This window comes from Thiohalorhabdus denitrificans, assembly GCF_001399755.1.
Lineage (GTDB): Bacteria > Pseudomonadota > Gammaproteobacteria > Thiohalorhabdales > Thiohalorhabdaceae > Thiohalorhabdus > Thiohalorhabdus denitrificans.
In genome coordinates this window covers 229,538-287,208 of the sequence record NZ_LJCP01000010.1, presented here as the reverse complement: position 1 = coordinate 287,208, position 57,671 = coordinate 229,538, and the positions used below count along the sequence as shown (strand labels likewise).

General features: G+C 68.7%; 44 protein-coding genes (2 of these 44 running past the window's edge). 24 read left to right on the top strand and 20 right to left on the bottom strand.

Annotated elements, in window-relative coordinates:
- On the bottom strand, window positions 1-1,310 hold the 5' portion of the coding sequence (uvrB, locus tag AN478_RS07995) for an excinuclease ABC subunit UvrB (protein WP_054966091.1). The gene continues 703 nt to the left of window position 1, outside the view; the window shows 1,310 of its 2,013 coding nt (coding positions 1-1,310); the start codon lies at window positions 1,308-1,310; the stop codon falls past the left edge of the window.
- Between the two features lie 123 nt (window positions 1,311-1,433).
- Between uvrB and AN478_RS07990 the strand changes: the two genes are divergently transcribed.
- The 5 genes from AN478_RS07990 to AN478_RS07970 all read left to right on the top strand — a co-directional run bounded on the left by AN478_RS07990 (window position 1,434) and on the right by AN478_RS07970 (window position 7,117).
- Window positions 1,434-2,618 carry a pyridoxal phosphate-dependent aminotransferase gene (locus tag AN478_RS07990; RefSeq protein WP_054966090.1) on the top strand — a complete coding sequence of 395 codons (1,185 nt, stop codon included), beginning with the start codon at window positions 1,434-1,436 and terminating at the stop codon, window positions 2,616-2,618.
- Between the two features lie 32 nt (window positions 2,619-2,650).
- Window positions 2,651-3,628 carry an L-histidine N(alpha)-methyltransferase gene (gene egtD, locus AN478_RS07985; RefSeq protein ID WP_054966089.1) on the top strand — a complete coding sequence of 326 codons (978 nt, stop codon included), beginning with the start codon at window positions 2,651-2,653 and terminating at the stop codon, window positions 3,626-3,628.
- 124 nt (window positions 3,629-3,752) lie between these two features.
- Window positions 3,753-5,171 carry a HAMP domain-containing sensor histidine kinase gene (locus AN478_RS07980; protein ID WP_231627361.1) on the top strand — a complete coding sequence of 473 codons (1,419 nt, stop codon included), beginning with the start codon at window positions 3,753-3,755 and terminating at the stop codon, window positions 5,169-5,171.
- The gene (locus AN478_RS07975) at window positions 5,168-5,722 is read left to right on the top strand and encodes a hypothetical protein (RefSeq protein WP_054966087.1); all 555 of its coding nucleotides are present in this window, start codon (window positions 5,168-5,170) and stop codon (window positions 5,720-5,722) included. The genes AN478_RS07980 and AN478_RS07975 overlap by 4 nt, the downstream gene beginning before the upstream one ends.
- 24 nt (window positions 5,723-5,746) lie before the next feature.
- Window positions 5,747-7,117 (top strand): sigma 54-interacting transcriptional regulator, encoded by a 1,371-nt coding sequence (locus AN478_RS07970; protein ID WP_054966086.1) that lies wholly within the window; start codon window positions 5,747-5,749, stop codon window positions 7,115-7,117.
- A 46-nt stretch (window positions 7,118-7,163) separates the two neighbouring features.
- Here the strand turns inward: AN478_RS07970 and AN478_RS07965 are convergent, their stop codons facing one another.
- Both AN478_RS07965 and AN478_RS07960 read right to left on the bottom strand, forming a co-directional pair.
- Complete coding sequence (locus tag AN478_RS07965) at window positions 7,164-7,724, bottom strand: macro domain-containing protein (RefSeq protein WP_054966085.1); 561 nt, start codon at window positions 7,722-7,724, stop codon at window positions 7,164-7,166.
- A 50-nt stretch (window positions 7,725-7,774) separates the two neighbouring features.
- Window positions 7,775-8,068 carry an encapsulin-associated ferritin-like protein gene (locus AN478_RS07960; protein ID WP_054966084.1) on the bottom strand — a complete coding sequence of 98 codons (294 nt, stop codon included), beginning with the start codon at window positions 8,066-8,068 and terminating at the stop codon, window positions 7,775-7,777.
- A gap of 124 nt (window positions 8,069-8,192) precedes the next feature.
- On the opposite strand from AN478_RS07960, the gene AN478_RS07955 reads away from it, so the two are divergent.
- From AN478_RS07955 to AN478_RS07925, 7 genes are all read left to right on the top strand, one after another.
- Complete coding sequence (locus tag AN478_RS07955; RefSeq protein ID WP_054966083.1) at window positions 8,193-8,516, top strand: DUF3301 domain-containing protein; 324 nt, start codon at window positions 8,193-8,195, stop codon at window positions 8,514-8,516.
- A 172-nt stretch (window positions 8,517-8,688) separates the two neighbouring features.
- A complete protein-coding gene (locus AN478_RS07950; protein ID WP_054966082.1) occupies window positions 8,689-9,240 on the top strand; it encodes a Slp family lipoprotein in 552 nt (183 codons plus the stop codon).
- A gap of 5 nt (window positions 9,241-9,245) precedes the next feature.
- Complete coding sequence (locus AN478_RS07945) at window positions 9,246-9,746, top strand: Slp family lipoprotein (RefSeq protein WP_054966081.1); 501 nt, start codon at window positions 9,246-9,248, stop codon at window positions 9,744-9,746.
- A gap of 13 nt (window positions 9,747-9,759) precedes the next feature.
- The gene (gene msrP, locus AN478_RS07940; RefSeq protein ID WP_054966080.1) at window positions 9,760-10,710 is read left to right on the top strand and encodes a protein-methionine-sulfoxide reductase catalytic subunit MsrP; all 951 of its coding nucleotides are present in this window, start codon (window positions 9,760-9,762) and stop codon (window positions 10,708-10,710) included.
- 45 nt (window positions 10,711-10,755) lie between these two features.
- Window positions 10,756-12,639, top strand: coding sequence for an ATP-binding cassette domain-containing protein (locus AN478_RS07935; protein WP_054966079.1), 1,884 nt, complete (start codon window positions 10,756-10,758; stop codon window positions 12,637-12,639).
- Between the two features lie 102 nt (window positions 12,640-12,741).
- Window positions 12,742-13,401 carry an ERCC4 domain-containing protein gene (locus AN478_RS07930; protein ID WP_054966078.1) on the top strand — a complete coding sequence of 220 codons (660 nt, stop codon included), beginning with the start codon at window positions 12,742-12,744 and terminating at the stop codon, window positions 13,399-13,401.
- A 125-nt stretch (window positions 13,402-13,526) separates the two neighbouring features.
- Complete coding sequence (locus AN478_RS07925; RefSeq protein WP_054966077.1) at window positions 13,527-13,835, top strand: hypothetical protein; 309 nt, start codon at window positions 13,527-13,529, stop codon at window positions 13,833-13,835.
- Window positions 13,836-13,867: 32 nt separating this feature from the next.
- On the opposite strand, the gene AN478_RS07920 is transcribed toward AN478_RS07925, so the two are convergent.
- Window positions 13,868-16,291, bottom strand: a complete 2,424-nt coding sequence (locus AN478_RS07920) for a putative bifunctional diguanylate cyclase/phosphodiesterase (protein ID WP_054966076.1) — start codon at window positions 16,289-16,291, stop codon at window positions 13,868-13,870.
- 87 nt (window positions 16,292-16,378) lie between these two features.
- On the bottom strand, window positions 16,379-18,778 hold the full coding sequence (locus tag AN478_RS07915; protein ID WP_054966075.1) for a sucrose synthase: 2,400 nt from the start codon (window positions 18,776-18,778) through the stop codon (window positions 16,379-16,381).
- Window positions 18,779-18,961: 183 nt separating this feature from the next.
- Here AN478_RS07915 and AN478_RS07910 point away from each other — a divergent pair, with 183 nt between their 5' ends.
- From AN478_RS07910 to glgP, 4 genes are all read left to right on the top strand, one after another.
- A complete protein-coding gene (locus AN478_RS07910) occupies window positions 18,962-19,996 on the top strand; it encodes a lytic murein transglycosylase (protein ID WP_054966074.1) in 1,035 nt (344 codons plus the stop codon).
- Window positions 19,997-20,071: 75 nt separating this feature from the next.
- Window positions 20,072-20,251, top strand: a complete 180-nt coding sequence (locus AN478_RS07905; RefSeq protein WP_054966073.1) for a DUF3330 domain-containing protein — start codon at window positions 20,072-20,074, stop codon at window positions 20,249-20,251.
- Complete coding sequence (locus AN478_RS07900; RefSeq protein ID WP_054966072.1) at window positions 20,248-22,293, top strand: M1 family metallopeptidase; 2,046 nt, start codon at window positions 20,248-20,250, stop codon at window positions 22,291-22,293. The genes AN478_RS07905 and AN478_RS07900 overlap by 4 nt, the downstream gene beginning before the upstream one ends.
- A gap of 104 nt (window positions 22,294-22,397) precedes the next feature.
- The gene (gene glgP / locus AN478_RS07895; RefSeq protein WP_054966071.1) at window positions 22,398-24,962 is read left to right on the top strand and encodes an alpha-glucan family phosphorylase; all 2,565 of its coding nucleotides are present in this window, start codon (window positions 22,398-22,400) and stop codon (window positions 24,960-24,962) included.
- A gap of 155 nt (window positions 24,963-25,117) precedes the next feature.
- On the opposite strand, the gene malQ is transcribed toward glgP, so the two are convergent.
- From malQ to glgC, 3 genes are read right to left on the bottom strand one after another with little or no spacing between them, the layout of a single operon-like run.
- Window positions 25,118-26,596 (bottom strand): 4-alpha-glucanotransferase, encoded by a 1,479-nt coding sequence (malQ, locus tag AN478_RS07890; protein WP_054966070.1) that lies wholly within the window; start codon window positions 26,594-26,596, stop codon window positions 25,118-25,120.
- Between the two features lie 24 nt (window positions 26,597-26,620).
- Window positions 26,621-28,333, bottom strand: a complete 1,713-nt coding sequence (locus AN478_RS07885; RefSeq protein ID WP_054966069.1) for a glycoside hydrolase family 57 protein — start codon at window positions 28,331-28,333, stop codon at window positions 26,621-26,623.
- On the bottom strand, window positions 28,323-29,624 hold the full coding sequence (gene glgC / locus AN478_RS07880) for a glucose-1-phosphate adenylyltransferase (RefSeq protein WP_054966068.1): 1,302 nt from the start codon (window positions 29,622-29,624) through the stop codon (window positions 28,323-28,325). Before glgC ends, AN478_RS07885 begins: the two co-directional genes overlap by 11 nt.
- A gap of 140 nt (window positions 29,625-29,764) precedes the next feature.
- Here glgC and glgB point away from each other — a divergent pair, with 140 nt between their 5' ends.
- Both glgB and glgA read left to right on the top strand, forming a co-directional pair.
- Window positions 29,765-31,951 (top strand): 1,4-alpha-glucan branching protein GlgB, encoded by a 2,187-nt coding sequence (gene glgB, locus AN478_RS07875; RefSeq protein ID WP_054966067.1) that lies wholly within the window; start codon window positions 29,765-29,767, stop codon window positions 31,949-31,951.
- A gap of 24 nt (window positions 31,952-31,975) precedes the next feature.
- Entirely contained in the window at window positions 31,976-33,439 is a 1,464-nt protein-coding gene (glgA, locus tag AN478_RS07870; RefSeq protein ID WP_054966066.1) for a glycogen synthase GlgA, read from the top strand.
- Here glgA and AN478_RS07865 read toward each other — a convergent pair.
- A complete protein-coding gene (locus AN478_RS07865) occupies window positions 33,436-34,611 on the bottom strand; it encodes a ChaN family lipoprotein (RefSeq protein WP_054966065.1) in 1,176 nt (391 codons plus the stop codon). The genes glgA and AN478_RS07865 overlap by 4 nt on opposite strands.
- Before the next feature lie 128 nt (window positions 34,612-34,739).
- Here AN478_RS07865 and AN478_RS07860 point away from each other — a divergent pair, with 128 nt between their 5' ends.
- The 3 genes from AN478_RS07860 to AN478_RS07850 all read left to right on the top strand — a co-directional run bounded on the left by AN478_RS07860 (window position 34,740) and on the right by AN478_RS07850 (window position 36,090).
- Window positions 34,740-35,414 (top strand): Bax inhibitor-1/YccA family protein, encoded by a 675-nt coding sequence (locus tag AN478_RS07860; RefSeq protein WP_054966064.1) that lies wholly within the window; start codon window positions 34,740-34,742, stop codon window positions 35,412-35,414.
- 103 nt (window positions 35,415-35,517) lie between these two features.
- Window positions 35,518-35,700 (top strand): hypothetical protein, encoded by a 183-nt coding sequence (locus AN478_RS07855; protein ID WP_156344089.1) that lies wholly within the window; start codon window positions 35,518-35,520, stop codon window positions 35,698-35,700.
- Window positions 35,701-35,718: 18 nt separating this feature from the next.
- Window positions 35,719-36,090: a DsrE family protein gene (locus AN478_RS07850; RefSeq protein WP_054966062.1), complete on the top strand. Its 372-nt coding sequence runs from the start codon at window positions 35,719-35,721 to the stop codon at window positions 36,088-36,090.
- Here the strand turns inward: AN478_RS07850 and AN478_RS07845 are convergent.
- A complete protein-coding gene (locus AN478_RS07845) occupies window positions 36,077-36,469 on the bottom strand; it encodes a hypothetical protein (protein WP_054966061.1) in 393 nt (130 codons plus the stop codon). The genes AN478_RS07850 and AN478_RS07845 overlap by 14 nt on opposite strands.
- Before the next feature lie 71 nt (window positions 36,470-36,540).
- Window positions 36,541-37,821: a serine--tRNA ligase gene (serS, locus tag AN478_RS07840; RefSeq protein WP_054966060.1), complete on the bottom strand. Its 1,281-nt coding sequence runs from the start codon at window positions 37,819-37,821 to the stop codon at window positions 36,541-36,543.
- Window positions 37,822-38,033: 212 nt separating this feature from the next.
- Here serS and recQ point away from each other — a divergent pair, with 212 nt between their 5' ends.
- The 3 genes from recQ to AN478_RS07825 all read left to right on the top strand — a co-directional run bounded on the left by recQ (window position 38,034) and on the right by AN478_RS07825 (window position 43,882).
- Window positions 38,034-39,839 (top strand): DNA helicase RecQ, encoded by a 1,806-nt coding sequence (gene recQ, locus AN478_RS07835; protein WP_054966059.1) that lies wholly within the window; start codon window positions 38,034-38,036, stop codon window positions 39,837-39,839.
- Between the two features lie 321 nt (window positions 39,840-40,160).
- A complete protein-coding gene (locus AN478_RS07830) occupies window positions 40,161-41,384 on the top strand; it encodes a DEAD/DEAH box helicase (RefSeq protein WP_054966058.1) in 1,224 nt (407 codons plus the stop codon).
- A 164-nt stretch (window positions 41,385-41,548) separates the two neighbouring features.
- Window positions 41,549-43,882 carry a helicase-related protein gene (locus AN478_RS07825; protein WP_231627360.1) on the top strand — a complete coding sequence of 778 codons (2,334 nt, stop codon included), beginning with the start codon at window positions 41,549-41,551 and terminating at the stop codon, window positions 43,880-43,882.
- Between the two features lie 389 nt (window positions 43,883-44,271).
- Here AN478_RS07825 and AN478_RS07820 read toward each other — a convergent pair whose 3' ends face one another.
- The 9 genes from AN478_RS07820 to ald all read right to left on the bottom strand — a co-directional run.
- On the bottom strand, window positions 44,272-45,633 hold the full coding sequence (locus AN478_RS07820) for a replication-associated recombination protein A (RefSeq protein WP_054966057.1): 1,362 nt from the start codon (window positions 45,631-45,633) through the stop codon (window positions 44,272-44,274).
- 7 nt (window positions 45,634-45,640) lie between these two features.
- A complete protein-coding gene (locus AN478_RS07815; protein ID WP_054966056.1) occupies window positions 45,641-46,723 on the bottom strand; it encodes an OmpP1/FadL family transporter in 1,083 nt (360 codons plus the stop codon).
- Window positions 46,724-46,809: 86 nt separating this feature from the next.
- Complete coding sequence (gene lolA, locus AN478_RS07810; protein WP_054966055.1) at window positions 46,810-47,436, bottom strand: outer membrane lipoprotein chaperone LolA; 627 nt, start codon at window positions 47,434-47,436, stop codon at window positions 46,810-46,812.
- Between the two features lie 102 nt (window positions 47,437-47,538).
- Window positions 47,539-49,887, bottom strand: a complete 2,349-nt coding sequence (locus AN478_RS14715; RefSeq protein WP_176758745.1) for a DNA translocase FtsK — start codon at window positions 49,885-49,887, stop codon at window positions 47,539-47,541.
- Window positions 49,888-49,968: 81 nt separating this feature from the next.
- The gene (locus AN478_RS07800) at window positions 49,969-53,352 is read right to left on the bottom strand and encodes a hybrid sensor histidine kinase/response regulator (protein WP_054966053.1); all 3,384 of its coding nucleotides are present in this window, start codon (window positions 53,350-53,352) and stop codon (window positions 49,969-49,971) included.
- Window positions 53,353-53,361: 9 nt separating this feature from the next.
- Window positions 53,362-54,801 (bottom strand): methyl-accepting chemotaxis protein, encoded by a 1,440-nt coding sequence (locus tag AN478_RS07795; RefSeq protein ID WP_054966052.1) that lies wholly within the window; start codon window positions 54,799-54,801, stop codon window positions 53,362-53,364.
- Between the two features lie 67 nt (window positions 54,802-54,868).
- On the bottom strand, window positions 54,869-55,321 hold the full coding sequence (locus AN478_RS07790) for a chemotaxis protein CheW (protein ID WP_054966051.1): 453 nt from the start codon (window positions 55,319-55,321) through the stop codon (window positions 54,869-54,871).
- Window positions 55,321-57,585 carry an ATPase, T2SS/T4P/T4SS family gene (locus AN478_RS07785; RefSeq protein WP_054966050.1) on the bottom strand — a complete coding sequence of 755 codons (2,265 nt, stop codon included), beginning with the start codon at window positions 57,583-57,585 and terminating at the stop codon, window positions 55,321-55,323. The genes AN478_RS07790 and AN478_RS07785 overlap by 1 nt, the downstream gene beginning before the upstream one ends.
- A 78-nt stretch (window positions 57,586-57,663) precedes the next feature.
- Window positions 57,664-57,671, bottom strand: the final stretch of a protein-coding gene (gene ald, locus AN478_RS07780; RefSeq protein ID WP_176758744.1) for an alanine dehydrogenase. Its footprint extends 1,096 nt past the window's final position; the window shows 8 of its 1,104 coding nt (coding positions 1,097-1,104); its start codon lies off the right edge, out of view; it ends in the stop codon at window positions 57,664-57,666.

The following is a 57,671-nucleotide window of genomic DNA, read 5'->3' as shown; positions in this document are numbered from 1 at the left end:
GAGAGCAGGTCCTCCACCTGGCTGGTGGCCGGCCGGACCTCCACCTGGGGATCCACCAGCCCGGTAGGGCGCACAATCTGCTCCACCACCTGCCCGGCGTGCTCCCGCTCATAGGGCCCGGGCGTGGCCGAGACGAACACGCTCTGCGGCATGATCCGCTCGAACTCCTCGAAGCGCAGCGGGCGGTTATCCAGGGCCGAGGGCAGCCGGAAGCCGTATTCCACCAGGGTCTTCTTGCGGCTGCGGTCGCCGTTGTACATGCCGCCGACCTGCGGGATGGTCACGTGCGACTCGTCGATGATCATGATGCCGTTGTTGGGCAGGTAGTCCAGCAGCGTGGGCGGCGGCTCGCCGGGGTTGCGCCCGGACAGGTAGCGCGAGTAGTTCTCGATGCCCGAGCAGTAGCCCAGCTCCTGCATCATCTCGATGTCGAATTTGGTGCGCTGCTCCAGGCGCTGGGCCTCCACCTCCCGGTTCTCGGCGCGCAGCTCCGCCAGGCGCTCCTTGAGCTCCGCCTTGATCCGCTCGATGGCCTCCAGCAGCGTGGCGCGCGGCGTCACGTAGTGGGTCTTGGGGTAGACCGTGATCCTTGGCAGCCGGGCGGTCACCTCCCCGGTGAGCGGATCGAAGGTGGACAGGCCGTCCACCTCGTCGTCGAACATCTCGATGCGGATGGCCTCCGACTCGTTCTCGGCCGGGAACACCTCGATGGTGTCGCCGCGCACCCGGAAGGTACCCCGCCGCAGGTCCATCTCGTTGCGCTGGTACTGGATGTCCGTGAGCTTGGCGAGGATCTCCTTCTGATCCACGCGGTCGCCCTGGCGCAGGTGCAGGATCATGCCGTGGTAGGCCGAGGGATCGCCGAGGCCGTAGATGGCCGACACCGAGGCGACGATGATGGCGTCCTCGCGCTCTAGCAGCGACTTGGTGGCCGACAGCCGCATCTGCTCGATGTGGTCGTTTATGGAGGCGTCCTTCTCGATAAACGTGTCGCTGGAGGGGACGTAGGCCTCCGGCTGGTAATAGTCGTAGTAGGAGACGAAGTACTCCACGGCGTTGTCCGGGAAGAAGCCGCGGAACTCCGCGTAGAGCTGGGCCGCCAGCGTCTTGTTGGGAGCCATGATGACGGCGGGGCGCCCCAGCTCCTGGATGACCTGGGCCATGGTGTAGGTCTTGCCGGAGCCGGTGACCCCCAGCAGGGTCTGGTAGGCCTCGCCGTTGGCGAAGCCCCCCACCAGCTGGCGGATGGCCTCCGGCTGATCGCCGCTGGGCTCGTAGCTGCTGTTCAGCCTGAAGGGTCTGCTTTCCATGGGACCATTCTACCAAGTGATGAGGGCGCCCCGGGGGCGGACGGTATTCCCCAAATGGCGGCGGGCGCGCAGTTATGCTAGTTTTCTAGCCTTTCCATGGCCTTCGACGGGAGCAAGGAACCCTTGGCACTCCGCCTCTCCGACCGTGTTCAGCGCATCCAGCCGTCCCCGACCCTGGCGGTTACCGCCCGCGCCGCGGAGCTGCGCGACCAGGGCCGCGACGTGATCGGCCTCGGGGCCGGCGAACCGGATTTCACCACCCCCGAGCCCATCCGCGCCGCGGCCAAGGCGGCCATCGACGGCGGGCACACGAAATATACCCCGGTGGATGGCATGGCCTCTTTGAAACGGGCCATCACCGCGAAGTTCCGCACCGACAACGGCTTGGAGTACGGCAGCGACGAGGTGATCGTCTCCACCGGGGGCAAGCAGGTGGTGTACAACCTGGCCCAGGCGCTTCTTCAGGAAGGCGACGAGGCGGTCATCCCCGCTCCCTACTGGGTCTCCTACCCGGACATCGTCAAGCTGGCCGGGGCCGAGCCCGCCACCATCGAAACCGATGACACCGCCGGATTCAAGATCAGCGCCTATCAGCTCGACAGCGCCCTGAACGAGCGGACCCGGCTGCTGATCCTCAACAGCCCCTCCAACCCCACCGGGGCCCTGTATTCGGAGGCGGAGCTGGAGGCCCTGGCCGAGGTCCTGCGCAAGCACCCGCAGGTGGTGATCCTCACCGACGACATCTACGAGAAGATCCTTCTCGGGTCCACGCCCTTCCGCAATATCCTCAACGTGGCCCCGGACCTCAAGGATCGCACCGTGGTTCTTAACGGCGTTTCCAAGGCCTTCGCCATGACGGGTTGGCGCATCGGCTACGCCGCCGGCCCCCGGGACCTCATCGGGGCCATGAAGAAGCTGCAGTCCCAGAGCACTTCCAACCCCGCCTCCATCAGCCAGCACGCCGCCCTGGCGGCCCTGGAGAGCGATCCGGAGCTGATTCAGCCCATGGTCGAGGCCTTTCGGGAACGGCACAACTTCGTCTCGGAGGCCCTCAACGCCCTGCCCTACGTCTCCTGCCGGCGGGCGGAGGGGGCCTTCTACCTGTTCCCTTCCTTCCACAGCGCCACCGAGGCCCTGGGCCTGGAGGACGACGTGGCCCTGGCCACCCATCTGCTGGACCAGGCCGGTGTGGCCCTGGTTCCCGGGAGCGCCTTCGGGGCGCCCGGCTACCTGCGTCTGTCCTTCGCCACCGACCTGGACTCGCTCAAGGCGGCCATGGACCGGATCGGCAAGGTGCTGGCAGGCTGAGAAGATCCCCTCCCCAGGTCAAGGGCAGTGCTATGACGAATTCCCCCGGGGACCGGCCGTCCCCCCTGGAGGCCACGCGTCCGGATGATGAGGAGCTCCTCGCCGATTTCCTCGAGGGCGTACGCGAAGCCCCCTATTCCCTCTCCCCCAAATACCTGTACGACCAGCGCGGCTCCGAGCTTTTCGACCGGATCTGTCAGCTCGACGCCTATTACCCCACGCGCACGGAGCTGTCCATCCTGGCGGCCCGGGGCGAGGAGATTGCCTCGGCCGTGGGTCCCCGGGCGCTGGTGGTGGAGCTGGGCAGCGGCAGCAGCAACAAGACCCGGGCCCTGCTCGACCATCTGGAAAAGCCGGCCGCCTATGTCCCCGTGGACATCTCCCGGGAGCACCTGGAGGCGGCCGCCGCCCGCGTGGACGCCGCCTATCCGGGGCTGGAGGTCCTCCCCGTGGCCGCCGACTACACCCGGCCCTTCTCATTGCCGAGCCCGCAAACGGACGCCGCACGGGCCCTGCTCTACTTCCCCGGCTCCACCCTGGGCAACTTCGACCTGCCCGAAGCGGAGGCCTTTCTCGCTCGCCAGGCCGAGCTGGCCGGGCCGGGCGGGGCCATGGTGGTCGGGCTGGACCTCCAGAAGGACGTGGATGTCCTGCTGCGGGCCTACGACGATCCGGAAGGGGTGACGGCGGCCTTCAATCGCAACCTCCTCCACCGGCTCCGGGACGAGCTCGGGGCCGAGCTGGACCTGGAGGGGTTTCGTCACCGGGCCCGCTACAACGAGGACCTCGGCTGCGTGGAGATGCACCTGGAGAGCCTCAAGGATCAGGAGATCCGGATTGCCGGGAACGCCATCCCCTTCCGCGCCGGCCAAACCATCCGTACCGAGCGCTCCTATAAGTACACCCTGAAGGGCTTTCGGGACCTGGCGGAACGGGCCGGCTTCCGGGTGGCCGAGGTTTGGACCGATCCGGACGAATACTTCAGTGTGCAGTTTCTTGAGGCGGTCTAGGCCCGGGGGTGGAGCTTTGGGGGGCGACCCAGTAAGCTGGGCTCGCCAGCCCGCAATCGGCGCGGCGCAAAGGGGGTGAGGTCAGGTCCGGCCGATGGCGATCAAGAATCCAAAATCCCTACCCATGCTCATCCTGTATGGGTTCGGGGTGGTCTCCTTGCCCCTGATCGGGGCGCTGACTTACGGCGCCGTCCACGTGGAGCGCCTGGCCGAGCAGAGCCAGGATGCCGTCCATCAGGCCGTACGCGCCATCCAGCACAGCGACAGGGTCATCGAGCAGGTCACCTCCATGGAGCGCACGGGCCGCCAGTTCCTTGTCCTGCAGGACGAATCGCTGTTCGAGGCCTACCGGGACACCCACGAGGAGTTCCAGAGCACCGTTACCCGGCTCAAGGACCTGCCCCTGAGCAGCAAGCAGTACCAGCTCGCCAGCGAGCTGCTCCTGGCGGAATCGGCCCTGTTCGAGCACGTGGCGCAGGCGGAGCCCACCGACCGCAACCAGAAGGAGGTGGCCGACGCCTTTATCGGCCTCACCCGGAAGGCGGAGAACCTGCTGTCGCGAAGCAACGAGCTCATCGACCGGGAGGTGGACGTTCTGCGCAAGGACGCGAGCCAGGCCCAGGAGGTGCTGTTCTGGCTGGCCGCCTCCCTGATCCCCCTGACCCTGGCCTCGGCCGCCCTGTTTACCGTGCTGATCTCCCGCCCCATCCGGGAGGTGGACCAATCCATCCGCCAGCTCGGGGACGGGGACTTCGACAAGGGCATCGACGTGGGCGGGCCCCAGGACCTGAAGCACATAGGCGAGCAGCTGGACTGGCTCCGGGAGCGACTGCGCGAGTTGGAACAGGAGAAGACTCGCTTCCTGCGCCACGTCTCCCACGAGCTGAAGACCCCCCTCACCGCCATCCGCGAAGGTACGGAGCTCATGGACGAGGGGACGGTGGGTCGGCTGAACGACGAACAGCGGGAGATCATGCGTATCATCCGGAACAGCAGCGGGCAGCTACAGCGCCTCATCGAGGACCTGCTGAACTTCAGCAACGTCCAGATCGGCCCGCCCGCTCTCAACCTTACCAAGTTCCACCTGGGGGAGCTCATTGAGGAGGTGGTGGAAACCCACAAGCCCGCTACCATGGCCAAGCACCTGGAGCTGGACATCCACCTCGAGGAGAGCATCCAATTGACGGCGGACCGCGAGAAGCTCCGCACCATCGTGGACAACCTGGTTTCCAACGCGGTCAAGTACTCCCCCGAAGGGGGCCGGCTGCGCATCGCCGCCACCCGGTCCGAGGACTCGGCCACGCTGGATGTGGTGGACAGCGGTCCCGGCATCAGCGCCCAGGACTCCCAGCGGGTCTTCGAGGCCTTCTTCCAGGGCGGTGTCCAGGCGCAGGGCTACATCAAGGGATCCGGCCTGGGGCTGTCCATCACCCGCGAATTCGTCAACGCCCATCAAGGCAGTATCCAGGTGGTGAACGCCGAGCAGCCGGGGGGGCACCTCCGGGTCACCCTGCCGCTGGATGGCAAGAAGGAGGCCGCATGAGGGCCTGGCGTCCGGCGTCGGCGGCCCTGGTGGTGACCCTTCTGGCCGGATGCGGTACGCTGGACCGGTCTGTCCCGACGGGCTCGGCGGATGACTTGGCCGCCTTCTATCGGTATGCTTCGACCCTCGACGGCCGCACGCTGACGGCCGAGTATCGGAACTTCCGCAACTGGGTCTCGGAGGAGCGGTGCACGGCCGACCGCCTGCGATTGGCGATCATCACCCTGGTGGCCGATTCGGGCCCACCGGTGTCGGCGGACCCGGGGGAGGTGCTCGGTCCCTGCACGGGGAGCTCGGACCAGCTGGCGCCGCACCTCCGGAACATGGCCTTCCTGCTCAAGGACCAGCTCCAGCAGCGTAACGAGCTGTTCCAGCACGCCGCGCAGCTGGAGCAACGGGTGGACCAGCTGGCCAACGAGGTGGCCGAGAGCCGGGCAGCCCACCAGGAGCTGACCCGACAAAAAGGGGAATTGGAGGAACGCCTCCAGAAGTTGCATGAGCAGCTCGAGGCCCTCAAGGACATCGAGCGCAGCATTCGACAACGGGACTGATTCCCCGCAGCACTGGAACGAGCTATGGACCGCGCCCAACGCATCCTACTGGTGGACGACGATCCGGGACTCCTGCGCCTCCTCTCCATCCGCCTCCGTTCCGCCGGCTATCAGGTAGCGGCGGTGGAAAGCGGTCACGAGGCCCTGGCCAACCTCGCCGCAGTGCGCCCCCAGCTGGTCATAACCGACCTGCGCATGGACGGCATGGACGGCATGGCCCTGTTCGACAACATCCGCGAGCGCCACCCCACCCTGCCGGTCATCATCCTCACGGCCCACGGCTCCATCCCCGACGCGGTGGAGGCCACCAAGCGGGGCGTGTTCAGCTTCCTCACCAAGCCCTTCGACAGCAGCGACCTGATGGAGCAGGTGGAGAAGGCCCTTACCCTTTCCGGCGGCGCGGAGGAGGGCCAGGAGGACGGGCGACAGGCCCCTTGGCGCTCCGAGATCATCACCCGCAGTCCCCTCATGGAGGATGTGCTCGGCCGTGCCCGCATGGTGGCCGACAGCGACGCCAGCGTGTTCATCCAGGGCGACAGCGGCACCGGCAAGGAGCTGATGGCGCGTGCCGTCCACAAGGCCAGCCCCCGCGCCGACAAGCCCTTCGTGGCCATCAACTGCGGGGCGATCCCCGAGACCCTCCTCGAATCCGAGCTGTTCGGTCACAAGAAGGGGGCCTTCACCGGCGCCACCCAGGATCAGAAGGGCCTGTTCCAGGCCGCCCACGGGGGAACCCTGTTCCTCGACGAGATCGGGGACATGCCCCTGACCCTCCAGGTCAAGCTGCTGCGCGTGCTGCAGGAGCGCCTGGTGCGCCCCGTGGGGGCCACCGAGGGCATCCCCGTGGACGTGCGGATCATAACCGCCACCCATAGGGACCTGGGCGAGGAAATGGGGGAGGGGCGCTTCCGGGAGGACCTGTACTACCGGCTGAACGTGGTCGCCCTGGAGCTTCCCCCGCTGGCGGATCGCAGCGAGGACATCCCCCTGCTCGCCAGCCACTTCCTTTCCCAGCTCGCCGAGAAGTACGGCAAGACGGTCAAGGGCTTCGCCCCGGAGGCCATGGAGCGGCTCGTCAGCGCCCCCTGGCCCGGCAACGTCCGCCAGCTCTTCAATGTGGTGGAACAGGTGGTGACCCTCTCCCCCACCCCCATCATCTCCGAGGACCTGGTGCAACGGGCCCTCAACGAGGACCCGGAGGAGCTACCCTCCTTCGCGGACGCCCGGCGGGAATTCGAGCGGGAATACCTCGCCCGGGTGCTCCAGATGACCGGCGGCAACGTGAGCCAGGCCGCCCGGCTGGCCAAGCGCAACCGCACCGAGTTCTACAAGCTCCTGAACCGCCACCACCTGGACCCGACGCTGTTCAAGCAGTCCGCCCGCTCCGAGGGCTGAGCACGCCCCCGGGGCGGGCCCGGGGCCGGCACCACACACCCCGGGATCAGCCTTCCTTTTCCGCCTCCCACCCCAGTTCCTCGGCTGCGTGTTGGGCCGCCCCCACGTGGACCCGCTGGTCCCGCTCCCCGCGCAGGACCATGCGTACCAGGCGCACCGATCCCAGATCCGGCAGCGTCTCCATCAGGGAGTGCAGGGCGATATCCGCGGCCTCCTCCATGGGGTAGCCGAAGGCGCCCGTGCTCAGGGCCGGGAAGGCCACGGAGCGCAGCCCGTGCTCGTCGGCCAGGCGCAGGCTGTTGACGTAGGACCGGCGCAGGAGTGCGGCGGGCTCTGGATCCTCGCCGTACACCGGACCCACGGTATGGATCACGTGGTGGGCCGGCAGTTGGTAGCCCCCCGTGATCTTTGCCTCGCCCGTTGCGCAGCCGCCAAGCTGGCTGCTCTCCTCCCACAGCTCCGGTCCCGCCGCGCGATGGATCGCCCCGGCTACTCCGCCGCCGGGGGCGAGGGCCTTGTTGGCGGCGTTCACCACGGCGTCCGTGTCCTGGTCGGTAATATCGCCGCGCACGATCTCCACGCAGCGTTCACCCTGGCAGAATCGCATGGCTGCCCTCCTCGGTTGCCGGCCTCCGGCCGCCCGTTCCCCGGGCTCCATCACTCTCCTTCGTGGGGGATGGAGCCGGAGGTGAACAGGCGCCCCCGCAGCTCCTGGTCCATGCGCGGGTCCCGCCGGCGGATCCATTCGAGCACCATCACGGCGTGCTCCTTTTCCTCGTCCCGGTTATGGGCCAGGATCTCCTTGAGCTCGGGATCCGCCGCGGCATCGACCCGCTGGTTGTACCAGTCCACCGCCTCCAGCTCCTCCATCAGGGAAACGATGGCCCGATGGAGGTCCTTGGTCTCGGTGGTCAGGCGATCCTCGGCCTCGTGCCATCCCTCGCTTGCCATGATCGGTTTCCTTTCCGGGTAAGAGCGGTATTTCCCCGGCAATGTAGCAAGGTGGTTCCAAAGACGCACCCGGGACCCAACCCACCGTTTCGGCTACCATGGGACCATGACTGGAATTTTTGCCATGGGCCTAACGGCCCTGCTCATCCTGACGTGGGCGGATTTCCTCCGCGCCCGGGAGCGGGCGGTCCGCATCGCAGAGATCACCTGCCGCCGGCAGGAGGCGAAGCTACTCGACGACACCGTGGAGCTTCGCCGCCTGGGGACGGGCCGCGACGAGCGGGGCCGGCTCCGCTTGCGGCGCCATTACGCCTTCGAGCTGACCCGGGATGGCCGCACCCGGGAGCGGGGCCACCTTATCCTCCTCGCCGGCCGAACCGAATCCGTCCGTCTGGAGGATCAGACGGGCCGGAACATATTTGAGGACCCGGCGGGGCACCAGGGGTAGACCCGGCCCGCGAGCCGTGGGGCCCGGGCGGTTGTCCAATTCGGTGGAAGGCACACCGTGCCGGCCCCAGCGCCTTGCCGGAGCGGAAGGGTCCACAGAGGCCGAACCCGGTACGGCAGCCCATGGGCCCTGGCCGGCCCGAACCGCGGCAAGGGGCCGCAAGGAGCCTGTCATGTCCGTCCGGTACATCGCCTGCGTGCTTGCCGGCCTGATTCTGGCCGGGTGCGCTTCCAGCATCCCGGAGCCCATCCGCGATCCGGAGGACGGCGGTCCGAGCCTGGCGGCGGTGCGGGCCGACCCCGAAACCCATCTGGGCAAGACGGTGCGCTGGGGCGGCCAGATCGTCGAGGTGGAGAACCTCCCCGAGCACACCGAGATGCAGGTGGTGGCCAAGCCGTTGGAATACGACGCCCGCCCCGCGGGCCATGACCGCAGCGAAGGCCGCTTCCTGGTCCGGTTCCCGGGCTTCCTGGACCCCGCGGTCTATGCCCCCGGTCGCCAGATCACGGTTACCGGCACCATCGAAGAGATGGTGACCCGGGACATCGGGGAATACGCGTACCGCCAGCCCCTGGTGGAAGGAGAAGGGAGCTATCTCTGGGCCCGGGAGGAGGATCGCCCGCGCCCCTATCGGGACCCCTGGTACGATCCGTGGTACGACCCCTGGTACCGATACCACGACCCTTGGTACCCCTACCCCCATCCCTACTATCCGTACTGGTAGCCACCATGCGCACCTTCCGCCGCGGCCTCTTTGCGACCCTCTGGATCCTGGCGCTGGCAGCCTGCGCCAGCACCCCGCGCTTCCCCGTGGATGAGGGGGTCGTAGAGGTGACCCCCCGGGAGGCCAAACGGGACATGCCCTCTCTGGAAGGATCCCAGGTGCTCTGGGGCGGGGTCATTGTCAACGCTACCAACCTGGAGGAACGGACCCGTCTGGAGATCCTGGCCTATCCCCTGGATGGCCGCCAAAAGCCCGACGTGGAAGCCGATCCCCAGGGCCGGTTCCTGGCCGAGGCGGAGGGCTACCTGGAGACTGCCGACTACACGCCGGGACGCCGGGTTACCGTTTCCGGAACCCTGAAGGGGACCCGCAAGGGCCGCATCGGCGAGGCCGAGTACACCTACCCGGTGGTGGCGGTGGAGGACAAGGAGCTCTGGGCCGAGGACCGCCGCTCCCCCGCCGGTCCGCGCTTCCATTTCGGGATCGGCGTGATCTTCGGGGGCTGACACCGGAGGGTCTATGCACCGCCCACGCCCCTCTTCCCCGCCCGATCGGGAGGTTACCCCGGAGGAGATCCACCGGGGCCGTCGCCGTTTCCTGCGCCAGGGGGCGGCCGGCGCCCTGGGGATCCTGGCCGGCCCGGCCCTTTGGACCGCGGCCTCCACCCGCGCTGGCGTCCGGATCGAGGATCCCGAGCCCGGACCCTTCAGCACGGCGGAGGAGCCCACCCCCCGCGAGCAGGCCACTACCTACAACAATTTCTACGAGCTCGGCACTTCCAAATCCGACCCGGCCCGCCTCGCCGACCGTCTCCCCACCGAACCCTGGTCCGTGGAGATCGCCGGCGAGGTGGCCCGGCCCGGGCGGCTGGCCCTGGAAGACCTGTTGCGCCCCCATACCCTGGAGGAGCGGATCTACCGCCTGCGCTGCGTGGAAGGCTGGTCCATGGTCATCCCCTGGGTGGGCTTCCCCCTTGCCGACCTCCTAAAGCGCTTCGAGCCCACTTCCGCGGCCCGTTACGTGGAATTCACCGCCATCCACGATCTGGAGCGCCTCCCGGGCCAGCGCCGGGAGGTTCTGGATTGGCCCTACGTGGAAGGCCTGCGCCTGGATGAAGCCCTCCATCCCCTGACCATCCTGGCGGTGGGCATGTACGGGCGGGCCCTTCCCAACCAGAACGGCGCGCCCCTGCGCCTGGTGGTTCCCTGGAAGTACGGCTTCAAGAGCATCAAGTCCATCGTCCGCATCCGCCTCACCCGGGAGGAGCCCCTGACCAGCTGGCACCAGGCGGCCCCCGCGGAATACGGCTTCTACGCCAACGTAAACCCCAACGTCCCCCATCCCCGCTGGAGCCAGGCCCACGAGCGCCGCATCGGCGAGTTCCTCCGGCGGGACACCGAGATGTTCAACGGCTACGCCGAGGAGGTGGCCCACCTATACAAGGGCATGGACCTGCGGGAGCGATACTGAGGCGCCCGGGAGAAACGCCTCGCCCTGACTGTTAGAATCGGCGCCATGCTCGAACTGGCCAACATCACCCTGCGACGCGGCCCCCGGGAGCTGCTCCGGGACGTCAGCCTCTCCATCCACCCCGGCCAGAAGGTGGGGGTGGTCGGCGCCAACGGCACGGGAAAGACCAGCCTCTTCTCCCTGGTGCGCGGCGAACTGGAGCCGGACACCGGTTCGGTGAGCCTCCCCCGCCACTGGCGCATCGCCTGGATGGCTCAGGAGGTTCCCGGCCTCTCCCAGGCCGCCATCGACTACGTCCTGGACGGCGACGAGGACCTGCGCGCCACCGAGGCGGCCCTCGCCGAGGCGGAGGTTGCCGGGGACGGGGTGCGCCTGGGGGAGCTGCATGCCCACCTCCACGCCATCGACGGCTACACCGCCCGCTCCCGGGCCGCCCGGCTGCTCCACGGCCTGGGATTCTCCTCCGCCGAGGAAAACGCCCCTGTGGCGGCCTTCTCCGGCGGCTGGCGCATGCGCCTGAACCTAGCCCGGACCCTGATGGCCCGGGCCGAGCTCCTGCTCCTGGACGAGCCCACCAACCATCTGGACCTGGATGCGGTCCTGCGCCTCCAGGATTGGCTGGCGGCCTATCCCGGGACCCTGCTGCTCATCTCCCACGACCGGGACTTCCTCGACGCGGTGGTGGACCGGGTGGTCCACTTCCAGCGGGGCACCCTCAAGCTTTACCCCGGCAACTACTCGGACTTCGAGGTTCGCTACGCGGAGGAGAAGGCCCAACAGCAGGCCGCCTACGAGAAGCAGCAGAAGGAAGTGGCGCGCATCCAGCGCTTCGTGGACCGTTTCCGCGCCCAGGCCTCCAAGGCGCGGCAGGCCCAGAGCCGCATCAAGGCCCTGGAGCGCATGCAGCAGGTATCGGCCGCCCACGCCGAGGACCCCTTCCAGTTCGGCTTCCCGGAGCCGGCCAGGCTGCCCACCCCCCTTCTCGGCCTCAAGGACCTGCGCGCCGGTTACGACAGCGAGCCCGTCCTCCGGAAGGTCAGCCTGGAGCTCCATCCGGGGGACCGCATCGGCCTCTTGGGTCCCAACGGCGCCGGCAAGTCCACCCTCATCCAGGTCCTGGCGGGGCGCCTCCAGCCGCAAGGCGGCCTGCGCGACCCCGCCCAGGGGCTCCAGGTGGGTTATTTCGCCCAGCACCAGGTGGATCACCTGGACCCGGAGGCGAGCCCCATGCTCCATCTGCAACGCCTGGACCCCGAGGCCCAGCCCCAAAACCTGCGAGACTTCCTGGGCGGCTTCGGGTTCCGGGGCGATTCCGCCCTCGAACCGACGGCGCCGCTGTCCGGCGGGGAGAAGGCCCGGCTCGCCCTGGCCCTGCTGGTGTACCGCCGCCCCAACCTCCTGCTCATGGACGAGCCCACCAACCATCTCGACCTCGAGATGCGCCACGCCCTCACCCTGGCCCTGCAGGAATTTCCGGGCGCACTGGTGACCGTCTCCCACGATCGCCACCTCCTGCGCTCGGTGACCGACCGGCTGTGGCTAGTGGACTCCGGGACCGTGCAGGCCTTCGACGGGGACCTGGAGGATTATCGGCGGTGGCTCCTGGAGCGCAGCGAGGGACCGGCCGAGCCCGCCGGGCCGGGACAGCCTGCCAAGGATCGGGACCGCCGGCGTGCCGCCGCCGAGCGCCGCAAGGAGCTGAAGCCCTTGCGCGACGAGATCCTGCGTTGGGAGAAGGAGGTGGACCGCCTCAACCGACGCAAGCAGGAGCTGGACCAGGCCCTGGCCAATCCGGGCCTCTACGGCGACGGGGAGAAGGACCGGCTGCAGGAGCTGCTCCAGGAGCAGGGCCAGGTGGATAAGGCCCTGACCGAAGCCGAGGAGGCCTGGCTGGAGGCGAGCGAGCGCCTGGAGGCCTCGGACGGCTGACCCCTCTGCACGGTTTTCCCGACCCTTCAGGTCTGGATTTCCCCGGTACGGGGATGGTAGCGTTCCCCGCCTCCCTCCCCCCTTCTCCATGGAGGCCGTCCCATGTCCCGGCTTGGAACCAGCGTCACCCTAACCGCCGACCCCGGCCAGGAAAGCCGCCTCGCCGGGCACCTCCAGGAGATCCAGGGGGTGAACCTCGACTTCGAGGAGCTGGACGTGGGCGATTTCGTCCTCGACGGCGAGACCGTTGTGGACTACAAGTCGGGCACCGACTTCATCCTGGCGGTGGTGGACAAGGCGGTCTTCGACACGGCCAACCGCATGAAGGCCCACTACCGCCGCCCCATGTTCCTGCTGGAGGGGGACTTTTTCACGGCCCGCTTCCACCAGACCCCCTTCGATGTCCACTGGGCCATCGGCTACCTTACGGGCACCCTCGAAATCCCGGTGCTCTATAGCCCGAGCCCCAAGGACTCCGCCATGCTCCTGTACGCGCTGGCGGTGGAGACCCAGCACCAGGTACCCGAGGACGATCGGCCGCTGCGCCCCAACCAGCCGGAGACCCGCCGCGAGGCCATCCGCTTTCTGGTGGAGGGCCTCCCCGGCGTTGACCCGGAACTGGCCCGGGCCCTGCTCCGCCATTTCGGCACCGCCCGGGCGGTCTTTCAGGCTTCCAAAGAAGAGCTCCAGGAGGTTGAGGGTGTACGCGAGAAGGTGGCGAATCGGATCAGCGACGTGCTCGACAGCAAGAAGGGCCGGTAGCCCATCGGATCCCCCACCTCCCCGCTAGGGACAGGGTCGGGAAGAGCGGCCCCGCTCCCGATGCGCCTACCGGCTCCGGCAGGATATACTGGCCACCCGCCAAACGGACCACGGGAGTAGCGATCATGGCTCAGCAACGCCCCGTCTATCCGGGGATCCACCAGGACCAGTACGGCGGCATGACCGACGCCGGGCGCATCATCCGGGACGCCTGGGTGTTCGGGATCCTTCCCGAGACGGAGACCTGCGAGGGGTGGGATTACGGCCGGCTGGAACAGCTCCACGCCCAGGTCCTTGAGGCCTGGGAGCCCTATGGCCACCTGGTGAGCAACCTGCCCGACGATCTCCGGCAACGCCACGAGCGCATCTACGACGAAGCGGTTCGCCAGGCACGCGCCGCCGGCTGGCATCCGGACCCCTCCGGGGACGACTGAGGCCGGCCGCGGGGGCGTGGCCCCGCGCCTCCCTATTCCCCGCCGGCGCTCCGCCAGCCCTCCCCCGCCGGAACCCCTCCTTCCAGGAACCAAGGGGCGGGCCGCCCCAGGTGGAAGCCCTGGCCCATGCCCACCCCCAGCTCCTCCAGGATCTCGGCGATCCGCCCGCTTTCCACGAACTCGCCCACGCTCTCGATCCCCAGGCTCGCGGTCAGGTCGCTCATGGCCTGGACGAAGCGCCGGTCGAACTCGTCCCGGTCCAGGGCCCGGACGAAGCTGCCGTCGATCTTGACCATGTCCACGGGCAGGTTCTTGAGGTAGTGGAAGGAGGAGAAGCCCACCCCGAAGTCGTCCAGGGCCACCCGGCAGCCCCGCTCCCGCAGGCTGTGGATGAACTGGCGGGCGCGGGTGAGGTTCTCCACGGCGGCGGTCTCGGTCACCTCGAAGGTCAGCGCCTGGGGATCCGCACCATGGCGCTCGATGGCGGAATTCATGAGCTCCAGGATGTCCGAGCGGCCCAGATGGCGCCCGGAGAGGTTGACCGCCAGCTTCACCGGCCGGCCCACCTGGCGGGATTCCCCCTGGACCCGGATGGCGTTCTCCAGGACCCAGCGGTCGATCTCCCCGATCATCCCGAACCGTTCGGCCGTATCGAGGAAGGCCCCGGGCCCGACCAGCTCGCCATCCTCCCCCTCCATGCGCAACAGCACCTCGTAGTGGCTGACCGCGCCGCTGCGCAGGTGAATGATGGGCTGGTAATGGAAGCGGAACCGGTCCTCGCGCAGGGCCCGCCGGATGCGGTCCTCCCATTTGATCTTGGCCCGCATGCGGCCGATGGCCTCGGCGCCCTCGTGGTAGTGGTGCAGGCGGTCCCGGCCCTCCTCCTTGGCGGTACCGAGGGCCACGTCCGCCCGCGCCAAGAGGTCGTCGGCCCGGACGCCGTTACGGGGGAAGAACACCATGCCCATGCTCGCGGTGGCCGCCGAGAGGTATTCCCCCGATTCCAACAAGGGCTGCGCCAAGCGGGCACGGAGGGCCCCGGCCAGCTCCTCCATCTCCTCGGGGGTGGCCTTGGGGCGAATGATGCCGAACTCGTCGCCGCCCAGCCGCCCGACCACGTCCACCTCGCTGATGGTGTCCTGTAGGGCGGAAGCCACCGCGTGCAGGTAGTGGTCCCCGGTGCGGTGGCCCAGCGTGTCGTTGATGTACTTGAAGCGGTCGATACCGAGCACCAGCAGCGCGCCGTCATGGCCGTAGCTCTGGGCGTAGGTCACGTTGCGCTCCAGCTCCTCCTGGAAGCGCCCCCGGTTGAACAGACCCGTGAGCGGATCGTGGTCGGCCAGGTAGATTATGCGCTCGGCGGAGTGCTTCTCCTTGGTGACGTCAAGGAGGAGGCCGCGCAGGATCAACCCGCCGTCCTCGTCCCGGTCCACGGCGTTGATGGCCCGCACCCAGACCGCGTGGCCGTCCCGGTGAAGCATGCGGAAGTCCAGGCTGAAGGACCCCGGGGCGTCCAGGTGGCCGGACACCCCGGCCAAGAAGGTCTCCCGGTCCTCCGGGTGGACATGCTCCTCCCAGAAGCCGGGCTGGAACCAGCGGGTGACGGGATACCCGAGGAGGTTCCCGGCCTCCTGGCTGACGTAGGTGAGCTGGAGCGTGTTGGGGTCGCCCTCCACCACCACCGCCTCCACCCCGTCCAGGAGGGTGCGGAAGTGACGCGCCTGACGCTCCAGGGCCCGGTTCTTCTCCTCCAGCTCCCGGCGGGCGCCGGTCAGGCTGGCCGCCATGTCGTTGAAGGAGCGCGCCACCGGGGCGAAGTCGTCCTGGCCCTTCACCGGGATCCGGTGGGAGTATTCGCCCTGGGCGAGCGCCCGGGCCCCGGCCTCGAGGCGCCGGAGATTGCGCGTGAAGGAGAGGCCCAGGATCAGGGTCGCCAGGATGGTCAGGACGATCTCAACGCCGCCGATCAGGGCGTTCTGCAGCTTGGCCTGGCTGGTGAAGGCCCGGCCGGGGGCCAGGGAATGGCCGGTAAGCAGCGTGCCGAGGCGCTCGCCTTCGCCCCGAATCGCGCTGGATGCGTCGTAGACACCCTCCGGCCCGGCCTCGCTGGGCCGCGCATCCTCCCGGAGCTCCTCGGGGGGATTGCCCAGAGAGGCCACCACCCGGCCCTCGCGGTCCAGGACCCGGACGTATTCCAGGTTGGCTCCCTCGGAAAGCCGCTCCAGGACCGCCTGTACCCGGGGGGGATCGGAGGCCGCCAGGGCCGGGGCCACGGATTGGCCCAGGAGGTCGTTGACCTGATCGGCCGACGACTCGATCAGCTGGTCGTGGCTGCTGTTGAGGATCCGCACCGAGTTCCAGACCAGCGCGGACAGGGCCACCACCTCGATGACCAGGATGGAGAGGATGAACAGGGTCGAGCGGCGGACCCCCGTTCCTTCCCGGGGGCTCACCATGCACGACCTCCCCCGGGAACGGCCCGCACGCCTCCACCGCCGTCACTCCATGTCTCCATCGGATCCCCCCTTTTTACCGGATCCCAGCTATCCCTCGCGCCCACCGGATTCCCCCACCTTCCGCGCCAGGGGACGGAACTGCAGCCCATAGAACATTTCCAGGTAGCGCCGGGTCTCATCACGCTCCAGGTTGGTGACGTACTTCCAGAAGCCGTAGATGCGGGACAGGGTCATCATCCGCTCGGCGTACAGTTCCCAGGTGTACCGGGCACGCACCCGCTCCACCGCGGCCCGGGAGACCCGCTCCCAGTGCCCGGGATCGGCGGCGCAGCGCTCGAGGAAGTCCGCCATGGTCTCCGCCGATTGGTCCCCGTGGTTGGGGTTGATGTGGAAGCCCGACACCCCGTCCTCGATGATCTCCAGCGGCCCCCCGTAGGAGGTGGCGAAGGTGGGCAGACCGGAGGTCATGGCCTCGATCACCGTGAGGCCGAAGGCCTCGAACAGGGCCGGCTGCACGAAGGCCCCGCGGCGATCGGCGATGAAGCGGTACAACTCCCCCGCCAGGTTCTTGTCCAGGTGGGTGCCCAGCCAGCGCACCTCGCCGTCCAGGCGGTAGGTGTCCATGAGCCCGTGCATGCGCTCGATCTGTGCCCGCTCCTCCCAGTTCACCGACTTCCCCGCATCCACGTGGCCGGCGATCACCAGAAGGTTGGCCCCCTTGCGGAGCCGGGGGCTCGCCCCGAACCATTCCACCAGCCCGGTGATGTTCTTGATGCGATCAAGCCGGGCCAGGGTAAACAGTACCGGCTTGTCGGGGTCCAGGAAGCGGCCGCGGGCATCGGAGCGCTCCCCGCCGTAGACCAGGTCCGCGATCTCCTCGTGGAGGCCCGTGAGACGCCGCCCCTCCTCCGTATACGGGAAGTACACCTCCGGGTCGGCGCCTGGCGAGACGATGTTGAACTTTGGATCGTAGATGTCCATGCCGTTCAGGACGCGGTACAAACCGGGCATGGTAAACGATTCATAACTTTCGTACTGCCCCATGGTCTCGGCATCCCCGGCGATCTCCTGGTAGGTGGAGGTTATGATGAAATCCGCCGCGTTCATGCCGATCAGGTCCGCCGTGAACTGGGCCGAGAAATGGTACTCCCCCTCGTTGTCGGCCCAGAACAGGTCCGAATAGAGGTGCTTGGCCTTCTCCAGGGCGTGGGCGATGTTGCACTGGGTCACGTGGAGACGCTGCGCCAGCAGGGTGGCCACGAGGTTGCCGTCGGAATAGTTACCGATGACCAGATCGGGGCGCCCGCCGAGGTCGGCGAGGAGCTCCTTCTCCGCTTCCACCGTGAAGCGCTCCAGGTAGGGCCACACCTCGAAGCGGGAGATCCAATGCGGCACCACCTCGCCCTGTTCGGTGCGGAACGGCACCCGCAGGATGTGGGTATACTTGGTCCCCAGCACGTGCTCGCGGTGCTGGTCGCAGGTGGTGCCCTCCGCCTCGGGAATAAGCCGGGTGAGGATGCGGATCTTGGGCTCGATGTCCAGGCCCTGCTCCCAGATGCGTTGCCGCATCTCCGACTCCAGGGCCCGGACCTGGTCAAGAATGTAGACCACTTGCCCCCCGGTATCCGGCTTACCGAGGACGTTGGACTGGCCGAAGAAGCCGTGGGGAGAGATTACCGCCAGGCTGAAGATCATGGGGATGCGGCCCAGGAACCGCTCCAGGGTGGCGGGCTCCGGGGCCTCCAGGATGTCGGAGAGCAGGTGAAGGGTATCGCGGATGCGGGCGACCTCCCGGCCCCAACCCGGCTCGAAGCCGAGCTCCCGGAGATGGGGCTCCACCTCGCTCCAGGGGGCGCGCTGGTCGGCCCGGGCCAGGTAGACCTCGGCGTAGCGCAGCGCGGAGCGCAGCTCGTCGAGGCTCTGGATACCCCCGTTCAGCATCAACTGCTGGCCGCGGTACTGGTGGAGGCGCAGGAAGCGCAGCAGGCTCTGGTCCCCCCCGTTCAGGCTCTGGAAGAGCTGGCTGGAGAGGCGCCGGTTGAGGAACTCTACCCCGCGGCCGATGGAGCGCGTTTCCTGCAGCTTGGGGAACTCGCGGGAGAAGGGTCCCAGGTCCACCTCCAGGGTCCAGTCCTCCTCGGGGTCCCGCCGGGTCACCTGGCGCTCCTTGAACTTGAGGAACTCCGACACGGAGATGGGCTCGAACTCTACTTCCTCCACGTGGAAGCGCAGGTACTCCCAGGTGGCGATGGAGGGACGGATGGAGAAACAGATCCAGGGGGCCTCCAGCACCGCCTCCTGAGCGACGGCGATTAGGCAGCCCAGGGGGGTGTTCTCCATACCCGGTACCGTTTCCTCGGAGAACCGCAGCAGCTCGTCCCAGAGGTCCGAATGCAGCAGCAAGGAACGGTCCAGGCTCAGGTAATGCCGCAGGAGCAGGTAGACGTCCTCCCGCTGCTCGTGCAGATATTGGGGAAGCGCCTCCACCGCAGGTTTTCTTCCGAGCCAGGAATTCACCGTTCACCCACCTTTGCGCCCACGTGGCGCCGTGACAGCCCAGATGGACAGATTGCCACCCCGTCCGGACTGGCTCCAAACCCGTTTCCTTTTTCCAGCCTGCACCATTTCAGGCCGGACAGGGAATTCTTTGCTGGTTACCGAGGTTACGCCGTGCTCAGAATCGTCACCCTACTGCTTTTCGGACTGACCCCCGCCCTGGCCGGGGCGGCCGACCTGGAGGCCACCGCCCGTCAATTCGAGCATCCCGATCGCTACCGGGTGCTGTTCAGCCGCCTCATCGACCGCGGCGTCTCCCCGGAACGCATCCAGGCCCTGTTCAGCTCGCAAAAGGCGGCCCGTCGCGATGAAAAGGCCGTCCGGCTGCGCACGGACATCTCCGAGATCCCTAAGCACAAGGAGCGGGAGCGCCAGGCCAACAAGCGTTACGTCTACGAGGCCAACCTGCTGGTGGAGAGCTTCCGGGAGCATGCCTCCGTGTACGAGCGGATGGAAAAGGAATACGGCATCCGCAAGGAGATCATCGGGGCCATCCTCTTGAAGGAGAGCGCCCTGGGCCGCTACGACGCCTTCGATCACGACGCCTTCACCGTATTCAACAGCCTTCTCGACGGACTGACCGTGGGCCCGGACGCTCCACGCCGGCTGCAGCGCCGCGTCCCGCGCCTCCTGGACATGGCCGAAGAGCAGCTGGTGGCCCTGGTCCTCTACGCCCAGCGCCAGGGGATCTCCCTCGCCGAAACCTCCGTCCCGGCGAGCTACGCCGGGGCGGTGGGCATCCCCCAGTTCCTGCCGTCCAACCTGGACCACGCCGTAAGTGCCGGGGAGGGCCCGCCGGACCTCTCCCGGCTCCCCGACGCTATCCTCTCCGCGGCCAACCTGCTCCGGAACAAATTCGGCTGGCCGGACCGGATGCTGGACTTCCAGCGCCTGGAGAATCTCGATGAGATCGTCGAGGCTTGGCTGGACTTCGACGAGGGCAATGCCAGCTTCGCCGCCGCCAGCAATGCCGACGGCCAGCGACTGCGGCGCTTCGACAAGGTGCGCTCGGATATCCCCAATATCAATTACGTGGCAACCTATGTCCGTGCGATCATGCGCTACAACTATTCGTCGGACTACGCCCTGGGGGTGCTACAGATCGCCAACCGGGCCCATCGGCTCCAGGAAGAGGCCCGGGAGGGATAACCGGACCGTCCCCGTTGTCTGCCCTAATATAGAGGGCCAAGGGCTCAACCCGGGAATCGGAGAGAGGAGCGCACCATGAGCGAGCGGAACGATTCCATGGAACCAGCCAAAGTATCCTGCGAAGTGTGCATGGCGGAGGTTCCCCATGACGACGCCAAGAGCATGGAGGGCAGCGACTACGTGCTCTACTTCTGCGGGCTGGATTGCTACGACCGCTGGGCGGACGAGGCCAAGGAGGAGGAATCCGGCGAATGACGCCCGCCGGCCGGGGAGCATGGCGGACCGGGCTCGTACTGGTCTGCGCCCTCGGCTCTCCTCCGGTGCTCGGGGACACCGATTCCACGCACGACCATCGCATCCAGCTGGAAGTCCAGCCGGACACCCACCGGGTCCGCGGTGTCGATCGCTTCCGGTGGTCGGGGAGTGGCCCCCTCGCCTTCCGGCTGCATCCCGATCTGGAAGTGGAGTCCGTGACGGTGAACGGCTCGCCGCACGAGGGATCCCGTACGAGCGGGGAGTCCGCCCGATGGCAAAGCAGCCGGGCCCTGGAGCCGGGCCGCCATGCGGTGGAGGTCCGCTATTCAGGGACCCTGCCCGGGGAGGCTCGGCCCGGGGGCGGCGGCCAGGGCCCGGGCTTCGGCCCGCGCGTCACCCCGGAGGGAGTCTACCTCGGGGGAGGCTTCTGGTATCCCCGCACCGGGCAGGACCTCCACACCTACCGCCTTACCGTTACCGCCCCGCGGGAGCTCCGGCTTACCGCACCCGGCCACCGGACGGACGAGACCACAGAGGGGGATACCCGTACCGTCCGCTTCCGGATGGGACAGCCCGCCGAGGGGGCGGTGCTGGTTGGGGGTCCGCACCGGTTCCGGCGGGATACCACCGAAGACGGGATCGCGGTGGCCACCTCCTTGCCGCCCGATCTGGAGGAGCTCGCCGACCCCTTCCTGGCGGCCACCGCCGGCCACCTGCAACGCTTCCAGGAGCGCTACGGACCGTATCCCCACACCGGGTTCACGGTGGTCAGCAGCCCATGGCCGGCCGGCTTCGGCTTCCCCGGCATCGCCTACCTGGGGCGCCGGATCCTCCCCATGGGCTTCATCCGCGAGCAGTCCCTGCCCCATGAGATCCTGCACAGCTGGTGGGGCAACGGCGTCTACGTGGACCCCGCCAGCGGCAACTGGGCGGAAGGGCTGACCACCTATGGCGCCGATTACCGCCTCCGGGCCCGGGACTCCAAGGAAGCGGCCCGGGAATTGCGGCTCCGCTGGCTGCAGGACTACGCCAGCTACCATCGCGGCGAACCCGCCCCGGCCCTGCGCGATTTCCAGGCGCGGGTGGACCAGGCCTCCCGCACCCGGGGATACAACAAGGCCGCCTTCCTCTGGATCATGCTGCGGGACCGGCTGGGCGACGCCCCTTTCGACGCGGCCCTGCGGCGCTTCCTCCGCCAGCACAAATACCAGCGTGCCTCGTGGGCGGACCTCCAGCGCGCCTTCGAGCAGGCCGGCGAGCAGGATCTGGACGCCTTCTTCCGGGCCTGGCTCGACCGTCCCGGGGCGCCGCGCCCCCGCATCGCGGGCCTTCGCTCCGAAGGCGGGGAGCTGGAGCTGACCCTGGCCCAGGAGGAGCCGCCCTACCCGCTGCGTCTTCCCGTGCACATCCACCGGGCGGACGGCACCGTCCGTAAGGAAACGGTGTCCCTCACCCGTGCGGAGCAGAGCTTCCGTTGGACCGTTCCCGGACCCGCCGTCACCCGGGTGGCCGTGGACCCCGATTACCGGGTCTTCCGGTCCCTGTCCGCGTCGGAGGTTCCCCCGCGGCTGTCGGCCGTCATGGCCTCCGAAGGCGGCGGGCTCCGCCTACCGGCCCAATCTCGGGGCAAGGAATGGGAGGCTGCTCTAAGCGCCCTGGCCCGCGCCTTGTGGCCGGAGGACTCCCGGGTGGAGGATGGGGAGAAGGGGGGAGCCTCCATCCGCGTGGTTCCCCCGGGGGAGCTGCCCGCCGCGTGGGAGGCCGTGGACGGGCGCCGACCCCTGCCCGATTTCCCGGCGGAGGCCACCACCATGGTGCTGGTGGGGCGCGAGGATCCGCAGGCCTCCCCCACCCTGCTGATCGCCGCTGATTCTCCGGGGGACCTGAAGGCCCTCGCCCGAGCGCTGTCCCATTACGGCAGCTACGGGTGGCTGGCCTTCCGGAACGGCCGCAACGTGGCCAAGGGCCGCTGGCCCGTTCCCGACAAACCCCTGACGCGCACCCTGGATGGGGCCAAGGACTCATCGGGGGATCCGGGTTGATCCCCTAGGGGTCCGTCCGTATTTGCCTCGACCTTTGGACCCATATACTCCTTCCCCAGGAAGTCCCAAGTACTCCTTTTCCCGTCCGTCAGGTACCCCGATACATGCCCGGAACCCGCTATCGCCTCGAAGTGCAGCCGCGCCTCCCCGAAAGCCTCTGCCGCCTCGGGGAGCTGGCCAATGACCTGAAATACACCTGGGATCGCCGGATCCGGGGACTCTTCTACCAGCTCGACCACGTGCTCTGGGAGGAGTGCAGCCACAACCCCAAGGTCTTCCTTCGCCGGGTCAGCCAGAACCGCCTGGAGCAGGCGGCCCGCGACCGGGTCTTCCTGGAGGAGTACAACCGGGTCCTCTCCAGCTTCGACAGCTACTACAAGGAGCCCATGCGACCCGAGCTCCAGGAACACCTGAACCAGGACAAGGACCTGGTGGCCTACTTCTGCGCGGAGTTCGGCTTCCACGAGAGCATGCCCCTGTACTCCGGGGGCCTGGGCATCCTGGCCGGCGATCTGGTCAAGGCGGCCAGCGACATGCACCTGCCCATGGTGGCGGTGGGCATCCTCTACCGCCAGGGCTACTTCGTGCAGACGGTGGATGCCGAAGGCAACCAGGTGGCCCACTACAACCCCACCGACTTCGATGACCTGCCCATCGAGCCGGTGCGGGACGAGGACGGCGAGGAGGTCCGGGTTCCGCTCCCCTTCCCCGGCCGGGAGGCGTGGGTGCGGATCTGGAGGGCCCGCCTTGGCCATGTGGCGGTCTACCTCCTGGACACGGACCTCCCTGACAACGCCGAGCAGGACCGGGCCATCACCTACCAGCTGTACGGCGGCGACGCCACCGTGCGGATCCAGCAGGAGATCGTGCTGGGCATCGGGGGCGTCCGCGCGCTGCGCGCCCTGGGCCTACGCCCAACCGTGTGGCATGTCAACGAGGGCCACGCCGCCTTCCAGGCCCTGGAGCGCTGCCGCGAATACGTCGCCCAGGGCCAGGACCTGGACACCGCCCTGGAGCGGACGGCCAACGCCACAGTGTTCACCACCCACACCCCGGTCTCCGCCGGCCACGACATCTTCTCGCCCGACCTCATGGGCACCTATTTCGGCCCCTACGCCGAAGAGGAGCTGGGAACGGGCATGGAGTGGCTTCTGGCGCTGGGCCAGGATGCCTCCCAGGACGGCGGCTTCAACATGACCGCCCTCGCCATGCGCACCTCCCGGTACCAGAACGGGGTCAGCCGCATTCACGGCCGGGTGGCCTCCGAGATGGAGGGCTACATCTGGCCGGAGATCCCCCGGGGGGAGAATCCCATCGGGTACGTCACCAACGGGGTCCACGTACCCACCTTCCTGGCCCGCGAGTGGGTCAGCTTCTTCGACCTCCACTTCGGCGGCCAATGGCGCAGCGAGCTGCTCAACGAGGGCTTCTGGGAGGGCATCGACCGCATCCAGGACCACAGCTTCTGGAGCGTGCGCCACTCTCTGAAGGCCGAGCTGTTCGCCGAGGCCCGCCAGCGGCTCATCCACCAGCACCGCCGTAACGGCGCCACCCAGGCCCAGATCGAGCGGCTCACCGAGCAGCTCCACCCGGACCGCACCGACGTGCTCACCATCGGCTTCGCCCGGCGCTTCGCCACCTACAAGCGGGCCACCCTGCTGTTCACCGACCCCGACCGCCTGGCCCGGCTGGTCAACGACGCCCGCCGGCCCGTGCTCTTCCTGTTCGCCGGCAAGGCCCACCCCAGCGATCAGCCCGGCCAGCACCTCATCCGGGTCATCCACGAGTTCTCCCGCCGGCCCGAGTTCGAGGGCAAGATCGTGCTCCTGGAGGGCTACGACATGGCCCTGGCGCGCAAGCTGGTTACCGGGGTGGACGTCTGGCTCAACACCCCGGAGTATCCCAAGGAAGCGAGCGGCACCTCGGGTCAGAAGGCGGGCATCAACGGCGGTCTGAACCTGTCGGTGCTCGACGGCTGGTGGGGGGAGGGCTACAACGGCGAGAACGGCTGGGCCATCACCCCCCACGACCCGGAGATGAGCAGCGACTACCGCAACCGGGAGGAGGCCAAGGAGCTCCTGGAGCTCCTGGAGGACCAGGTGGTCCCCAAGTACTACCGGCGCAACGGCCATGGGTACAGCGAGGAATGGGTGCGGATGTCCAAGAACGCCATCAAGTCCCAGATTCCCCGCTTCAACGCCCAGCGCATGCTTATGGACTACGTGCGCGACTTCTACGGGCCGGCGAGCCGGCAGCAGCGACGGTTGGCGCGAGCCGGGGGCGAACCGGCCCAAGACCTGGCCCGCTGGAAACGCCGCGTCGATCAGGCCTGGGATCAGGTGCGCGTGGAACGTCTGGACGACGTCCGGGAGGAGCTGACGAGTGGGGACAGTCTGCCCATCACCGTGGCGGTGCAGCTGAACGGGCTGTCCCCGGAGGACGTCCGGGTGGAATGCCTGGTGGGCCGCGCCGACGACCTGGGCGACTTCGAAGCCCGCGAGCGCCATGGGCTGGTGCCCCTGGAGGAGCCGGGACCGGACGGGGCCACCCTGTTCCATCTGGCCCTGGAGCCCACCCTGCCGGGGCTCCAGTACTACAAGTTGCGCATGTACCCCTACCACCCCGCCCTGGCCCATCTCCATGAGACCGGGCACATGCGCTGGCTGTAAGAAGGGAACTGCGCCGGACCGGGACAACCAAAGGCGGCCTCCCCACCCCTTTATGCATGCGTCCCTGCTGGGGGAAGTTGGGGAGGCCGCAGCCCGTTGCTGTCACTTTTAAGCGACATCCCCGATTTGTCAATACCCTTTCCGGGGACAGCCTCCTACAACCGGTCGTACAGGGCATTGAGCTCGCGTAACCGGCCGGCGAGCCCCGTTGGGGCCCATTCCCACCGGAACCGCCATTGCCAGTTTCCCTCCACCGTGGCCGGCTGGTTCATGCGGTGCCGCCCATCCAGGGCCAAAAGGTCCTGCATTGGCAGGACGGCGGTACTGGCCACCGAGGCCAGGGCGGCGCGGATCAGCGGCCAGGGCATGGATTCACCGGGGTGGCCCAGGTAATCCCGAACCTCTTCCCGGACATCTTCTTGGATGTCCTCCTCCCACCAACCGAGTGTGGTGTTATTGTCGTGGGTCCCGGTATAGACCACGAAATCCGGCCGGTGATGGTGGGGCAGGTAGGGGTTCTCCGCCCCGCCGCCGAAGGCGAACTGTAGGATCTTCATCCCGGGCAGACCGAAGGCCTCGCGCAGCGCGTCAACGTCCTCGGTGATCACCCCCAGGTCCTCGGCCACCAGCGGCAGGTCTCCCAGGGCCTTTCGCAGAGCCCGGAACAGCTCCTCCCCCGGTCCGGGGACCCAGCGGCCCTCCGTAGCCGCCTGTCCCTCCGGGACCTCCCAGAAGGCCGCGAACCCCCGAAAATGGTCGATCCGCACCCAGTCGAACAGCTCCAGTTGGGTGCGCATCCGCTCGATCCACCAGCCGTAACCGTCCGCCGCCAGACGCTCCCAGCGGTAATGGGGGTTCCCCCAGTACTGCCCCGTCTCGGAGAAGTAGTCCGGGGGAACTCCGGCCACGGTGGCCGTCCGGCCCTCGGCGTCCAGGTCAAAGTACTCGCGGTGCGCCCACACCTCGGCGCTGTCGTGGGCCACGAAGATGGGCAGGTCGCCGAACAGGGCGATTCCCCGCTCGTTGGCGTACCCTTTCAGGTCCCGCCACTGCTCGAAGAAGCGCCATTGCACGAACCGGTGGAACGCGACCTCCCCGGCCCGCTCCCTCCGGGCCTCGGCGAGGGCCGCCTCCTCCCGGTCACGCAGCGGCCGGGGCCATTCCCACCAGGGCCGCGGGCTGCCCGCGCGCAGGGCCATGAACAGGGCGAAATCCTCCAGCCAGTGAGCCTGCTCCCGGCAGAATGCCGCCAGGGCCTCCCGCTCCGCGGCGTGGGCCCGCTCCTCGAAGCCGGCGTGGGCCCGCTGCAGGGCCTCCCAGCGATAGGCGGACGGATCGGCCCCGGCGGGTAGCTCCGGGGGCGCCTCGATCCAACCCCGTTCGCGGAGCGGCTCCAGGGCCACCAGCAGAGGGTTGCCGGCGTGGGCGGACAGGCACTGGTAGGGGGAGCCGTCCTCGTGGGTGGGGCCCAGCGGCAGGGTCTGCCAGAGGGAAAAGCCCGCCTCGGCCAGGAAATCCGCGAACCGGTAGGCCTCGGTGCCGAGGTCCCCGTTACCGGCCCCGCCGGGCAGGGAGGTGGGGTGCAGCAGCACGCCGCTTCGCCGGTGGGCTCCGGGGCCGCTCAGGGCTGCCATGGGGTATCCTTCCGACTCCGGGTGCTAATCGGCGGCGCGGCCGGGACGCATGACCCCGCCGTGGGCGGGCTGTCCGCTGCCGTGGGCGAAGGAGTGGGCCAGGTACTCGGGAGGCGTCTCCCCCAACCGGCGGTAGAGGCGGCTCAGGTGCAGCCGGAAGAGCCGCTCGAAGTCCCGCACCACCTCCGCCGGGTTGTAGTCCCCAAACCACCAGAACCAGTCGGATCCCTCGCAGGTCGCGAGCTGCTGGGTGGCCTCCCGCACGGCGTCGCCGTCAAGCCGGCCCTCCGCCACGCATCGGTCGTAGGCCTCCTTGGCCTCCACCAGCATCTCCCAGCCCCGGTTCTTGTCCTTGTCGCCGATCCAGGTGGACAGCGTCCCGTAGACCCAGCTTCCCGCCACCAGGCGGTCCAGCCGGTTCGCCCGCACCCCCCCGTCCAGGGCCCCCCGGAAGGTGGTCAGCTGGATCCCAGGGTGCTCCGCCAGACGGCTGTAGAGGCCGGAGAGGAAATAGTAGCCGTTCTCCGGGTAGTGCTCCCAGGCGTTCTCCCCGTCGAGGATGATGGGTACCAGGGGCTCGGGGTGGTCCGCCGTGGCCTCCGCGATCCCCTCCAGGCGGTAAATCAGGTCCTCCACGGCGTCATCGGCGTGCCAGTCCGAATACTGGAAGCCGATCAGGTCGGACAGCTCGTCGTCGCGGAAAAAGCAGGCCGTTTCGGACTGCTGGATGCGATAGGGGTAGCAGAGGTTGGTGGCGGGATCGGCGCCGTACTTCCCGTAGGCCTCCCCCAGGCTGTGGCCGAGCACGCCCTCCCCCGTGGCCGCCCAGGCGAAGCCAAGCTCGCCCAGCAGCCGGAGGGTGCCGGCGGAAACCGCCCCCTCCGAGGGCCAGCATCCTTCCGGGGTGAGCCCGAAATGCCGGCGGAAGGTTTCGATCCCTTCGCGGAGGTGCCATCGGGCCCGCTCGCTGCCGCCGGGATAGCCGTCCTTTTCGGGGAGGGGGCTGTCGGGAAGGGCCTCCCGGGCGGACTGAAAGTCCAGAAGCAGAGGGACGATGGGGTGGGCGTAGGGGGTCACCGAGAGCTCGACCTGGCCGTTCTTGGCCAGGCGCCGGTAGCGCTCCGGGACCGATTCGATCAGCTCCCCGATGATGGACAGCAGGTGCCGGCGGTCCTCCACGGTGAACCCCGCGGCCTTTTCCTGCAGACCCCGGATGCGGGGATCCTCGCGGCGGACCGTCTCCCCCATCCACGCCAGGTGGTACCAGGTCAGGAGATCGGCGATGAACTGGTCGTCGATGTACAGCAGGGCCTCGGGGTCCTCCTCCAGCCATTCGGCCATGTCCACGAGCCGCCGGAAGGCCGGAAAGCGCTCGACCAGGTTCTCCCGGTTGGCCCGGGTGCAGTCCCGGATCAGGCCGAGGCGCTCTTCGCTTCCCGCCGGCGGGACCGGGCTGTCCAGGGCCGCCAGCAGGGGATCGTGGATGGGCGCCCCTTCCCGGAGGTGGGCCCGGATCTGCTCGGCGTAGCCCGCCAGCTGTTCCAGGAGGATGGGGGCGAAATTGACCACCGCCCGGGCCCCGGGGACCGCCTCGAGGTGGGCGGCCATGTCCACGTAGTCCTTGATGGCGTGCAGATAGGTCCAGGGGAGCTGATAGCTCCCGGACTCGGGGTCCAGGTATTGCGGCTGGTGCATGTGCCAGCACAGGACCACCTTCAGGGGCCGTTCATCGGACATGATGCAGTTCCATCCCCAGCATTTCCGGCGTGACCAGGACCACTCCCCCGGGGGTCACGTCGAAGCGCTCGGCGTCGATCTCCGGGTCCTCGCCGATAACCATCCCCTCGGGGATACGGCAGCCACGGTCCACCACCGCCCGCTTCACCACGGCCCCCGCTCCCACCTCGACGTCCGGAAGGATCACGGAATCCTTCACGTAGGCCCGGGCGTGCACGTACACGTTGGAGAACAGCAGGGAATGGCGCACCACCCCCCCGGAGATGATGCAGCCCCCCGAGACCATGGAGTCCACGGCCATGCCGCGGCGGTCCTCGTCGTCGAATATGAACTTGGCCGGCGGCAGCTGCTCCTGATAGGTCCAGATGGGCCAGTCCTGGTCGTACAGGTTCAGCTCCGGGGTGACCCCGATGAGCTCCAGGTTGGCGGACCAGAAGGCGTCGATGGTGCCCACGTCCCGCCAGTACGCCTGCCCCCCCGTCTCCGTATCGCGGAAGGGATAGGCCATCACCTGGTGGGTCTCGATAACGCGCGGGATGATGTCCTTGCCGAAATCGTGGGCCGAGTAGGTGTCGTCGGCGTCCTGGATCAGCTGCTCGTACAGGAACTGGGTGTTGAAGACGTAGACCCCCATGGAGGCCAACGCCACGTCCTCGCGGCCGGGGACCGGATCCGGCTCCTCGGGCTTCTCGGTGAACCGCTCCACCCGCCCCGACTCGTCGGTGGCCATGACCCCGTAGGCCTTGGCCGTCTCCCGCGGCACCTCGAGGCAGGCCACGGTCATGTCCGCCCCGCTTTCCACGTGCCGGGCGATCATGGCGCCGTAGTCCATCTTGTAGATGTGGTCCCCGGCCAGGATCAGGACGAATTGCGGATTGTGTCCGCGGATAATGTCCAGATTCTGATAGACGGCGTCCGCGGTTCCCTGATACCAAGAAGTGGTGATCCGTTGCTGCGCGGGGAGCAGCTCGACGAACTCGTTGAACTCCCCCCGGAGGAAGTTCCAGCCCTTCTGCACGTGGCGGATCAGCGAATGCGCCTTGTACTGGGTGAGGACGCCCACGCGCCGGATTCCCGAGTTCATGCAATTGGACAGGGGGAAATCGATGATGCGGAACTTCCCGCCGAAGGGCGTGGCCGGCTTGGCCCGCCACAGGGTCAGGCGGCCCAGCCGGGAGCCGCGGCCCCCGGCCATGATGAGGGCCAGGGTTTCCTTGGTGAGCCGGCTGACGAACCGGGGGTTTTCGGGCGGTTCCCGGAGGGGATCGGTGGCGCGCTGGTGATCGTTCATGGTGCTCCCGCGGGCGGTCCCTGGCCCAGGCGGCCAAAAGGTGCGTTACAGTGGGCCTGTAGTCCCACTTAACCATTGTCCGCTTCGGCCGTCCAAGGCCCCTTGCGCCCACACTTCCGCAACCCGATGACAGGTCGGCCATGCCCCAGGATTCCTCCGCCCTCGATCCCGCCTTCCGCGAGCTGATGGAGGCCCGCCATTCGGATCCCTTCGCCGTGCTCGGCCGCCACCGGGAAGGCCCGGAGGAGGTGGTCCGCGCCCTGCTCCCCGGGGCCCGCCAAGTGCTTCTGGAGGACAGCGGCGAGGAGCTGCACCGGATCCCCGAGACCGACCTCTTCGAGCTCCGCAACCCCGCCTCCCACCTGCCCGCACACCACCGGTTGCGCTGGATCGATTCCGAAGGCGGGGAGCACGGCCTGGTGGACCCCTACACCTTCGGGCCCCGGATCGCCGACTTCGACCTGCACCTGTTCGCCGAGGGCCGTCACTGGCACGCCCAACGTTTCCTTGGGGCGCATGTCCATGAGGCCGACGGCGTGGAGGGCGTGCTCTTCGCCGTCTGGGCGCCCAACGCGGAGCGGGTGAGCGTGGTGGGCGATTTCAACCAGTGGGACGGTCGGCGCCATCCCATGCGGGCCCGCGGGGACAGCGGCGTATGGGAGCTGTTCCTCCCCGGCCTGCAGCCGGGGGCGTTGTACAAGTTCGAAATCCGCAGCGGCCCCACCGGGGAGGTCTTGCTCAAGGCCGATCCCTATGGCCGCCGCTTCGAGCTGCGCCCCGGCACCGCCGGGATCGTCGAGCCCCCCTCGGAGCACGCCTGGGGAGACGAAGACTGGATGCGGGACCGGGCCGAGCGGGACTGGCTGCAGGTACCCCTGGCCACCTATGAGGTGCACCTGGGCTCCTGGGCGCGGGCCGCCGACGGTTCCTTCCTGGACTACCGGGAGCTGGCCCACCGCCTGGTGGACTACGTCCTCCAAACCGGCTTCACCCACGTGGAGTTGATGCCCGTGGCCGAGCACCCCCTGGACGCCTCCTGGGGCTATCAGTCCACCGGCTTCTACGCCCCTACCAGCCGGTTCGGCGATCCGGACGGCTTCCGCTACTTCGTGGACTACTGCCACCGCCACGGCATCGGCGTGCTCCTGGACTGGGTGCCGGGCCATTTCCCCAAGGACGCCCACGCCCTGGCCCGGTTCGACGGCACGGCCCTGTACGAGCACGAGGATCCTCGCCGGGGCGAGCACCGCGACTGGGGGACCCTGATCTTCAACTACGGCCGTCCCGAGGTCCGCAACTTTCTCCTTTCCTCCGCCCTCTTCTGGCTGGAGGAATACCACGTGGACGGCCTGCGGGTGGACGCGGTGGCCTCCATGCTCTACCTCGACTACTCCCGCGGGGCCGAGGATTGGGTGCCCAACATCTACGGCGGGCGGGAGAACCTGGAGGCCATCGATTTCCTGCGGGAGGTCAACCGGGTCCTCCACGAGCGCCATCCCGGGGCGCTGGTGATCGCCGAGGAATCCACCTCCTGGCCCCAGGTGACCCGCCCCCCCTACGTGGGCGGCCTGGGCTTCTCCATGAAGTGGAACATGGGGTGGATGCACGACACCCTGGAATACATGGCGCTGGATCCCATCTTCCGCCACTACCACCACGACCACCTCACCTTCGGCCTGGTCTACGCCTTCACGGAGAACTTCGTGCTCCCCTTCAGCCACGATGAGGTCGTGCACGGTAAGGGCGCCATGATCGCCAAGATGCCCGGCGACGAGTGGCAGAAGTTCGCCAACCTGCGCCTCCTGTACGCCTACATGTACGCCTATCCGGGCAAGAAGCTGCTGTTTATGGGCAACGAGTTCGGGCAGTGGGAGGAATGGAGCGAGGAGGGGGCGCTCAGCTGGGAGGTGCTGCAGTACGGTGCTCACGAAGGGCTGCGGTCCCTGGTGGCGGACCTCAACCGCCTCCACCGGGAGGAGCCGGCCCTGCACGGCCAGGACTTCCAGGAACAGGGCTTCGAGTGGATCGACTGCCACGACGCCGACCAGTCGACCCTGTCCTTCCTGCGCCGGGACGGCGACCGCCTGGTGGTGGGGGCCTTCAACTTCACCCCGGTACCGCGGGAAGGCTTCCGGCTGGGGGTGCCCCGCGGCGGACCCTACCGGGAACTGCTGAGCTCCGATTCCGCCTTCTACGGCGGCTCGGACGTGGGCAACGGCGGGGGCGTAACCGCGGTGGAGGAGCCCTGGATGGGCCGGCCGTACTCCCTCACGCTGACCCTCCCCCCTCTCGGGGCGGTGCTCCTGCGTCCCGCGGATCTGGACTAGGTCGGCGGAGGGTCAGCCACTCCCATGCTCAGGATCCTTTTCGTAACCAGCGAGGTGCACCCCTTCGTCAAGACTGGGGGCCTGGCGGACGTGTCCGCCAGCCTGCCCCACGCCTTGCACGAGCTCGGCCACGACGTCCGGGTCCTGGTGCCCGGCTACGCCGACGCCCTGCGCCGGGCCGGGAACCTGCCGGTGGTGGAAGCCTGGCGCGGCCTGCCGGGGGGCCCGAAGGCCCGTCTGCGGGCCGCCCGCCTGCCCGACAGCGGCGTGCCGGTCTGGATGCTGGACACCCCGGGGTTCAGCGATCGCCCCGGCAACCCCTACCTGGCCCCCGACGGCGAGCCCCATCCCGACAACGCCGACCGGTTCCACCGGCTTGCCCGGGCCGCGGCGGGGATCGCCGGGGATCGGGCGGGCCTGGACTGGCGGCCCGACGTGGTGCACTGCAACGACTGGCAGACCGGCCTGGTCCCCGTGCGCATGCTCCTGGAGCGTATCCCCGCCGCCGCGGTCTTCACCATCCACAACCTCGCCTACCAGGGCCTGTTCCCCCACGCCACCTTCCAGGGGCTCGGCCTTCCCCCCTGGCTCTGGCACCCGGAGGCTTTGGAGTTCCACGGCCACCTGTCCTTCATGAAGGGCGGGGCCGTGTTCGCCGATCGCCTGACCACCGTCTCCCCCTCCTACGCCCGGGAGATCCATACCGCCGAGCACGGCTGGGGGCTGCAGGGCCTGTTCCGCCAACGCGCCGCGGACCTCACCGGCATCCTTAACGGCATCGATCACCGCGCCTGGGATCCGACCACCGACCCCTACCTCCCCGCCCACTTCTCCGGCGAGGACCTCGCCGGCAAGCGGGACGTCAAGGCCGCGCTCCAGGGGGAGCTTGGCCTGGAGGCCGACCCCGAGGCGCCCCTGCTCGGGGTGGTATCCCGCCTCGCGGATCAGAAGGGCATCGACCTGCTCCTCGGGGCGGCGCGGGGCATTCTAGCCAGGGGGGCGCAGCTCGCCGTAGTGGGAACCGGGGACCGCTACTACGAGACCGCCCTGCGGCGACTCGCCGAGTACAACCCCGGCAAGGTGGGGATCCATCTGGGATTCTCCGAGGCCCTGGCCCACCGCGTGGAGGCGGGGGCCGACCTGCTCCTCATGCCCTCCCGATTCGAGCCCTGCGGCCTCAACCAGCTCTATGCCCTGCGCTACGGGACGGTTCCCGTGGTGCGCGCGGTGGGCGGGCTGGCCGATTCGGTGGTGGACGCCACCTCCGACGCCCTGGCTGCCGGACGGGCTACGGGAATCGCCTTCAGCGGGGATACGGCCGCCGCCCTGACGGCCGCGGTGGACCGGGCCCTGAAGCTCTACCGGGACGGACCCCGATGGCGACGCATGCAGGCCGCGGGCATGGAGCAGGACTTCACCTGGGAACGCAGCGCCGCCGAGTACGTGGAGGTGTACCGGACGGCCCTGGAGGCGCCCGTCCCCACCTAGCCGCTGTGACCGCCGGCGCTCCCCTCCTCCGGCTCGTCCAGCGGAACGCTCAGGGTTTGCTCCGCGTCCTCCCGGCGGATCCGCAGCCGCAAGCTGCCGCCCCACTGCTGCTGCCGGACGGCGTAGATCAGCATGGTGGTGTCCTCCACCTCCCCGCCGTTCACGGCCAGGATGCGGTCGCCGGCCCGGAGGCCGGCCGTATCCGCGGGGGAGTCCTCCTGCACATCCTTGACGGCAACGCCCTCCCCTTCCTCCTCAGCGTCCAGGAGCGCCCCGATGCGGACCGGATCCGAGGCCCGGTCCGGGTCCATGGGCCAGGCGTAGTCCGCGTCCCCGCGCAGCGGCGGGTCCTCGTTCCCGGGATCGTAGGGCACCACCGTGCGCACCTCCAGATCCGCATCCCGGGCCTGCAGCTGATGGGGGATGCCGTATCCCCCCTGGAGATGGCCCTTGCCGGCGATCCCCACGACCACCGCCTCCGGGTGATCCCGCTGGCCGTCGAGGAGACCACCTGCCATGGCGGCGTCCCACGCGGTCTGTGCCTCAATGAACTCCCGGGCCCCATGTCCGGATTCGTGCTCCCCCAGGCTTTCGCGCAGGGCATCCCGGTATTCCTCGGCCGGGTCCGCCACCTCCCCAATGCGGCGGCGCTGCTCCTCCCCCAGCGCATCCAGCCCCTCGCGAGCCACCCGGGAAATCCACTCCCGCGGGACATTGATGCCGAGCAGGGGCGCCCGGTGCATACGGACCATCTCCAGGATGTCGCGATAGAGGCCCGGATCGATGCTCCATCCCTGGAACCAGCGCACCTCCTGCAGGAAATCGGTAAAGGAGGCCGTCTTCCCCCGCCACCAGGCGTCCAGGACGTCCTGTCGGGTGGAGGGGAAGGATTCCATCCCCACCACCACGGGCCCCCGGCCGAGCAGCGCGGCGATAACGGCCTCCTGGAGGCGGTGGTGGGCCCGGCTGTCGTGCTCCTCGCCCACCAGCACCACATCCGCCCGGGACAGGTCGTCGATCATGTCGGCAAAGGGAACCTGGTCCCCGCTGGCCGGTCGAAAAATCTGGCCTTCGTTCCATTCCGGATCGCTGGCGAAAGAAGGCGCGGCGTGGAGAAGGGCCAGGATCCACAGGACGGCCCAAAGGGGGCCTCGGTCTGTTATTCTGCGCATGAAACGCCCCATTCCTGAACGGGTTGAAGGGCGACTCCGGGCCGGGCAGAATCCCGTTCTGCGCCCGGACATTCACCGAATACGCTATTTCTAACCCCATGATCCCGTAAGCGGAGGCGAACGCAATAATGGCAAGCAATCAGTACGCGGTGGCGCAGCAGACGGCCGGCGCCCTGGCGACCAACAAGGTGCTCCGGAACACCTATCTGCTCCTCTCCATGACGCTGCTGTTCAGCGGTGCCACGGCCGGTGTGTCCATGGCCATGAACCTGCCCCACCCCGGGATGATCCTGACCCTGGTGGGCTACTTCGGCCTGCTGTTCCTGACCAACGCCCTGCGTAACAGCATCTGGGGCCTGGCGGCCGTGTTCGCGCTGACCGGCTTCATGGGGCTGACCTTGGGGCCGATCCTCAGCCAGTACATCCAGGCCTTCGCCAACGGCTCCCAGCTGGTCCTGACCGCCTTCGGCGGCACCGGCGCCATCTTCCTCGGGCTGTCCGGCTACGCGGTCACCACCAAGAAGGACTTCAGCTTCCTCGGGGGCTTCATCTTCGTGGGCATCATGGTCGCATTCCTCGCCGGCCTGGCCGCGGCCCTCTTCAGCATGCCCGTGCTCTCCCTGGTGGTATCCGGGGCCTTCATCCTGCTGATGTCCGGGCTGATCCTGTGGGAGACCAGCCAGATCATCCACGGCGGCGAGACCAACTACATCATGGCCACCGTCTCCCTGTTCGTGGCCATCTTCAACCTGTTCCTGAGCCTGCTGCACATCCTGGCGGCCGTGGCTGGCCAGGAGCGCTAGACCGCGCACCTAGCGCGTATCGGGCCCCATCCAGCGGATGGGGCCTTTTTCATGGCCGGTTCCTTCCGGCCGACCCCCCGACAAGACGAGGCATCCAATGGGCATGTGGCAGCAGCTGGCCTTGATCGGCCTGGCGGTGGCGGTGGTCCTATTCCTCGGCCCCGGAGTGAAGCGCATGGCCGAGGAAAGCCCTTCCGGAAGCCGGGAGGATTGGTGGACCTTCGTCAAGATCATGGCAGCCGTGGTGGGCTTCATCCTGCTCATGATCCTGTTCCTGCGAAACTAGCGTGCTGCGGAGGACCCCATGGACGAGACCCTTTTCTTCTTCATGACGGCGAGCCCGGCGAAGAACCCGGAGCGCTGCGCGACCCCCTTCTACATGGCCACGGTGGGCGCGACCCTGGAGTACCGCACGGTGATGGCCCTGCAGATGGAGGCGGTGAACCTGTTCAAGCCGGGGGTGGCGGACGACCTGGCGGCCGTGGAAGGCGGGCGTCCCATCATCGATTTCATCCGCGATGCCGCGGAGGCGGGGGCCGAGCTCTACGTCTGCTCCGGATCGCTGGCCGCGCAGGGGATCGCCGAGGAAGAGCTGATTCCCGAGTGCACGGGCGTGGTGGGCGGCACCTGGATGATCGAGGAGGCCGGCGAGGCGGACCTGGTCATCTCTTACTGATCTTGGCGGCGACCAGCGCCATCGCCGCCCAGAACAGGGTACGGACCCCCAGGGCCGCGGCCGTGCGGACTTCGTAGGCGCCCCCCAGGGCCACGTGCACCCCGAAGCCGACAAGGACCAGGGCGGTGGCGGCGGCCAATCCTGCCGCCAGCGGCAGGGCCCAGTTCCTGCGCAGGACCAGGACCGCTGCCCCGGCCAGGTAGAGGAACCCGGCCAGGAAATTGAACCAGACCACGAAGGGGACGTAATCCCCCGCCGCCTCGCGGGCGGTCTCCGGGCCGAACAGCACCGTTCCGGCCGCCCGGAGGGTGGCCGCGCCGAAGGCGGCGGCGGCCAATGCCGCGATCCAGGCCAGGCCGCGGTTGCCCACCTCGTTCATCGCCTCCCCTTCCCTTTCTGCCGAAGCCGGGTCCACCGCCCTTTCGCGGCAGAGACCCGGCTCCTGGGTGGTCAGCCGCCGATGAGGGCCTGGCCCCCCAGGTAGGGGCGCAGGGCCTCGGGGACCCGCACCGAGCCGTCGGCCTGCTGGCCGTTCTCCAGCAGGGCCACCAGGGCGCGGCCGATGGCCACGCCGGATCCGTTGAGGGTGTGCACGAGCCGGGGCTTTTTCTCCCCATCGGGGCGGAAGCGCGCGCCCATGCGCCGCGCCTGGAAGTCGTGGCACCAGGACACCGAGCTGATCTCCCGGTAGGTCTCCTGGGCCGGAAGCCAAACCTCCAGGTCGTAGGTGCGCCGCGCGGCGAAGCCCAGGTCGCCGGTACACAGCTCCACCACCCGGTAGGGCAGCTCCAGGCGCCTCAGGACCTCCTCGGCGTGGCCGCACATGGCCTCCCACGCCGCCGGCCCCTGGTCGGGGTGGACCACCTGCACCAGCTCCACCTTGTCGAACTGGTGCTGGCGGATCATGCCCCGGGTATCCTTGCCGTAGGAGCCCGCCTCGCGCCGGAAGCACGGCGTCCAGGCCACGTAGCGGCCCGGCAGGTCGGCCTCCTCCACGATGGACTCCCGGTGGAGGTTGGTCAGCGGCACCTCGGCGGTGGGGATCAGGTAGAACCCGTCCTCCCGCGTCTGGAACAGGTCGTCGCCGAACTTGGGGAGCTGCCCGGTGCCTTGCAGGGTGTCGTCCCGGGCGAGCAGCGGCGGGGCGATCTCCGTGTAGCCGTGCAACTCTGTCTGCAGGTCCATCATGAACTGCCCCAGGGCCCGGGACAGGCGCGCCCCGGCGCCGCGCAGCACCGTGAAGCGGGATCCGGCCAGGTTGGCCCCCGCCTCGGCGTCGAGGATGCCCAGGCCGGCTCCTACGTCCACGTGGTCCTGCACCGGGAAATCGAAGGCCGGCGGCTCACCCACGCGCCGTAGCTCGGCGTTCTCATTCTCGTCAGCCCCCACCGGCACCTGCGGGTCGGGCAGGTTGGGCATCTCCAGCAGCCACGCCTCCAGCTCCGCCTTGGTGGCCTGGAAGGCGTTGTCCAGCTCCTCCAGCTCGCGGCCGATGGCCTCCCCACGTTCCTTGCGCTCGGCGGCTGTCGCCTCGTCGCCGGCCTTCTTGGCCTCCCCCACCGCCTTGGAGACCTGCTTGCGCTCCGCCTGCAGCTCCTCCACCCGGGTCTGCTGCTCCTTGCGGCGGGATTCCAGCTCGCGCCAGGCGGCCACATCCAGGGTGTAACCGCGCTTGGCGAGGGCCTCGGCGACCCCTTCGGGGTCCTCTCTCAGCAGGTGCGGATCCAGCATGGGCTCCCTCGGGCTGTGGGCAGGGTTTTCGGGCGGGAAAAAGCTGGGGGCTCCCCGCCGTGAGGGAGCCCCGAAGGTAGGAAAGATGCCAGAGAACCCGGGCTTTGGGAAGCGTGGGCGCCCCCGGACAGGCCACCGCTGTCCTTGAGGTTTCCGGGCTCCTGGGCTATAACGGGCCGCCCCCAACACCCGGCACCGGATTCGACCCAGGCATGGCCGACCCCGCCCGCCACGTCCTGCAGACCATCTTCGGCTACGAGGACTTCCGGCCCCTGCAGGGGGAGGTCATCGACCGGCTCATGGCCGGCGGCGACGCCCTGGTCATCCTGCCCACCGGCGGCGGCAAGTCCCTGTGCTACCAGATCCCGTCCATCGCCCGGGATGGGGTGGGCGTGGTGGTCTCGCCGCTCATCGCCCTCATGGGCGACCAGGTGGCCGCGCTGCGCCAGGCCGGGGTGCGGGCCGCCTACCTGAACTCCACCCTGGACCCCGCCGAAGCCCAGGGGGTGGAGGCGGAGCTGGTGGCCGGCGAGCTGGACCTGCTGTACATCGCCCCGGAGCGGCTCAACTCGCCGCGTACCCTGGCCCTGCTGGAACGTGCCCCCCTGGCGCTGTTCGCCATCGACGAGGCCCACTGCGTCTCCCAGTGGGGCCACGACTTCCGCCCCGACTACATTCAGCTCGCGGTGCTCAAGGAGCGCTTCCCCGGGGTGCCCACGGTGGCCCTCACCGCCACCGCCGACGAGCCCACCCGGCGCGAGATCGCCGACCGCCTCGGCCTGCGCGAGGCGCAGTGGTTCATCGGCGGCTTCGACCGCCCCAATATCCGCTACCGCATCGACCAAGCCGACGGCCGCCCCCGGGAGCGCCTGCTGCGCTTCATCCAGAGCGAGCACCCCGGCGAGGCGGGCATCGTCTACTGCCTCTCCCGCAAGCGGGTGGACGAGGTGGCGGCCTGGCTCGCCGAGCGCGGCGTCACCGCCCTGCCCTACCACGCCGGCCTCTCCGGCGAAGAGCGCGAGATGAACCAGCGCCGCTTCGTCAACGAGGAGGGCGTTGTGGTGGTCGCCACCATCGCCTTCGGCATGGGCATCGACAAGCCCGACGTGCGCTTCGTCGCCCACCTCAACCTGCCCAAGAGCATCGAGGCCTACTACCAGGAGACCGGCCGCGCCGGGCGCGACGGCCTGCCCGCCGACGCCTGGATGCTCTACGGCCTCCAGGACGTCATCACCCTGCGCCAGATGGTGGACAGCTCGGAGGCCGAGGAGGCCCGCAAGCGAGTGGAGCGCCAGAAGCTGGAGGCCATGCTCGGCCTCTGCGAGCTCACCACCTGCCGCCGGCAGGCCCTGCTCGGCTACTTCGGCGACGAGCTGGCCGAGCCCTGCGGCAACTGCGACACCTGCCTCCAGCCCCCGGAGACCTGGGACGCCACGGTGGCGGCGCAGAAGGCCCTGTCCTGCGTGCACCGCACCGGCCAGCGCTTCGGCGTCGGCTACCTCACCGACGTCCTGCTGGGCAAGACCAATGAGCGCATGGAACGGCTCGGTCACCACCGGGTCTCCACCTTCGGCATCGGCACCGAGCTCAATGCCACCCAGTGGCGCGGCGTGTACCGCCAGCTCATCGCCCGCGGCCTGCTTGCCGTGGACGCCGAGGGCCACGGTGGCCTGCGCCTCACCGAGGCCAGTCGCCCCGTGCTGCGCGGCGAGACCGCCCTGCACCTGCGCCGCGAGACCAAACCCGCCAAGCCCGCCGGCGACAAGCGCCAGACGGTGAGTTTCACCGACCCCACCGATCAGGCCCTGTGGGAGGCCTTGCGCGATTGCCGCCGTGCGGTGGCCGAGGAGCGTGGCGTGGCCCCCTTTATGGTCTTCCACGACGCCACCCTGCAGGAGATGGTGCGGGTGCGCCCCACCTCCGTGGGCCACTTCGCCGAGCTATCCGGCGTCGGCGAGCGCAAGCTCGACGAGTTCGCCGCGGATTTCCTGGCAGTACTGCGCGAGCACGCCGGGTAACCGGGACGAAAAAACGCCCCGACTCCGGAAAATCCCTGACAGCCCCTCGGATCTGTTATAGGATACGGGCAGTGTTTGTAACGGCGGCAGTGCTTCACCCCGCCCGGCGTACCCGCAGAAGTCCTTCCCCGCGTTCTTGGCTGGTACCCGCAAACCATCGGCGGCCCCCTGCTATCAGGGGAGTTCCGCACTTCCACCCGTCAGCGCCATCGCACTGACCCGGGACGGCCTTGTTCGGCCGCCGGAATCGATGGGCCGACGGGTCCACGATCGGGATCCAGGACCCCATGGTCCGGACGGGTCCAACCAGGAGCGAACAATATGTCCTTTTCTTCCCTCGGTCTTTCCGCCGGGATTCTGAGCGCCGTCGAGGCGCAGGGCTACAGCGAGCCCACCCCCATCCAGGCGGCGGCCATTCCCGCCGTGCTGGCCGGCAAGGATGTCATGGCCACCGCCCAGACGGGCACCGGCAAGACCGCCGCCTTCACCCTGCCCATGCTGCATAATCTCGGCGGGCCGAGCGGATCCGCCCCGCGCGTCCTCGTGCTCACCCCCACCCGCGAGCTGGCGGGACAGGTGGTTGAGAGCGTCGGCACCTACGGCAAGCAGGCCAAGGTTCGGACCACCGCCGTCTACGGCGGCATGCCCATCGGCAAGCAGATCGGCGCCCTGAAGCGCGGCGTGGACGTGCTGGTGGCCACCCCCGGCCGCCTCATGGACCACATGGAGCGCGGCACCGTGGACCTCTCCAAGGTGGAGACGGTGGTCCTCGACGAGGCCGACCGCATGCTGGACATGGGCTTCATCCAGCCCATCGAGAAGATCCTGCGCGCCGTGCCCAGCCAGCGCCAGACCCTGCTGTTCTCGGCCACCTTCTCCAAGGCCATCCGCAAGCTGGCCGAGCGCTTCCTGAGCGATCCCGAGCGCATCGAGATGGCCCGCCCCAACGCCGCCGCCGAGGGGGTAACCCAGTCCGCCTACCTGGTGGACGGCAACCGCAAGCGGGACCTGCTCACCCACCTCATCGACAGCGAGGATTGGGGTCAGGTGCTGGTCTTCACCCGCACCAAGCGCGGCGCCGACAAGCTCGCCGAGCACCTGGAGCGGGAGGGCGTGCGCTCCACCGCCATCCACGGCGACAAGACCCAGGGCGCCCGCACCAAAGCGCTCTCCTCCTTCAAGCGGAACCAGGTGCAGGCGCTGGTGGCCACCGATGTGGCCGCCCGGGGCCTCGATATCGATAGCCTCCCCCACGTGGTCAATTTCGAGCTTCCGGACAACGCCGAGGACTACGTGCACCGCATCGGTCGCACGGGCCGGGGCGGCGCCGAGGGCAACGCGGTCTCCCTGGTCTGCGCCGACGAGCGCCGGCAGCTGAACGCCATCGAGCGGGTCGTGGAGTGCCGGATCCCTGCCAGCGTGGCGGAGGGCTTCGAGCCCACCGCCAAGGCCTCCTCGGGTCCCCGGCGCAACGGCCCGAACAACGGCCGCCAGGGTCGTGGCAACGGCCAGGGCCGCGGCGGCCAGGACCGCCGTCGGGCCTAGGCCCACCCAAGGCCGCGCGGGGCGGCCTCGGCTGTAAAGCAGGACACGGACCGGCCTTCGATGCATCCGCATCGGAGGCCGGTTTTTTTGTGGCTCCCGGCCCTTGGGCGCACCCCCCTCCCCTGCGCTATCCTGTCCCGCTCCAGTACCAGCCCCTGCGATCCATGCAAGCACTGCCCATCGAAAAGCTCCGGGACGAGTTCGACGGCGCCCTGGCCGCCGGCCACGTGGTGGTGGAGGCACCCACCGGCAGCGGCAAGTCCACCCGCCTGCCCCTGTGGTGCGCCGAGCGGGGCCCGGTCCTCATCGTAGAGCCGCGCCGCATGGCGGCGCGTTCCCTGGCCCGGCACGTGGCCGAGCTGCGCGGTGGGGAGGTGGGCCCGGAGGTCGGCTACGCCGTGCGCTTCGACGCCCGGCACGGCGCGGACACCCGCATCGTCTTCGTCACTCCGGGCGTGGCGCTGCGCTGGCTTGCCGCCGACGGCCTGGCCGGCTACGCCACGGTGGTGCTGGACGAATTCCACGAGCGCCGCTGGGACACAGACCTGCTGGCTGCGCTGCTCAAGGGCGCAGGCCGCCACCGCCTGGTGGTCACCTCCGCCACCGTGGCCGGGGGGCGCCTCGCCCGCTACCTGGAAGGGACCCGGCTGGAGGCGGAGGGCCGCACCCACCCGGTGGACATCGCCTACGGCGGGGAGCCGTCGCTGCCTTCCACCAAACACCTGGAGCAGCGCGTGGCCAAGGCCGTTCGGCGCATGCTCCAGGAGACCGACGAGGGGGACATCCTGGTGTTCCTGCCCGGCCGGGGCGAGATCCGGGCGGCGGAGCAGGCCCTGTCCGGCACGGACACGGAGGTGATCCCCCTCCACGCCGGGGTGGACACCGCTGTTCAGGACAAGGCCCTGCGCACCGCCGAGCACCGGCGGGTGATCCTGGCCACCAACGTGGCCGAGACCTCCCTGACCCTGCCGGGGGTCCGTGTGGTGGTGGACTCCGGCCTGGAGCGGCGCACCCACCACCGCGGCGGGCGCACCGTGCTGGGCCTGCAGGCCATCTCCCAGGCCGCCGCCGACCAGCGCGCCGGCCGCGCCGGGCGCCTGGGTCCGGGACGCTGCCTGCGCCTGTGGGCCCGGGAGGCGCGCCTGGAGGACTACACTCCGCCCGAGGTGGCCCGGGAGGAGCTGGACGACCTGCTGCTCGCCGCCGCGGCCAGCGGCTCCCCGGTCACCGAGCTGGTATTCCCCGATCCCCTTCCCGAGCACGCCCTGGAGCGCGCTTGGCAGCGCCTTCGCGCCATGGACGCCATCGACGATGCCGGCCACCTCACCGAGCACGGCCGGCGCCTGTTCCCCCTGCCCCTGGACCCGCTGTTCGCCCACCTGATCACGGCCATGCCCGATACGGATACCCGGGCGGCCATGACCGACCTCGCCGCGGCCCTGAGCGCCGATCGGGCGCTCCTGCGCCCCCTCCGCAAGGAGGAAGAATGGGAGGCCCTGCAGGACTGGGCCCCCGAGCACTGCGACGCCGCCACGCGCATCCGCCTGGTGCGCGCCGATCCGCCGAAGGCCGTGCCCGCCAACCGCGGGGCGCTGGCCGAGGCCCGGCGCATGGCCGACCAGGTGCGCCGGGCGCTGGACCTGCCGGAGCGCAGCCCCGACGCCCCGCTGCCCCGCGAGGCCCTGCTGGCGGCCGCCTTGGCCGCCGCGCCCGAGCTCGCCTATGTGCGCCGCGCCAAGCGGCGCAGCGCCCTGGGCAACGGCCACACCGAGATCCAGCCCGCGGAGGAATCGCGCTTCCCGGAGGATGCCGAGGCGGCGGTGGTCTTCGATCAGCACAGCATTCCCGGCAAAGGCACCACCAAGACCCTCAACCTCGGCACCTGCATGGCGCCGGTGGGCCTGGAGATTCTCGCGGGCCAAGGTCTCGGCGACGTGGCGCACGACGAACCGGCCTGGGACGGCGAGACCGTCACGGTCACCGCCCGCCGCCTCTACGCGGGACGCACCATCGCCTCGGACACGGTGGAGGCGGAGGGGGAGGCCCTCCGCGAGGCCCTGGCCGACCTGATCCTGGAGGGCAAGCTCATGGGGGATCTGGGGGAACGGCTCCGGGAAGAGATCGAGGCCTGGAACCTCTACATAGCCCTGGGCCTCGGCGAGGGGGAGGAAGCCCCGGAGCCCCGCCGGTGGCTGGTTGAGCGCCTGGAGGGACTGGGCGTGGAGCGGGGCGCCGACCTTGAGCTGGTGGAGGCCGGAGACCTCGCCTTCGAAGGCATCCCCGAATGGGAGCGTCCCCGCTTCGATCGACACTACCCGCGCCGGCTGACCCTGGAGGGGATCGACGCCGTGGCCCACTACGAGCCCCGGCGCAAGCGGGTCACCGTGGAGAAGGTGGGGGGGCGCCGCACCACGGTGCCCAAGCGCAGCGAGCTGCCCGCCTGGCAGGGCTGGAAGGTGCAGTACCGCGACGGCTCCCGGTTGGTGCCGGTGTCCTGACCCCGGCCATGCGGGGTTTCACCGCAGGGACGCGGAGGGCGCAGAGAAAACAGACAGTAAAGGCTTTCCTTACTACGGAGGTCACGGAGCACGACGGAGGAGAACGCAAGACCACGTCCCGGACGAGATATGGGCGGGAGCCCTCTAGCGGCGTGCAGTTCCGGGCTGTGGCGGGCTGCGTATTTAGGTTCCGGCAAATGCTCTACCACGAAGCGGCCTCCCCGCCCGCCGGTACCGGAAGCCAAGTCCAGCCAGGCCTTTCCGCGTGGCCTCCGGCCGCTCCGTGGTTATCCCTTGCCGTTCTCCGCGCCCTCCGCGTTTCTGCGGTTACAGCTTTCCCGCCTGCGCGGTTCTACGCGAACCCGGTTGTAGGTAAGCCCTTAAGCTCTCTATTCGTTCTCATTCTCCCTACGCCCCCCGTCCCGCCGCTTACGTTGCACCTCCTCCACGCGCTCGCGGATGCGGCCCTCCAGCCCCCGATCCGTGGGCCGGTAATAGACCCGCTCCGCCAGCTCCTCGGGGAGGAAGGTCTGCTCGGGGGCCACGCCCCCTTCGTGGTCGTGGTCGTACTGGTAGCCCTCGCCGTAACCCAGCTTCTTCATGAGCCGGGTGGGGGCGTTGCGGATGTGGTGGGGCACCTCCAGGCTGCCGCTGGCCTCCACCTCCGCGGCTGCTTCGTTGAAAGCGCGGTAGGCGGCGTTGGACTTGGGGGCCACCGCCAGGTAGATGGCGGCCTGGGCCAGGGCCAGCTCCCCTTCCGGGGTGCCGAGGAAGTCGTAGGCGTCGCGGGCGTTGAGGGTCACCTGCAGGGCGCGCGGGTCGGCGTTGCCCACGTCCTCGGAGGCGATGCGCACCAGCCGGCGAGCGATGTAGAGGGGATCGTCGCCGCCATCGAGCATGCGGGTCAGCCAGTAGACGGCGCCGTCGGGGTCGCTGCCGCGGATGGACTTGTGCAGGGCGGAGATCAGATCGTAGTGCTGGTCGCCGGCCTTGTCGTAGCGCCGCACCCGGCCACCGGCCACCGCCTCCACCGTCTCCCGGTCCACTCGCACCGGCTCCTCGCCAGCGGCGCGCGCGGTCTCCACCCCGAGCTCCAGCAGGGTCAGGGCACGCCGGGCGTCGCCGTCCGCCGCGGCGGCCAGGAGGTCCAGCTCCTCCTCGCCGACCTGGACATCCCAGGCGCCCAGGCCGCGTTCGGTGTCCGCCAGGGCCCGTTCCAGCATGCGCCGCAGGTCCCCGGTTTGCAGGGCCTTCAGCACGTAGACCCGGCACCGGGACAGCAGCGCGGCGTTGAGCTCGAAGGAGGGGTTCTCGGTGGTGGCGCCGATCAGGGTGACGGTGCCGTCCTCCACCGCGGGCAGGAAGCCGTCGAGCTGGGCCTTGTTGAAGCGGTGCACCTCGTCCACGAACAGCACCGCCGGGCGGCCCTGCTCCTGGCGTTCACGGCGGGCCTGGTCGATGGCGGCGCGGATGTCCTTGACCCCCGAGAACACCGCGGAGATCTGCAGGAAGGCGTAGCCGGTGCGCTCCGCGACGATGCGGGCCAGGGTGGTCTTGCCGGTGCCGGGCGGGCCCCAGAAGATCATGGAATGGAGGCGATCGGATTCGATGGCCCGGCGCAGGGGCATGCCCTCCCCCAGGAGGTGCTCCTGGCCGACGAATTCCTCCAGGGTCCGGGGCCGGAGCCGGTCGGCCAGTGGCCGGCCGGGATCGTCCCCCCCGGCGGCGCTGAACAGGTCCGGCTCGCTCATGCCAGGCCTAGAAGTTGGACCAGCCCAGGGAGAACATCAGGTACTGGGCGTTGGTGCGGTGCCGGCCGTCATAGGCGCCCACCGCTGCCCCGTCCACATGCCGGGAGGGCGAGATGGCGTAGGTGTAGGCAACATCCATGGTCAGGTTCTTCCCCCGCCACCCGCCGCCAACCGTCAACAGGTGCTCGTCGCCGCTCGGCGAGCGGGGGTCGAAGGTGGTGTCGTCCTTGGGGTCGGGCTGGTAGGAATAGCCGAAGCGGATCTCCGAGCGGTCCGAAAGACGGGCGATCGCCCCGGCCTTGTAGCCAACCGTGGCGTCCCAGTCCTTGCCAGTGGGGTCCACGCCCTCCAGGCCGTCGTATTCATCCCACCCCGTGCGCACCGCATCCAGATGCACGGACCAGCGCAGTGAGGGCCGGTATTTGAAGCCGATGCGGGCCTCGGAAGGTAGGCGGAAATCGTAGTCCTCCAGGTTGTCCCCCGCCAGGGTCAGATCCGCCCCGCTGGAAAAGGTGGCGGCCAGGGACCAGGACTCCCGCCAGAACATGAGGCCCACCGTTCCGCCCCAGGCGTCGCCGTCGCCGGTGCGGACCACCTCGCTGCTCCCATCGGAGGCCACGGAGGAGTACTCGAAGTCCAGGGCACGGTAGTAGTCGGCCCCCACGGACAGGGCCAGGTCGGGCCGCAGCCGGTAGGAAACCGTGGGATTGACGTCCACCAGGTCCAGCTCGGTCCGGGTGGCGGCATCTGCCTCCCCGAAGTCCCATTCGCTGTCCATGCGGTAAGGCCGGTCCACGGCCAGGCCCAGCCCGAAGGCGGAGGCGGGGCTGCGGTAGGTGGCGTACAGGCTGCTCGGATAGAGGGTGGTGTCCGGTCGGCTATTGCCGCTCGCGGGGGCCTCCATCTTCATATAGGGCCGGGTGAGGGAAGCCTGGACGTGCCGGCCGTCCTGGAAGGCCAGGGCCGCCGGGTTGTAGGCCATGCTGCTCACGTGCTCGGCATCGGCCCCGAGGGCGTTGGCCACCCCCAGGCCCTCGGCGGAACGGCTGCCTTCCTTGAACCCCGTGGCCGAGGCCGAGGCGGCGGACATGCTAAGGACCAGAAGGGGTAGCCCGTGCCGGATCGCCCCCCTCGATGGGTGGGCCTTGCCTGGAACTAGCTGCTGCATGAATAGGTTCATCCGTTACGTCCGCCTCCGCCGAGCACATCGGTGCCGGGAGGCGGCTGGAAATTGAACAGATCCGCATCGAGTGCGGGATTCACGCGGATGTTCTCGAACTGGAGCCGGGTCCGGTTATCGAAGGGGTCGGTGAAAACGAACTCCCGCAGCCGCACCGGATCCGCCGCCAATCCTACCCGGGCCGAGCGGAAGCCCGCTTGCTCCCGGTCACGGGGGATCAGCTCCACCCAGGCCAAGCCGTCCTTCCTGCCGCCCTCACGAATCTCGAACTGGCGGCTCAGGTCCCCGCTTCCCGACAGGACGCTGCTCGGGGTATGTCCCAGACCCTGGGTGAAATCCCGGACGGTGACCTGCTCCATCTCGGGGTCGTAGAACTGGACCGTTTCCCCGTCGGCGACGATCTTTTGGGGATAGGGCTCGCTATAGTCCCAGCGGAACCGGTCGGGCCGCTCGATCCACACCTCCCCCTGGCTGCGCTCCTGAACCTCTCCCTCGGGACCCGCCACCTCCTGGCTGAAATCGGCCCGCAGGGAGCGCGTCTCCTCGTAGAACCGCTCCAGGCGCTCCAGGCCCGACGGGGCATCGGCGGAGGCCGGCAGGGGGGTGGTTAGAAAGGCCGCCATCAGGGCACCGGCCGCGTGCCGTAATGATCCTCGGAAACCAGCCATAACGGGAAGGATGCCTGTGCCTCCTGGGGCATAGTGAGGGATGGCGAGCGGCCGGGGTCAGCCCTCCACCGGGGGCGGGGCCAGAACCTCCCGACTGCCGTTGGACTGCTGCGGCCCCACCACGCCGGATCGTTCCATGGCGTCGATGAGCCGCGCCGCACGATTGTAGCCCACCCGCAGGCGCCTTTGCACGTTGGAGATGGAGGCCCGGCGGGACTCGGTGACGATCTGCACCGCCTGGTCGTAGAGCGGGTCGGTCTCGGCGTCCTCCGCCCCGCCCTCCTCTCCGACGACGGTGCCTTCGTCGGGGTCGGCCAGGACCGCCTCGTCGTACTCGGGAACCCCAACCGCTTTGAGGTGGCTCACCACCCGCTCCACCTCCTCGTCCTCCACGAACGCGCCGTGAACCCGGCGGGGCGCGCTGTAGGAGGCCGGGAAGAACAGCATGTCCCCCTTGCCGAGGAGCTGCTCGGCCCCGCCCTGGTCGAGGATGGTGCGCGAATCCACCCGCTGGTTCACCTGGAAGGAGATACGCGCCGGGATGTTAGCCTTGATCAGCCCGGTGAGGACGTCCACGGAGGGGCGCTGAGTGGCCAGGATCAGATGGATGCCGGCGGCGCGGGCCTTCTGGGCCAGCCGGGTGATGGACTCCTCCACCTGCTTGCCCGCCACCATCATGAGATCCGCCAGCTCGTCCACCACCACAACGATCCAGGGCTGCGGCTCGAGCTCGGGCCCTTCGTGGACGCCGTCGGTGGAGGGGCCGCGCAACGGGTCCCCCGCCTCCTTGGCGTCGCGGATGCGCTGGTTGTAGGCCGCCAGGGACCGCACCCCCACGTGGGCCATGAGCTGGAAGCGCCGCTCCATCTCGGCGATGCACCACTTGAAGGCGTTGGCCGCCTCGCTCATGTCGGTGACCACCGGCGCAAGCAGGTGCGGGATGCCGTCGTAGACCGAGAGCTCCAGCATCTTCGGGTCCACGAGGATCAGCCGGACGTCCTCGGCGGAGGCCTTGTAGACCAGGGACAAAAGCATGGAGTTGATGCCCACGGATTTGCCCGCGCCGGTGGTCCCGGCCACCAGCAGGTGCGGCATGGCGCCCAGGTCGGTGACCACCGGGGCACCCGCGATGTCGGTACCGAGGGCAAGGGTCAGGGGCGATTTGGCGTCCTGGAAAGCGTCGGATTCGATGATCTCCCGGATCCGCACCATCTCCCGCTTGGCGCGCGGCACCTCCAGGCCGATCACCGGCTTGCCCGGGACATTCTCCACCACCCGCACGCTCTGTACGGCCAGGCTCCGGGCCAGGTCCTTGGCCAGGTTGGTGACCTTGCTGACCTTGGTCCCGGGGGCCAGCTCGAGCTCGAAGCGGGTTACCACGGGCCCCGAATGGTATTCGGTCACGGTGGCGGAGACGTTGAAGTCCGCCAGCCGTTCCTCCAGCAGCCGGGCCTGTTCGTCGAGGCCTTCCTCGGAGTTCCGTGCCCCACCGCCGGTAGTGGCATCGAGAAGATCGACGGCGGGATAGGGCGATGCCGGCGTGCCCTTGGCGGCCTTGCCGGCGGCCTTCTTCGCCTTCTTCTTCTGCTTGGGCGATGCTGGCGGCGCCTCGGGGTCCGGCATCTCCTCCGGAACGGATTCGGCCTCCAGGGATTCGAGGGCCGGGGGTTCGTCGAGGACGCGCGGGGCGGGCTCCACCGCCTCGTCGGCCGGGGGACCCGGGTCGGGGGTCCGGGCGGGACCGGACTCCACCGCCCGGGGTGGACGGGGGCTACCGTAGAGGCGGGGCCGGCGCCGCAGGCCGCCGGCCATGCGCCTTCCGGCCCTTCCCAGGGCCCGCCCGGTTCGACGGAGGGAACGGTTCACGCCCCGGCCCAGGCCCACGGTGGCCCGCCCGGTGGTCTCCAGGACCTCCAGCCAGGACCGGCCCGAGGCCGCCGTGAGCCCGAGAATCAGCAGGCCCGCGAGGGTAAGGCCGGCCCCGGGCACATTGAGGTAGGGAACCAGGAAGGAGGTCAACAGCATCCCCAGAATGCCCCCCGCACCGGTATCCCCGAGCCAGGGATAGGGATCCGGCCAGAGGAGCTGCAGCAGGGACGCGACCGCGGGGAGAACGGCCAGGGTCCCGACCCACTGGATGGCGGCCTGCCGACGATCCCAACGGCCGAGCAAGTGCCTCCCCCCCTGTAGCACCACCGCGGCCACCAGGAGGTAGGCCCCCAGTCCGAGAAAACGGTACAGCACATCGGCCAGATAAGCTCCCACCGGGCCGCCGGCGTTGCGTACCTCGGAGCCACCGGCTATGGACCAGCTGGGGTCCGCGGGATGGTAGGTCAGCAGGGCCAGGGTGGCGAAGCCCGCCGCCACCAGCAGGACAATGGCGAGACTGTCACGAAGAAGGGGCACACGCATACCGCCTAGGCTACCCCGTGGTGATCGAAACATGGAGTGGCGGGTGTCCGTCCGGGGAACGGACAGGCACAGGGTTCAAACATAAAGCTGCTCGAGGCGGCTGCGAATCTCTTCGATCAAGTTCCCGGACTGCAGATCCATCTTGTTGAGGAAGCCGTCCGCGCCGAGGTGCTGCGCCGTCCCCCGGTCCTCCTCGCTGTCGCGGGAGGTGACCATGAACACGGGCAGGCCGCGGTAGCGGCTGTCGTCGCGCAGCTTGCGCAGGAGGTCGTAGCCGTCCATGCGGGGCATCTCCACGTCGGAGATGACGATGTCGGGGAATTTCACCTCCATGCGATCGAGGGCGTCCAGGCCATCCACGGCCGTGTCGACCTCCATCCCCGCGTTCTCCAGAACCGCCCGTTCCATTTGCCGGGCGAGCGGCGAGTCCTCCACCAGCAGCACCCGCAGTCCTCGCAGGGGATCCTCGGGCAGCCGCTCGCCCGACTGCAGCGACAGCGGCGCGGTACGTTCCATCTCCTTGATGCCCGTGGGCTCCAGAAGCAGCTGCACCTCGCCGGCGCCGGAGATGGTGGTGCCGATCAGGCCCTGGACGGAGTGGCGGCGGAGGTAGCCTGTGACATCCTTGACCACCGCCTGGGTCTCCTCGATGACATCGTCCACCACCAGCCCGATGTAGCCCTCCAGGTGGCGCACCACCACCAGCCGCAGGTTTCGCGTCTCCTGGATCTCGTCGCTGGTGGTGGCGAACAGCTCGCTAAGCCAAGTGGCCGGAACCTGGTTGCCATGGTACTGGAAATGCCGCTGGCCCCGGGATTCGGTGAGCACCACCTCGTTGAGCCCGAGGATCCGCTCCACCTGGTTGGCGAGCACGCCGTAGACTTCGTTCCCGACTCGGAATTTCAGCACCCGCTGCACGGCGGTGGAGACGGGTATGTTGAGCGTGAAGGTGGTGCCCTTCCCCACCTCCGAGTCCACCTGGATGGAGCCGGTCATACGCTGGACGGCGTCACGGACGGCGTTCATGCCGATTCCCCGGCCGGAGATCTGGCTGACCTCCTCCTTGGTGGAGAAACCGGGGCGGAAAAGCATTTGCAGCAGGTCGTAGGGAAGCATGCTCTCGGCTTCCGCGGCCGTGGTCACGCCAGTGCGGATCGCCGTCTCGCGAACCTTCTCGTAATCGATACCGCGACCGTCGTCGGATACGGAGATGGCCACCTCGCCGCCCACGTGCTCCGCGCGGACCAGGATATGCCCCACCGGATTCTTGCCGGTCGCCTCGCGCTCGGCGGGATCCTCGATACCGTGGGATATGGCGTTGGTCACCAAGTGGACAAGGGGCTCGAGGAGCGCGTCGACGTTCTTCCGCTCCAGCTCAATCTCGCTGCCCTCGATGGAGAGCTCCACCCGCTTCTGGAACCGCTGGGCCAGGTCCCGGGCCGATCGGGGCAGCACGGAGAAGATGGTTCCCAGGGGGGAGACCATGAGGGCCATGACCCGTTGGTGGATCTCGTCGTACAGGCCGTGCCGGGCGGCGATGTCCAGCTCGGTTTCCTGGCGGAAACGGTTCAGGGCCTGGGAAAGGTTCTCCAGCTGGTTGGCGAGGCTCTTCTGCTGCTGCACTAGGGGCCCCGACTCGGGCAGCTCTCCCTCCAGCAGCTCCCACTGGCTACGCAGGGCGCGGAAGTCGGAGATGATCTGGTCCATCTCGGCCCGGCGGTCCTCCTGGGTGGCCCGGTCCATGGCCAGACCGATCACCCCCTCGCTCAGGCGCTCGAGGCGCTGGGCGCTAACCCGCATCGTCCCGCGACCCGTGCTGGCGGATCGGGCCTTCCCGGGCTCGGCCTGCGGGGGTTCGGTAGGGGGCGCCGGCTCCTCCGAGGTTGGTGCCTCCGGGGGAGGCTTGGGCGCTTCCGGAGCGGCGGCGGGCGCGGGATCGGGCTCGCGGACCGTTTCGGGCGGCCCCTCCTCCAGGCGCTTCCGCCATCCTGCCACGTCCACCCGGGGCCGATCCTCGGCGAGTACCTGGTCGGTGGCCTCGCGCAGGGCGTCATGGAGCCCCAGGAGGGCCCCGACATCGCCCTTCTCCCCCGAGGCCAGGGTTACCAGGCCCTCTTCGAGAAGCTCGGCGCCGCCGCCGATGTCCTCCACCCCCAGCATGTTGGCCGACCCCTTCAGGCTGTGGGCCTTCTGCCGCATGGTATCGAGGGGCTCCTCGTCCAGCTCCCCCTGCTCCGCTTTCAGCAGCCCGTCCTGGATCAAGGCCAGCTCTTCCAGGGCCTCACCCTGGAATCCTTCCAGGAAGGCGGAGACATCCATGCCCGCGCCTTTGCGCGAGGCAGTACGTCCCGCGGCGCTCCCGGACTGGGCGATGGCAGGGACCTCGTCCCCTTCCTCAGCGGACGCACCCTCCCCGCCCGTAGGGGCCACTGGGGGATGCTCCGGCTCCGGAGAAGGGGCCTGCCCAGGGTCCGCCGGCCCCTCCCCGGCCTGAATGAGCCCCCATTGCTCCAGGAGCTCCCGGGCCTGCCGGATCTTTTGCTGGTCCAAGGGGCGGGCGTCGGGCCCCCCGGCGTGGTCGAGCCGGAGGCGGACCCGATGGGCCAGGTTCTGCAGCAATTCCCCGAGGGAGGCCGGCAGCCCCCCCACCGCCGGGGTTTCCAGAACCCCGGCGATCAGGTCGAGCCCCTCCGCCGCGTCCTCCAGTCCGGCCTGACGCAGGGAGACAGCCAGGTTGTCGGTGCGGTCGAGGAAGGAGTCCGAGGCGGCGGCCATGGGGTCGTTGGAACCGAGGACTTCCTGGATGCCGTCCAGTATGGCGGACGCCTCGCCGCGCACATCCGCAAGGGGATCGGATGCCGCGGACGCTGCAGGCTCCACGGGAGAGCTTCCCCCGGGATCATTGGGAGGCTCCGCGGGTGCGGGGTCGGGGTCGGGCTCGGGATCCGGATCGGGCGCGGAGAGCGGGGTGGACGACGCCGGTCCGGGTTCCGCCTCCTCCTGGGGGAAAGCGGGTTCCGCGGCCGCCGCAGGCTCCTGCGGCGGCGGTTCCTCGGCCGGCTCATCCTCTTGGGCCCCCAGGCCCTCCAGCTGCTCCCGCAGTCCGTCGGCATCCAGCGGTTGGGAGTCCGGGGCGTCGGCTTCCCCGATCCGGGAGCGGAGGGCATCCACCACCTGGAACATGAAATCCGTATAGTCCCGATGGGGCGCGGCGGTCCCATCCCGCAGGTAGGCGAAGGCGTCCTCCAGGACATGGGCGGACTCGCCGATGTCCCGTAGCTGGAGCATGTTGGCGGAGCCCTTCACCGAGTGGGCATCCCGGCGCAGACGCTCCATCTGGTCGGCGTCCACCCCGCCCTTCTCCAGCTCGACGAGGGTGGACTCGATGGCGTGGAGGCGCTCTTCGGCCTCCTCCTGGAAGCCGGCGATGAATGCGGAGAAGTCGAATCCGGAGGCCATCGGGTGCCCTTAAAGCTCCCGGTTCATGCGGTCCGAGACCTCGCTCATGCGGTACGCGATCTCCTCGGACTGCTTGAGGCCCTTGGTGGTCTCCTGAAGCTTGGCGGAGATGTCCTCGAGCTGTTGCCGGACTTCGGCAGTGGAGGCGTCTTGCTCCTCGGTGGAGGTGGCGATCTGCTGGGTGGCCTGGGCGGTACGGTCCGTCATTTCCAGAATTCCGGACAGGGCCTGGCCGGCCTGCTTGGTCATCTCCACTCCCTGTTCCACGGATTGCACGCCCGTCTCCGTGGCCTCGATGGAGGATTCGGTGGAGGACCGCACCTCCTGCATGAGCCGGTTGGCTTCGTCGGTAAATTCCCGGGTGCGCTCGGCGAGGCGACGAACCTCCGCAGCCACCACGCCGAAGCGCTGGCCGTACTCCCCGGCGGCCGCCGACTCGATAGCGGCGTTCAGGGCGAGCATGTGGGTCTCGTCGGCGATCTCGTCGATGGAGGCCACCGCGTCGGCGATCTGCTGGGCCTTGGTACCCGTATGGGTAATCTTGTTGTTGATGTCGCGCACGCCGTTACGGATCTCGTCCATGGAGCGCACCACCCGCTCCACGTCCTTCGCGCCATTGCGGGCGGTCTCTCGGGTCTCCCGCGCCACCTCGTCCACCGAGGAGGCCGACTGGGCGATATCCCGGGACACGCCGCTCATCTGCTCCATGGACTGGGTCATGGTGCCCATGGACTGTTCCAGTTCGGAGGTGAACCGGATCTGGGCCTCCATGGATCCCAGAATGGCGGAGGATTCCTCCTGCACGCGGGCCCGAAGGCCATCCACGGTGCGCCGGATCCAGCCCACCATGAAGATGGTCAGGGGCAGCGCAATCAGGATGGCCGCCCCGGTAACCCCGAGGCTGACAAGGATGGCGAACTGGGACTGTTCCTGCACATCCTCCTGCAGTCCCTCGGCCCTTCGGGTCAGGGTGCCACGCAAGTCGTCGGACTTGTCCTTGGCGAGGTAGACCAGGGACTCCGCGATGGTGGCCATGGATTCCTCGGTGGAGGTGACCTCGTCCACCTCCAAGATCTGGGACCCCGTGGATTCGATGTTCTCCACTAGGTCCTTGACCTCTTTGATGTTGTTCTGGGCTTTCTCCGGGAGATCCGGGATCTGCTCCACTTTCTGCATGGCCTGCCGGTAGTTCTGGAGCTCCCCCTCGAAGGCTTCTCGGTGCTCCGGATCGAGAGACTGCAGATAGCCATTCATGGGCGGCAGGAGCCCCACCAGGGCGAGCTGCATCCGCGTCACCGTCTCGGCCTGGTGGTTCGCCTGGGAGTAATCCTCCAGGAGCCGGGCCTGCTTGTCTTGAACCAGGTAGGTTACGGCTACGATCAGCACCCAGAGCACGAGGACGGCACTGATCCCCAGCAGGATCCGTTGCCTGATGTTAAGCGTGGACATGCATCATCCCTTTATTGATTGCCCCTGCCGGGCTTTTGGCCCGCTACGGGCCCCGCCCATTTGCCGTTCATTTCAAGAGCCGCTCGACGGAGAGGTTCACCACGGGGTTCCCCCGCCACCGGAAGAAACCCGAGGCATTCGCCCGCACCCCGGGGGGCAGCTCCACCTCGATGGAGTCCAGATCCAGCGGCGCAACCAGGACAATGTCCTCCACCGTATCGACCACAAGCCCTACCTGCTCCTCCTCGTCATCCACCAGAAGAAACCGCCGCGGGGAAGCTTCGATCTCCAGGCCGAGCAGATGGCGAAGATCCAGGACGGTAAGGATCCGCCCTTGAATGTGGGTCAGGCCCATCACCGCCTCCGGAGCCATGGGGACGCGGGTCAGGGACACGGCCTCCATGGACCCCGCGGAGCGCTCCAGCGGGACGGCGAAATACCACCCCCCGAGGCCGACGATGGTGAAGCGGCCCTCCGCTTGTGCCGCCCCGCTCCCATAGCCTTCTTGGACGGCGGCCACTAGGAAACCACCTGTTGGGGCAGATCGTCATCCTGGCCGGGGGCTTTCCCCTCCTCCCCGTAGAACTGCCGATAGGTGGCCAGGATCTTCTTGACTCGTGCGGTGAGGGTCATGGGCTCGATGGGTTTGTTGATGAAATCGTCGGCGCCGTGGCCGAGCACCCCCGCTTCCGTCTCCTCCCCCTCCTGGGAGGTGAGCACCACCACCGGGATCCGGGCGAGGCTGGGGTCCCCTTTGATCTTCTGGGTCAGCTCGTCGCCATCCATGTTGGGCATCTGCATATCGGTGAGCACCAGATCCGGCATCTCCTTGCAGAGCACTTCGAACCCCTCCCGGCCGTCCTCCGCCTGGATGACCCGGAACCCTTCGCTTTCCAGCACGAAGCGGCTCATGTCCCGGATGGTTCGAGAATCGTCCACCACCAGGATGGTCTCGGGCTCGTCCGCTCCCCGTTCCTTCTTGCGGGTGGCGGTAAGACCCCGCTCCGACCAGGGCAAATCAGCCTGCTCCAGGAGCCGCTCGGCGTCAACGTTCACCCCCGTGGGCGAGCCCACCGTGTTGAGCACGTCGCTGAAGGCCACCGCCCCGCGCATGGCCTTGACCAGCCCGTCCTCGAACATGAGGTTCATGCCCGAGCGCCGGGCCAGCTCCACCAGGTCCGCCTCGCTGGCCCCCCGGTTGAGGCCCTCGATCACCTCCCGGTCGGGGATGAGCATCTCATAGACGCCCATCCGGCCCTTCTTGCCCTGGCCGTCGCAGGTGGAGCAGCCCTGGCCCTCGTAGAAGGTGATGTGGTCGGGGATGTTGTACTTCTTGCGCATGGCATCGCCGACATCCACCGGCTCGCTGCAGTCGGGACAGTTGCGCCGCAGAAGCCGCTGAGCGATCACCCCGGAAAGGCTGGAGGAGATCAGGTATCCGGGTACTTCCATCTCGAGCAAACGGGTAACCGCCCCGGCCGCAGAGGTGGTGTGCAGTGTGGAGAACACCATGTGGCCGGTTTCGGCGGCCTCCAGCGCGATCTCGGCGGTCTCCTGGTCGCGGATCTCACCCACCATGATGACGTTGGGGTCCTGGCGCAGGATCGATCGGAGCCCCGCGGCGAAGGTCATGCCCGCCTTGGGGTTCACGGGGACCTGGTTGATCCCGGGCAGCTGGAATTCGACCGGGTCCTCCACCGTGATGATGTTGATGTCCTCGGTATTGATCGTGGAGAGGACGGAGTACAGGGTGGTGGTCTTGCCGGAGCCGGTGGGGCCGGTGACCAGCATCATGCCCTGGGGCTGGCGCATGATGTCCTCGATCTGTTCCCGCTCCGCGCGCAGAAATCCTAGCACGTCCAGGTCCAGGCCGACCCCCCCCTGGTCCAGGATACGCATCACCACCTTCTCCCCCCAGAAGGTGGGCAGCGTGGAGACGCGGAGGTCCAGGGTCTTCTCTCCCATGCGCATCTTCAGGCGCCCGTCCTGCGGCCGGCGGGCATCGGAGATGTCCATGCCGCCCAGCACTTTGATTCGGGAGATGACGGCGTTCTGGACCTTCTTGGGGAGCCGACGGATCACCCGCAGGGCGCCGTCAACCCGGAAACGGATAACCAGGGAGTTCTCCGCCGACTCCAGATGGATGTCGGAGGCGCCCTTCTGCACCGCGCGGAAGAGGATCTCGTTGACCAGCTTGACCATGGGCGAGGAATTGCCCTCCTCCTCCACGGCAGTCTGGCTCTGTTCCTCCTCGTCGCCGCCCCCCCCTTCCACCTCCATTTCGCTGATGGCTTCATCAATAGCGCCATCGTCACCGCCCCCTATGAGGCCGGCTCCCCCGGCTCCATAGACGTCGCCAAGGCGGTCTTCGATGGCCTTCTGGGGGGCATACACCGTCTGCACCGGCCGGCCCACATGGAAGCGCAGCTCGTCCACCAGACGGATGTTGTGGGCCTCGCGCATGGCGAGCACCACGGACCCACGCCGCTGGCCGAGGGGAAGAACCTGGTACTTGCTGGCGATCTCGTAGGGTAGGAGGCTGGCGGCGTCCGAACGAATGGTGAGATCGTTCAGGTTCACGAGGGGAATCCGGTACAGCTCGGACAGGATCGGAAGGAGATCCTCCTCCCGAACATAGCCCTGCTTCATCAGGAATTCTTCGAAGGGCTCCTTTATTTCCTGCGCCTGCGACCGCGCACTGGCAAGGGTCTGCTCCTTCAGCAGGCCCTTCTCGACCAGCTTTGCGCCGAGGTCCGGTTTCTTCCCTTTTTTGCCCGTCTCCATACACCCTTCCATCCTGATCCGCGCCAAGGCCCCGCCGGGAACCCCGAAGAGTCCCCTCCCCCTTTCGAGGGGCGCCGGCTATCCGG

What these genes read in the sequence shown, in the direction of transcription:
- AN478_RS07825 (WP_231627360.1), top strand. Translation starts at nt 41,549, where the DNA reads ATGCAAGCACTGCCCATCGAAAAGCTCCGGGACGAGTTCGACGGCGCC.
- lolA (WP_054966055.1), bottom strand. Translation starts at nt 47,436, where the DNA reads ATGGCGGCCTTTCTAACCACCCCCCTGCCGGCCTCCGCCGATGCCCCG.
- glgP (WP_054966071.1), top strand. Translation starts at nt 22,398, where the DNA reads ATGCCCGGAACCCGCTATCGCCTCGAAGTGCAGCCGCGCCTCCCCGAA.
- AN478_RS07900 (WP_054966072.1), top strand. Translation starts at nt 20,248, where the DNA reads ATGACGCCCGCCGGCCGGGGAGCATGGCGGACCGGGCTCGTACTGGTC.
- AN478_RS07930 (WP_054966078.1), top strand. Translation starts at nt 12,742, where the DNA reads ATGTCCCGGCTTGGAACCAGCGTCACCCTAACCGCCGACCCCGGCCAG.
- AN478_RS07905 (WP_054966073.1), top strand. Translation starts at nt 20,072, where the DNA reads ATGAGCGAGCGGAACGATTCCATGGAACCAGCCAAAGTATCCTGCGAA.
- AN478_RS07950 (WP_054966082.1), top strand. Translation starts at nt 8,689, where the DNA reads ATGTCCGTCCGGTACATCGCCTGCGTGCTTGCCGGCCTGATTCTGGCC.
- glgA (WP_054966066.1), top strand. Translation starts at nt 31,976, where the DNA reads ATGCTCAGGATCCTTTTCGTAACCAGCGAGGTGCACCCCTTCGTCAAG.
- AN478_RS07800 (WP_054966053.1), bottom strand. Translation starts at nt 53,352, where the DNA reads ATGGCCTCCGGATTCGACTTCTCCGCATTCATCGCCGGCTTCCAGGAG.
- malQ (WP_054966070.1), bottom strand. Translation starts at nt 26,596, where the DNA reads ATGGCAGCCCTGAGCGGCCCCGGAGCCCACCGGCGAAGCGGCGTGCTG.
- AN478_RS07830 (WP_054966058.1), top strand. Translation starts at nt 40,161, where the DNA reads ATGTCCTTTTCTTCCCTCGGTCTTTCCGCCGGGATTCTGAGCGCCGTC.
- AN478_RS07960 (WP_054966084.1), bottom strand. Translation starts at nt 8,068, where the DNA reads ATGGCAAGCGAGGGATGGCACGAGGCCGAGGATCGCCTGACCACCGAG.
- recQ (WP_054966059.1), top strand. Translation starts at nt 38,034, where the DNA reads ATGGCCGACCCCGCCCGCCACGTCCTGCAGACCATCTTCGGCTACGAG.
- AN478_RS07970 (WP_054966086.1), top strand. Translation starts at nt 5,747, where the DNA reads ATGGACCGCGCCCAACGCATCCTACTGGTGGACGACGATCCGGGACTC.
- glgB (WP_054966067.1), top strand. Translation starts at nt 29,765, where the DNA reads ATGCCCCAGGATTCCTCCGCCCTCGATCCCGCCTTCCGCGAGCTGATG.
- AN478_RS07885 (WP_054966069.1), bottom strand. Translation starts at nt 28,333, where the DNA reads ATGTCCGATGAACGGCCCCTGAAGGTGGTCCTGTGCTGGCACATGCAC.
- AN478_RS07785 (WP_054966050.1), bottom strand. Translation starts at nt 57,585, where the DNA reads ATGGAGACGGGCAAAAAAGGGAAGAAACCGGACCTCGGCGCAAAGCTG.
- msrP (WP_054966080.1), top strand. Translation starts at nt 9,760, where the DNA reads ATGCACCGCCCACGCCCCTCTTCCCCGCCCGATCGGGAGGTTACCCCG.
- AN478_RS07965 (WP_054966085.1), bottom strand. Translation starts at nt 7,724, where the DNA reads ATGCGATTCTGCCAGGGTGAACGCTGCGTGGAGATCGTGCGCGGCGAT.
- glgC (WP_054966068.1), bottom strand. Translation starts at nt 29,624, where the DNA reads ATGAACGATCACCAGCGCGCCACCGATCCCCTCCGGGAACCGCCCGAA.
- AN478_RS07975 (WP_054966087.1), top strand. Translation starts at nt 5,168, where the DNA reads ATGAGGGCCTGGCGTCCGGCGTCGGCGGCCCTGGTGGTGACCCTTCTG.
- AN478_RS07845 (WP_054966061.1), bottom strand. Translation starts at nt 36,469, where the DNA reads ATGAACGAGGTGGGCAACCGCGGCCTGGCCTGGATCGCGGCATTGGCC.
- AN478_RS07820 (WP_054966057.1), bottom strand. Translation starts at nt 45,633, where the DNA reads ATGAGCGAGCCGGACCTGTTCAGCGCCGCCGGGGGGGACGATCCCGGC.
- AN478_RS07925 (WP_054966077.1), top strand. Translation starts at nt 13,527, where the DNA reads ATGGCTCAGCAACGCCCCGTCTATCCGGGGATCCACCAGGACCAGTAC.
- AN478_RS07945 (WP_054966081.1), top strand. Translation starts at nt 9,246, where the DNA reads ATGCGCACCTTCCGCCGCGGCCTCTTTGCGACCCTCTGGATCCTGGCG.
- AN478_RS07920 (WP_054966076.1), bottom strand. Translation starts at nt 16,291, where the DNA reads ATGGTGAGCCCCCGGGAAGGAACGGGGGTCCGCCGCTCGACCCTGTTC.
- AN478_RS07815 (WP_054966056.1), bottom strand. Translation starts at nt 46,723, where the DNA reads ATGTCCGCCGCCTCGGCCTCGGCCACGGGGTTCAAGGAAGGCAGCCGT.
- egtD (WP_054966089.1), top strand. Translation starts at nt 2,651, where the DNA reads ATGACGAATTCCCCCGGGGACCGGCCGTCCCCCCTGGAGGCCACGCGT.
- AN478_RS07980 (WP_231627361.1), top strand. Translation starts at nt 3,753, where the DNA reads ATGCTCATCCTGTATGGGTTCGGGGTGGTCTCCTTGCCCCTGATCGGG.
- AN478_RS07850 (WP_054966062.1), top strand. Translation starts at nt 35,719, where the DNA reads ATGGACGAGACCCTTTTCTTCTTCATGACGGCGAGCCCGGCGAAGAAC.
- AN478_RS07860 (WP_054966064.1), top strand. Translation starts at nt 34,740, where the DNA reads ATGGCAAGCAATCAGTACGCGGTGGCGCAGCAGACGGCCGGCGCCCTG.
- AN478_RS07795 (WP_054966052.1), bottom strand. Translation starts at nt 54,801, where the DNA reads ATGTCCACGCTTAACATCAGGCAACGGATCCTGCTGGGGATCAGTGCC.
- AN478_RS07955 (WP_054966083.1), top strand. Translation starts at nt 8,193, where the DNA reads ATGGGCCTAACGGCCCTGCTCATCCTGACGTGGGCGGATTTCCTCCGC.
- serS (WP_054966060.1), bottom strand. Translation starts at nt 37,821, where the DNA reads ATGCTGGATCCGCACCTGCTGAGAGAGGACCCCGAAGGGGTCGCCGAG.
- AN478_RS07865 (WP_054966065.1), bottom strand. Translation starts at nt 34,611, where the DNA reads ATGCGCAGAATAACAGACCGAGGCCCCCTTTGGGCCGTCCTGTGGATC.
- AN478_RS07935 (WP_054966079.1), top strand. Translation starts at nt 10,756, where the DNA reads ATGCTCGAACTGGCCAACATCACCCTGCGACGCGGCCCCCGGGAGCTG.
- AN478_RS07855 (WP_156344089.1), top strand. Translation starts at nt 35,518, where the DNA reads ATGTGGCAGCAGCTGGCCTTGATCGGCCTGGCGGTGGCGGTGGTCCTA.